This window comes from Edwardsiella sp. A.80236, assembly GCF_044540725.1.
In the GTDB taxonomy this organism is placed as follows: Bacteria; Pseudomonadota; Gammaproteobacteria; order Enterobacterales; family Enterobacteriaceae; genus Edwardsiella; species Edwardsiella tarda.
In genome coordinates this window covers 57,672-115,342 of the sequence record NZ_JBIUCY010000007.1, presented here as the reverse complement: position 1 = coordinate 115,342, position 57,671 = coordinate 57,672, and the positions used below count along the sequence as shown (strand labels likewise).

50 protein-coding genes, 4 tRNA genes and 1 pseudogene (2 of these 55 cut by a window edge) are annotated in these 57,671 nt (G+C 57.5%); 30 read left to right on the top strand and 25 right to left on the bottom strand.

Annotated features, from left to right (window positions below):
- Positions 1 to 17, bottom strand: the 5' portion of a protein-coding gene (caiA, locus tag ACEQFP_RS08295; protein WP_370547247.1) for a crotonobetainyl-CoA dehydrogenase. The gene continues 1,126 nt to the left of window position 1, outside the view; the window shows 17 of its 1,143 coding nt (coding positions 1-17); it begins with the start codon at positions 15 to 17; its stop codon lies off the left edge, out of view.
- Between the two features lie 31 nt (positions 18 to 48).
- A complete protein-coding gene (gene caiT / locus ACEQFP_RS08290; protein ID WP_005295250.1) occupies positions 49 to 1,572 on the bottom strand; it encodes an L-carnitine/gamma-butyrobetaine antiporter in 1,524 nt (507 codons plus the stop codon).
- A 666-nt stretch (positions 1,573 to 2,238) separates the two neighbouring features.
- Between caiT and fixA the strand changes: the two genes are divergently transcribed.
- From fixA to ACEQFP_RS08265, 5 genes are all read left to right on the top strand, one after another.
- Positions 2,239 to 3,012 carry a putative electron transfer flavoprotein FixA gene (fixA, locus tag ACEQFP_RS08285; RefSeq protein ID WP_005289203.1) on the top strand — a complete coding sequence of 258 codons (774 nt, stop codon included), beginning with the start codon at positions 2,239 to 2,241 and terminating at the stop codon, positions 3,010 to 3,012.
- A gap of 11 nt (positions 3,013 to 3,023) precedes the next feature.
- Positions 3,024 to 3,965, top strand: a complete 942-nt coding sequence (locus tag ACEQFP_RS08280; RefSeq protein WP_005295246.1) for an electron transfer flavoprotein subunit alpha — start codon at positions 3,024 to 3,026, stop codon at positions 3,963 to 3,965.
- A 58-nt stretch (positions 3,966 to 4,023) separates the two neighbouring features.
- A complete protein-coding gene (gene fixC, locus ACEQFP_RS08275) occupies positions 4,024 to 5,316 on the top strand; it encodes an FAD-dependent oxidoreductase FixC (RefSeq protein WP_005295244.1) in 1,293 nt (430 codons plus the stop codon).
- Positions 5,313 to 5,600 carry a ferredoxin-like protein FixX gene (gene fixX / locus ACEQFP_RS08270; RefSeq protein ID WP_005289213.1) on the top strand — a complete coding sequence of 96 codons (288 nt, stop codon included), beginning with the start codon at positions 5,313 to 5,315 and terminating at the stop codon, positions 5,598 to 5,600. The genes fixC and fixX overlap by 4 nt, the downstream gene beginning before the upstream one ends.
- A 111-nt stretch (positions 5,601 to 5,711) precedes the next feature.
- Complete coding sequence (locus ACEQFP_RS08265) at positions 5,712 to 7,040, top strand: MFS transporter (protein WP_005289215.1); 1,329 nt, start codon at positions 5,712 to 5,714, stop codon at positions 7,038 to 7,040.
- Positions 7,041 to 7,085: 45 nt separating this feature from the next.
- Here ACEQFP_RS08265 and aes read toward each other — a convergent pair whose 3' ends face one another.
- On the bottom strand, positions 7,086 to 8,057 hold the full coding sequence (gene aes / locus ACEQFP_RS08260) for an acetyl esterase (protein ID WP_370547246.1): 972 nt from the start codon (positions 8,055 to 8,057) through the stop codon (positions 7,086 to 7,088).
- A 459-nt stretch (positions 8,058 to 8,516) separates the two neighbouring features.
- On the opposite strand from aes, the gene caiF reads away from it, so the two are divergent.
- From caiF to modD, 3 genes are all read left to right on the top strand, one after another.
- Positions 8,517 to 8,963 carry a carnitine metabolism transcriptional regulator CaiF gene (gene caiF / locus ACEQFP_RS08255; protein WP_005295240.1) on the top strand — a complete coding sequence of 149 codons (447 nt, stop codon included), beginning with the start codon at positions 8,517 to 8,519 and terminating at the stop codon, positions 8,961 to 8,963.
- Positions 8,964 to 9,520: 557 nt separating this feature from the next.
- On the top strand, positions 9,521 to 10,336 hold the full coding sequence (locus ACEQFP_RS08250) for a class I SAM-dependent methyltransferase (protein WP_047059336.1): 816 nt from the start codon (positions 9,521 to 9,523) through the stop codon (positions 10,334 to 10,336).
- Entirely contained in the window at positions 10,333 to 11,181 is an 849-nt protein-coding gene (modD, locus tag ACEQFP_RS08245; RefSeq protein WP_097364428.1) for a ModD protein, read from the top strand. The genes ACEQFP_RS08250 and modD overlap by 4 nt, the downstream gene beginning before the upstream one ends.
- Before the next feature lie 45 nt (positions 11,182 to 11,226).
- On the opposite strand, the gene ACEQFP_RS08240 is transcribed toward modD, so the two are convergent.
- Positions 11,227 to 11,799, bottom strand: coding sequence for an Ail/Lom family outer membrane beta-barrel protein (locus tag ACEQFP_RS08240; RefSeq protein WP_370547245.1), 573 nt, complete (start codon positions 11,797 to 11,799; stop codon positions 11,227 to 11,229).
- Positions 11,800 to 12,258: 459 nt separating this feature from the next.
- Here ACEQFP_RS08240 and ACEQFP_RS08235 point away from each other — a divergent pair, with 459 nt between their 5' ends.
- Together ACEQFP_RS08235 and ACEQFP_RS08230 are read left to right on the top strand one after the other, a co-directional pair.
- Positions 12,259 to 12,708: a hypothetical protein gene (locus ACEQFP_RS08235; protein WP_068871765.1), complete on the top strand. Its 450-nt coding sequence runs from the start codon at positions 12,259 to 12,261 to the stop codon at positions 12,706 to 12,708.
- A gap of 283 nt (positions 12,709 to 12,991) precedes the next feature.
- Positions 12,992 to 13,453, top strand: coding sequence for a DUF302 domain-containing protein (locus tag ACEQFP_RS08230; RefSeq protein ID WP_005295233.1), 462 nt, complete (start codon positions 12,992 to 12,994; stop codon positions 13,451 to 13,453).
- 12 nt (positions 13,454 to 13,465) lie between these two features.
- On the opposite strand, the gene ACEQFP_RS08225 is transcribed toward ACEQFP_RS08230, so the two are convergent.
- The gene (locus ACEQFP_RS08225; protein WP_005289243.1) at positions 13,466 to 14,101 is read right to left on the bottom strand and encodes a ParB/RepB/Spo0J family partition protein; all 636 of its coding nucleotides are present in this window, start codon (positions 14,099 to 14,101) and stop codon (positions 13,466 to 13,468) included.
- 1 nt (position 14,102) lies between these two features.
- On the bottom strand, positions 14,103 to 15,314 hold the full coding sequence (locus ACEQFP_RS08220) for a phosphoadenosine phosphosulfate reductase (protein WP_370547244.1): 1,212 nt from the start codon (positions 15,312 to 15,314) through the stop codon (positions 14,103 to 14,105).
- 322 nt (positions 15,315 to 15,636) lie between these two features.
- On the opposite strand from ACEQFP_RS08220, the gene ACEQFP_RS08215 reads away from it, so the two are divergent.
- A complete protein-coding gene (locus ACEQFP_RS08215; RefSeq protein WP_035601548.1) occupies positions 15,637 to 17,517 on the top strand; it encodes a potassium transporter Kup in 1,881 nt (626 codons plus the stop codon).
- Between the two features lie 65 nt (positions 17,518 to 17,582).
- On the opposite strand, the gene ACEQFP_RS08210 is transcribed toward ACEQFP_RS08215, so the two are convergent.
- From ACEQFP_RS08210 to pagP, 5 genes are all read right to left on the bottom strand, one after another.
- Positions 17,583 to 20,027: a glycogen/starch/alpha-glucan phosphorylase gene (locus ACEQFP_RS08210; protein ID WP_068871762.1), complete on the bottom strand. Its 2,445-nt coding sequence runs from the start codon at positions 20,025 to 20,027 to the stop codon at positions 17,583 to 17,585.
- A gap of 138 nt (positions 20,028 to 20,165) precedes the next feature.
- Positions 20,166 to 20,597, bottom strand: a complete 432-nt coding sequence (locus ACEQFP_RS08205; RefSeq protein ID WP_068871760.1) for an ATP-binding protein — start codon at positions 20,595 to 20,597, stop codon at positions 20,166 to 20,168.
- A gap of 9 nt (positions 20,598 to 20,606) precedes the next feature.
- Positions 20,607 to 20,945, bottom strand: coding sequence for an STAS domain-containing protein (locus ACEQFP_RS08200; RefSeq protein ID WP_035598160.1), 339 nt, complete (start codon positions 20,943 to 20,945; stop codon positions 20,607 to 20,609).
- Positions 20,942 to 22,210, bottom strand: coding sequence for a PP2C family protein-serine/threonine phosphatase (locus ACEQFP_RS08195; RefSeq protein ID WP_005289261.1), 1,269 nt, complete (start codon positions 22,208 to 22,210; stop codon positions 20,942 to 20,944). The genes ACEQFP_RS08200 and ACEQFP_RS08195 overlap by 4 nt, the downstream gene beginning before the upstream one ends.
- A gap of 131 nt (positions 22,211 to 22,341) precedes the next feature.
- Positions 22,342 to 22,890 carry a lipid IV(A) palmitoyltransferase PagP gene (gene pagP, locus ACEQFP_RS08190; protein WP_098142942.1) on the bottom strand — a complete coding sequence of 183 codons (549 nt, stop codon included), beginning with the start codon at positions 22,888 to 22,890 and terminating at the stop codon, positions 22,342 to 22,344.
- 471 nt (positions 22,891 to 23,361) lie between these two features.
- On the opposite strand from pagP, the gene gss reads away from it, so the two are divergent.
- Positions 23,362 to 25,239 carry a bifunctional glutathionylspermidine amidase/synthase gene (gene gss / locus ACEQFP_RS08185; RefSeq protein WP_098143514.1) on the top strand — a complete coding sequence of 626 codons (1,878 nt, stop codon included), beginning with the start codon at positions 23,362 to 23,364 and terminating at the stop codon, positions 25,237 to 25,239.
- 99 nt (positions 25,240 to 25,338) lie between these two features.
- Here gss and ACEQFP_RS08180 read toward each other — a convergent pair whose 3' ends face one another.
- Positions 25,339 to 25,671 carry an HdeA/HdeB family chaperone gene (locus tag ACEQFP_RS08180; RefSeq protein ID WP_068871757.1) on the bottom strand — a complete coding sequence of 111 codons (333 nt, stop codon included), beginning with the start codon at positions 25,669 to 25,671 and terminating at the stop codon, positions 25,339 to 25,341.
- Positions 25,672 to 26,177: 506 nt separating this feature from the next.
- Positions 26,178 to 27,443, bottom strand: coding sequence for a chloride channel protein (locus ACEQFP_RS08175; RefSeq protein WP_370547243.1), 1,266 nt, complete (start codon positions 27,441 to 27,443; stop codon positions 26,178 to 26,180).
- Between the two features lie 463 nt (positions 27,444 to 27,906).
- Here ACEQFP_RS08175 and ACEQFP_RS08170 point away from each other — a divergent pair, with 463 nt between their 5' ends.
- From ACEQFP_RS08170 to ACEQFP_RS08150, 5 genes and pseudogenes are all read left to right on the top strand, one after another.
- Positions 27,907 to 29,580, top strand: coding sequence for a YadA C-terminal domain-containing protein (locus tag ACEQFP_RS08170; protein WP_370547242.1), 1,674 nt, complete (start codon positions 27,907 to 27,909; stop codon positions 29,578 to 29,580).
- Between the two features lie 366 nt (positions 29,581 to 29,946).
- Entirely contained in the window at positions 29,947 to 31,851 is a 1,905-nt protein-coding gene (locus ACEQFP_RS08165) for a methyl-accepting chemotaxis protein (RefSeq protein WP_068871750.1), read from the top strand.
- Positions 31,852 to 32,634: 783 nt separating this feature from the next.
- Positions 32,635 to 33,780: a YadA C-terminal domain-containing protein gene (locus ACEQFP_RS08160; protein ID WP_370547240.1), complete on the top strand. Its 1,146-nt coding sequence runs from the start codon at positions 32,635 to 32,637 to the stop codon at positions 33,778 to 33,780.
- A 156-nt stretch (positions 33,781 to 33,936) separates the two neighbouring features.
- Positions 33,937 to 34,485: a LuxR family transcriptional regulator gene (locus tag ACEQFP_RS08155; protein ID WP_074428752.1), complete on the top strand. Its 549-nt coding sequence runs from the start codon at positions 33,937 to 33,939 to the stop codon at positions 34,483 to 34,485.
- A 405-nt stretch (positions 34,486 to 34,890) separates the two neighbouring features.
- A pseudogene (locus ACEQFP_RS08150) lies at positions 34,891 to 35,242 on the top strand (hypothetical protein).
- Positions 35,243 to 35,318: 76 nt separating this feature from the next.
- Here ACEQFP_RS08150 and ACEQFP_RS08145 read toward each other — a convergent pair.
- From ACEQFP_RS08145 to ACEQFP_RS08130, 4 genes are all read right to left on the bottom strand, one after another.
- A tRNA-OTHER gene (locus ACEQFP_RS08145) sits at positions 35,319 to 35,395 on the bottom strand.
- Between the two features lie 6 nt (positions 35,396 to 35,401).
- Positions 35,402 to 35,476 (bottom strand) — tRNA-Gly (locus tag ACEQFP_RS08140).
- Positions 35,477 to 35,481: 5 nt separating this feature from the next.
- Positions 35,482 to 35,557 (bottom strand) — tRNA-Ile (locus tag ACEQFP_RS08135).
- A gap of 614 nt (positions 35,558 to 36,171) precedes the next feature.
- Positions 36,172 to 36,248 (bottom strand) — tRNA-Arg (locus ACEQFP_RS08130).
- Between the two features lie 241 nt (positions 36,249 to 36,489).
- On the opposite strand from ACEQFP_RS08130, the gene folD reads away from it, so the two are divergent.
- Both folD and ybcJ read left to right on the top strand, forming a co-directional pair.
- Positions 36,490 to 37,347, top strand: coding sequence for a bifunctional methylenetetrahydrofolate dehydrogenase/methenyltetrahydrofolate cyclohydrolase FolD (gene folD, locus ACEQFP_RS08125; protein WP_005295193.1), 858 nt, complete (start codon positions 36,490 to 36,492; stop codon positions 37,345 to 37,347).
- Positions 37,348 to 37,462: 115 nt separating this feature from the next.
- Positions 37,463 to 37,675, top strand: coding sequence for a ribosome-associated protein YbcJ (ybcJ, locus tag ACEQFP_RS08120; protein ID WP_005289327.1), 213 nt, complete (start codon positions 37,463 to 37,465; stop codon positions 37,673 to 37,675).
- Between the two features lie 61 nt (positions 37,676 to 37,736).
- Here the strand turns inward: ybcJ and cysS are convergent, their stop codons facing one another.
- Entirely contained in the window at positions 37,737 to 39,122 is a 1,386-nt protein-coding gene (gene cysS / locus ACEQFP_RS08115) for a cysteine--tRNA ligase (RefSeq protein ID WP_005295190.1), read from the bottom strand.
- Between the two features lie 186 nt (positions 39,123 to 39,308).
- Between cysS and ppiB the strand changes: the two genes are divergently transcribed.
- Positions 39,309 to 39,803, top strand: a complete 495-nt coding sequence (gene ppiB / locus ACEQFP_RS08110; protein WP_005289336.1) for a peptidylprolyl isomerase B — start codon at positions 39,309 to 39,311, stop codon at positions 39,801 to 39,803.
- 8 nt (positions 39,804 to 39,811) lie between these two features.
- On the top strand, positions 39,812 to 40,546 hold the full coding sequence (gene lpxH, locus ACEQFP_RS08105; protein ID WP_005289338.1) for a UDP-2,3-diacylglucosamine diphosphatase: 735 nt from the start codon (positions 39,812 to 39,814) through the stop codon (positions 40,544 to 40,546).
- On the opposite strand, the gene ACEQFP_RS08100 is transcribed toward lpxH, so the two are convergent.
- On the bottom strand, positions 40,543 to 41,898 hold the full coding sequence (locus tag ACEQFP_RS08100; protein WP_370547239.1) for a GGDEF domain-containing protein: 1,356 nt from the start codon (positions 41,896 to 41,898) through the stop codon (positions 40,543 to 40,545). The two genes, lpxH and ACEQFP_RS08100, sit on opposite strands and share 4 nt — an antisense overlap.
- Before the next feature lie 346 nt (positions 41,899 to 42,244).
- Between ACEQFP_RS08100 and purE the strand changes: the two genes are divergently transcribed.
- Complete coding sequence (gene purE, locus ACEQFP_RS08095; RefSeq protein WP_005289343.1) at positions 42,245 to 42,754, top strand: 5-(carboxyamino)imidazole ribonucleotide mutase; 510 nt, start codon at positions 42,245 to 42,247, stop codon at positions 42,752 to 42,754.
- Positions 42,751 to 43,821 carry a 5-(carboxyamino)imidazole ribonucleotide synthase gene (purK, locus tag ACEQFP_RS08090; protein WP_005289345.1) on the top strand — a complete coding sequence of 357 codons (1,071 nt, stop codon included), beginning with the start codon at positions 42,751 to 42,753 and terminating at the stop codon, positions 43,819 to 43,821. The genes purE and purK overlap by 4 nt, the downstream gene beginning before the upstream one ends.
- 206 nt (positions 43,822 to 44,027) lie before the next feature.
- Here the strand turns inward: purK and ybbP are convergent, their stop codons facing one another.
- Positions 44,028 to 46,430 carry a putative ABC transporter permease subunit YbbP gene (gene ybbP, locus ACEQFP_RS08085; RefSeq protein WP_370547238.1) on the bottom strand — a complete coding sequence of 801 codons (2,403 nt, stop codon included), beginning with the start codon at positions 46,428 to 46,430 and terminating at the stop codon, positions 44,028 to 44,030.
- Positions 46,427 to 47,113 (bottom strand): putative ABC transporter ATP-binding protein YbbA, encoded by a 687-nt coding sequence (ybbA, locus tag ACEQFP_RS08080; RefSeq protein WP_005289351.1) that lies wholly within the window; start codon positions 47,111 to 47,113, stop codon positions 46,427 to 46,429. The genes ybbP and ybbA overlap by 4 nt, the downstream gene beginning before the upstream one ends.
- Here ybbA and tesA point away from each other — a divergent pair.
- The 7 genes from tesA (at position 47,084) to ACEQFP_RS08045 (ending at position 52,513) form a co-directional block, all read left to right on the top strand.
- The gene (gene tesA / locus ACEQFP_RS08075) at positions 47,084 to 47,737 is read left to right on the top strand and encodes a multifunctional acyl-CoA thioesterase I/protease I/lysophospholipase L1 (RefSeq protein WP_370547543.1); all 654 of its coding nucleotides are present in this window, start codon (positions 47,084 to 47,086) and stop codon (positions 47,735 to 47,737) included. The two genes, ybbA and tesA, sit on opposite strands and share 30 nt — an antisense overlap.
- 46 nt (positions 47,738 to 47,783) lie before the next feature.
- Positions 47,784 to 48,569, top strand: coding sequence for an SDR family oxidoreductase (locus ACEQFP_RS08070; RefSeq protein WP_047059307.1), 786 nt, complete (start codon positions 47,784 to 47,786; stop codon positions 48,567 to 48,569).
- 67 nt (positions 48,570 to 48,636) lie between these two features.
- Positions 48,637 to 49,491, top strand: coding sequence for a co-chaperone YbbN (locus tag ACEQFP_RS08065; protein WP_035607553.1), 855 nt, complete (start codon positions 48,637 to 48,639; stop codon positions 49,489 to 49,491).
- A gap of 289 nt (positions 49,492 to 49,780) precedes the next feature.
- Positions 49,781 to 50,527: a nucleoside recognition domain-containing protein gene (locus ACEQFP_RS08060; protein ID WP_005289362.1), complete on the top strand. Its 747-nt coding sequence runs from the start codon at positions 49,781 to 49,783 to the stop codon at positions 50,525 to 50,527.
- The gene (locus tag ACEQFP_RS08055) at positions 50,527 to 50,991 is read left to right on the top strand and encodes a YjiG family protein (protein ID WP_005295172.1); all 465 of its coding nucleotides are present in this window, start codon (positions 50,527 to 50,529) and stop codon (positions 50,989 to 50,991) included. The genes ACEQFP_RS08060 and ACEQFP_RS08055 overlap by 1 nt, the downstream gene beginning before the upstream one ends.
- 20 nt (positions 50,992 to 51,011) lie before the next feature.
- Entirely contained in the window at positions 51,012 to 52,124 is a 1,113-nt protein-coding gene (locus ACEQFP_RS08050) for a M20 family metallopeptidase (RefSeq protein ID WP_370547237.1), read from the top strand.
- 167 nt (positions 52,125 to 52,291) lie between these two features.
- On the top strand, positions 52,292 to 52,513 hold the full coding sequence (locus ACEQFP_RS08045) for a YdcH family protein (protein ID WP_005289369.1): 222 nt from the start codon (positions 52,292 to 52,294) through the stop codon (positions 52,511 to 52,513).
- 68 nt (positions 52,514 to 52,581) lie between these two features.
- Here the strand turns inward: ACEQFP_RS08045 and eno are convergent, their stop codons facing one another.
- The 4 genes from eno to relA form a co-directional block, all read right to left on the bottom strand.
- On the bottom strand, positions 52,582 to 53,883 hold the full coding sequence (gene eno, locus ACEQFP_RS08040) for a phosphopyruvate hydratase (RefSeq protein ID WP_005289371.1): 1,302 nt from the start codon (positions 53,881 to 53,883) through the stop codon (positions 52,582 to 52,584).
- Between the two features lie 80 nt (positions 53,884 to 53,963).
- Complete coding sequence (pyrG, locus tag ACEQFP_RS08035) at positions 53,964 to 55,601, bottom strand: glutamine hydrolyzing CTP synthase (RefSeq protein WP_005289374.1); 1,638 nt, start codon at positions 55,599 to 55,601, stop codon at positions 53,964 to 53,966.
- 259 nt (positions 55,602 to 55,860) lie between these two features.
- Positions 55,861 to 56,655, bottom strand: a complete 795-nt coding sequence (gene mazG, locus ACEQFP_RS08030; protein WP_005289378.1) for a nucleoside triphosphate pyrophosphohydrolase — start codon at positions 56,653 to 56,655, stop codon at positions 55,861 to 55,863.
- 88 nt (positions 56,656 to 56,743) lie between these two features.
- Positions 56,744 to 57,671 carry the 3' end of a GTP diphosphokinase gene (relA, locus tag ACEQFP_RS08025; protein WP_109579281.1) on the bottom strand. It continues 1,319 nt past the right edge of the window, so the window shows 928 of its 2,247 coding nt (coding positions 1,320-2,247); the start codon falls outside the window, past its right edge — the gene reads right to left on this strand; the stop codon is at positions 56,744 to 56,746.

Genomic DNA, 57,671 nt, shown 5'->3' with positions numbered 1-57,671 from the left:
GTCAGTGTAAAATCCATGTGTCAGACCTCTTGGTTGGCAGTTAACGGTTTAATATTTCCAGTACGTGGACTTGGCATCTTTCAAGAAAGATATTGTTATCAATATATTGACAAAGAACAGTGGGCAACCGCCGGCGATAATCGCCGTCTGAATCGGCTTCAGTCCGCCCAGTGCCAGCAGGATGATGCCGATGATGCCGACCAGCACCGACCAGCCCACGCGTACCCAAATCGGGGGTTCTTGATAGCCACTGGCCTCTTTACAGGTCGACATAGCCAGGGTGTAGGAGCAGGCGTTGATCAGCGTTACGGTGGCGATGAAGCAGAGAATGAAGAACGCCCACATCGTCGCCGTACTCATCGGCAGCGCGGCCCAGGTCTCGATGATGGCGCGTGCCACCCCGTGCGACTCGATGGTCTTCGGCAGATCGATCACGCTGTTGTTCATCAGCGACAGGGTGTTACTCCCCAGGATGGTCCACAGCAACCAGGTGGAGGCGGTCAGGCCACCGACCATCCCCAGGCACAGCTGGCGCACGGTACGTCCCTTGGAGATACGAGCCAGGAAGATACACATCTGAATGCCGTAGACGATCCACCATGCCCAGTAGAACACGGTCCAGGCCTGCGGGAAGCCGCTCTTACCGACCGCGTCGGTGTAGAACAGCATGCGGCCGACGTTCATCAGCAGCACCCCGATAGAATCGGTGAAGTAGTTCACGGTGAAGCTGGTCGCACCGATGATCAACACCCACGCCAGGATGATGATGCTCAGGTAGTTACGCACATCACTGGCGACCTTGACCCCCTTCTGCAGACCGAAGGCGACGCACACGGCGTTAAACACGATCCAGCAGCAGATGATCAACGCATCCAGTTCCAGCGTATGCGGCACACCGAACAGATACTGGATACACTCGGTCACCAACGGCGTCGCCAGACCCAGACTGGTCCCCATCGCCAGGATCAGCGCCACCAGGTACAGGTTATCCACCACGACGCCGAACAGGCCGTTACAACGCTTCTCTCCCATCAGGGCGACCAGGGTGCCGCTGGGGCGTACCACACTGATCTTACGGACAAACAAGAAGTAACCGAAGGCCACCGCCAGGAAGCTGTAGGTCGCCCATGGCAACGGTCCCCAGTGGAACAGGCTATAGGCCAAGCCCATCTCTTTAGCGGCGTTGGAGAACGGCGTCAGGCCGAAGGGCGGCGTGGCGACGTAGTAATAGATCTCGATGGAGCCCCAGAACAATACCGCCGCCGATGTACAGGAGGCGAACATCATGAAGATCCAGCTGACGGTGCTGAACTCCGGCGCCTCATCCCCCAGGCGACGCTGGGCAAAGGGCCCAAAGATCAGCCAAAACCATCCCCCCAACATCACCACCATGTACCATTCGAATGCCCAACCCCATGTGTAGGTGATGTAATTAAATACCGAGTTAATCACCGCATTGGAGGCATCCAGGTCACGGATAGTGAGATAACAAAGTAACGCGACAATAATCAGTGAAGGGAAAAAGACTTTCGGCTCTATCCCTGTTTTCCGTTTGCTATTTTCTGTCTGCATTTGCGTTTCTTCCCCTCATAGCAAGGCCTGGCCCGCCATGACCACGTTAAGTGTAAAGGTTCTGAATAAGCCACGTTAGCGCAGATATAACTCGGCGTAGCGCGACATGAGTCTCTCTATTATTTGAGATAAAAAAGCAATTGATTACCAAATTACCAATATTACATTTCTCAACGCAGCTTATCCTGCGCGGTAAGCGAGAGCGAATGATTAATGTGTGATTATAATGAAATTGGACCGTTCAATAATCTGTGATCTTAATCAAATTATTTCTCTGGTTGCTCGCCACGCCTGATGTTCACCACAGAATAGAGCGAGTTAATGACTAAAATAACTTAATTAAAAACAACTAGTTACGTGAAAATCGGAGGTGATGAACGTAATGCAAACGCAATGTAACACCTTCAATATTGGTGATCTAGGTATTATTTTGGCATTTTGAATCATGGTATTTCTATTGGCGTCAGAATGATTTCAGCACCAGGATACGCGATGAAGGAATATTAAATTACACCGACTCTATTTGCCGCCGATTTATTTATAGAACAGGTTAAAGGTATTTAACAAGCCTATTACCAAAATATAATTTAATTTTTCTTCCCGGTCTGCTGCCTGATTCTGGACAGTAGCGTCGTACCCCAATTTATATTGCCTAGCGGAGAAGTGATGAAAATTATCGCATGTTATAAACTCATCCCCGAAGAGCAGGATATCACGGTAAACAGTGATGGCTCCCTGAACCTCAGTAAGGCGGATGCCAAAATCAGTCAGTTCGATCTTAATGCGATTGAAGCGGCCAACGCCTTAAAACAGCAGAATAGCGATATTCATATCGTCGCCATGAGCGTCGGCGGCGACGCCCTGAACAACGCCAAGGCACGTAAAGATGTGCTGTCACGCGGCCCGGACGAGCTGATTGCCGTGACGGAAGCCGGCCTAGAGAAAAGCCTACCGCATCAGACCGCCAGCCTGCTGGCCGCGGCGGCACGTAAGAGCGGCTTCGACCTGATCCTGTGCGGCGACGGTTCCGCCGACCTCTACGCCCAGCAGGTCGGTCTGCTGTTAGGCGACGCACTCGGCGTACCGGCGATCAATGGCGTCAGCCGGATTCTGGCGCTCGGCACCGATCACATCGAGGTAGAGCGCACCCTGGAAGATGAGATCGAAACCCTCACCCTGCCGTTGCCGGCCGTCATCGCCGTCTCGACCGACATCAACGCGCCGCAGATCCCGTCGATGAAAGCCATCCTCGGCGCCGCCAAGAAGCCAGCGCAGACCTGGGCATGCGCCGATCTCGACGCGGGCGATGTGCAATCCTACACCACCCTGCTCAGCGTCCAGGCGCCGCAGCAGAAGGCGCGTGCGCGGGTGATCATCGAAGGGGACGGCGAAGAACAGATCGCCGAGTTTGCAGAACAGTTGCGCAAAATCGTGCGTTAATGGGGAATAACATGAGCAAATATGCAACCGTATGGGTATTCAGTGACAACCAATCACGCCTGGCTGAAGTGATCGGCGGCGCCCGCGCATTGGGCGAGAACGTGCAAGCCGTTGTCCAGGGCGAAGCGCAGGCCGCGCAGGCCTTCCGCCTCGGTGCCGACGCCGTCCACGATCTCGGTTCGCTCCCCGCCGAGCGCATCGTCGAGTCCTATGCCGATACCCTGGCGCACGCCATTCGTAGTCACGGCGATCGCGCCCTGGTCCTACTGCCCGCCACCCGTCGCGGCAAGGCGCTGGCAGCCCGTCTCGGTGCTCGCCTGCAAGCCGGTGTCGTCAATGACGCCAGCGATGTCGCCCTGGACGACGGCCAACCGGTCGCCACGCACATGGTGTACGGTGGCCTGGCACTAGGTAAAGAGCGTATCGATACCCCCTATGCCGTGATCACCCTGGCCAGCGGCGCCTTCGCCGCCGCCGAAGAAGATGCCACCCGTAGCGGCAGCGCCAGTGCGCTAGCCTTCGTCGCCCCGGCCAAGGAGATCGCCTGCGTCTCCCGCCGCGCGAAACAGGGAGAAAGCGTCGATCTGGGCAAAGCCCGTTGGGTCGTCAGCGTCGGACGCGGCATCGGCAGCCAGCAGAATATCGCACTGGCGCAAGCCTTCAGCGACGCCATCGGCGCCGAACTGGGTTGTTCACGCCCGGTTGCCGAGAACGAGAAGTGGATGGAGCGCGAACGCTACGTCGGCATCTCCGGCATCATGATCAAGCCGGAACTGTATCTGGCGCTGGGCATCTCCGGCCAGATCCAACACATGGTCGGTGCCAATGGCGCCCAGACCATCATGGCGATCAACAAGGATAAGAACGCCCCGATCTTCCAGTATGCCGACTATGGCATCGTCGGGGATCTGACCAAGATCGTCCCCGCCCTGACCGAGGCCCTGAAACGCTAGCCCTCTGACCGGCGCCCCTGATGGCGCGCCGGTCGCTTTACCTGCTACTGGAGACACCATGTCTGAAGATGCATTTGACGCCATTATCGTCGGCGCAGGTCTGGCCGGCTGCGTCGCCGCCCTGGTGCTGGCGCGTGCCGGCGCCAACGTCCTGGTGATCGAGCGCGGCAACTACGCCGGCGCGAAAAACGTCACCGGCGGTCGTCTGTACGCCCACTCCCTGGAGCGCATCATCCCGGGCTTCGCCGAACAGGCCCCCGTAGAACGCCGCATTACTCACGAGAAGATCTCATTCCTCACCGCCGATAGCGCCGTCACCCTGGATTATCACAATGGCCGAGAGGGCGAAGCCAACGCCGCCTCCTATTCGGTATTGCGCGGTAAATTCGATACCTGGCTGATGGAGCAGGCCGAAGCGGCCGGCGCCCAGTTCATCCCCGGCATCCGCGTCGATCGGCTGATCCAACGCGATGGCCGCGTCGTTGGCGTCGAGGCCGATGGCGACGAGCTGGAGGCGAACGTGGTGATCCTAGCCGAAGGGGTCAACGCCCTACTGGCCGAGCAGATCGGCATGGTACAACCGCGCGTAGCGGCCAAGAACGTCGCCGTGGGGGTGAAAGAGCTGATTGAGCTGCCGCGTGAGCTCCTAGAGGCCCGCTTCGCCCTCCAGGGGAACGACGGTACCGCCTGGCTGTTCGCCGGCACCCCCTCCGACGGCCTGATGGGCGGCGGCTTCCTCTACACCAACGGCGACTCGCTCTCGCTCGGCATCGTCTGTGGCCTGCACCACATTGAGCAGGCGGGCAAATCGATCCCGCAGATGTTGGAAGACTTCAAACAACACCCGACGGTGCGCCCGCTGATCGAAGGCGGTAAGACCGTCGAGTACGCCGCCCATGTGGTTCCCGAGGCCGGTATCAACATGCAACCGAAACTGGTGGCCGATGGGGTGCTGCTGGCGGGCGACGCGGCGGGGATGTGCCTCAACCTCGGCTTTACCATCCGCGGCATGGATCTGGCGATCGCCTCCGGCGAAGCGGCGGCGCAGGCCGTCCTGGCGGCACGCGAGAAGCAAGACTTTAGCGCCGCCGGACTGGCCGATTACCCCCGTCTGCTGGAGAGCCTGCCGGTGATGAAGGAGCTGCGCCACTACCGCAAGGTGCCGGAGATGATGGATAACCCGCGCATGTTCACGCAGTACCCGCAGCTGGCCGCCGACATTATGTCCGCGCTGTTTACCGTCGATGGCCGCCCCCCGCAGCCGCTGCGTAAGACCCTGCTGCAACACTGCAAACAGGTCGGCTACCTGAATCTGCTGAAAGACGGCATTAAAGGAGTGACAGCACTATGAGTGAACCCGTTAACGTCGATGTCAAACTGGGCATCAATAAGTTCCATGTCGATGAGGGGCATCCGCATATCGTCATCCGCGAGCACCCCAACATGGCCGCCTTGCGCACCCTGACCCTGGCCTGCCCGGCGGGGTTATATAAGCTGCAGGACGATGGCAGCGTCCAGTTCGACTATGCCGGCTGTCTGGAGTGCGGCACCTGCCGCATCCTGGGTGTCGATGACGTGCTGGAACAATGGAACTACCCACGCGGCACCTTCGGTGTCGAATACCGCTACGGCTAACCTCTCGACGGAGACGGGTCCCCCCGTCTCCGTCGCATAATCACAATAACGCACCTGCCGGCCCCCCGCCACGGCGGGGATTGCATCGCAACCTTTATAGATACCAGGATTATGGAACAGCATAAAAGATTCGATGACATCAGTTTTACGCCGGTGCACCGCAAGATCATGCTGTGGGGGAGCGGCGGCCCGTTCCTCGATGGCTACGTACTGGTGATCATCGGCATCGCCTTAGAGCAGCTGACACCGCTGCTGCAACTGGATGCCAACTGGATAGGCTTAGTCGGCGCCGCCACCCTGGTCGGCCTGTTCATCGGTACCTCGCTATTCGGCTATATTGCCGACCGCGTCGGCCGCCGCCTGATGTTTCTGATCGACATCATCGCCATCGGGGTGATCTCCGCCGCCACCATGTTCGTCAGTTCACCACTGGAGTTGGTGATCCTGCGTTTCCTGATCGGCATCGTCATCGGCGCCGACTACCCCATCGCCACCTCGATGATCGCCGAATTCTCCTCCACCAAGCAGCGCGCCTTCACCATGGGATTCATCGCCGCGATGTGGTACATCGGTGCCACCGCCGCCGATCTGGTCGGCTACCTGCTGTATGACGTGGAAAACGGCTGGCGTTGGATGCTGGGGAGCGCCATCATCCCCTGTATCGTCATCTTACTGGGGCGGGTCGAGTTGCCGGAGTCGCCACGCTGGTTGATCCGCAAGGGACGCCATGCCGAATGCCAGGCGCTGATGATTAAACTGTTCGGCCAACCGGTCTCCTTCGACGACGAGACGCAGCAAGAGACACGCTACCGCGACATCTTCAGCCGGCGTCACCTCTCCTCGATCCTGTTCGTCGCCCTGATCTGGACCTGTCAGGTGATCCCCATGTTCGCCATCTACACCTTTGGCCCGCAGATCGTCACCCTCCTGGGACTCGAGCAGGGGCGCGAGGCGGTACTGGGCAACGTGGTGATCAGCCTGTTCTTCATGTTGGGCTGCCTACCGGCCATGTATTGGCTGAACAGTATCGGACGCCGCCCACTGTTGATCGGCAGTTTCGCCGTCATGACCCTGGCGTTACTGATGTTAGGCCTGATCGATCAGCCGGGTATTCTCTTGATCGTCAGCGCCTTCGCCCTGTATGCCTTCTTCTCTGGCGGCCCGGGTATTCTACAATGGCTCTATCCTAACGAACTGTTCCCCACCGCCATTCGCGCCTCGGCGGTCGGTGCCGCCATGTCACTGAGCCGCATCGGCACCGTCGTCTCGACCTATGCCCTGCCACTGTTCATGCAGCAACACGGCATCTCCGCCACCATGCTGGTCGGCGCGGGGATCTCGCTGGTCGGCCTGTTAGTGTCGGTGATGATGGCGCCGGAAACGCGCGGCCTGACGCTGGAAGAGACCAGCCAGATGAGCTTGCGCCGCAGCCGAGGTTAACCCCGGCGCGACAAACGGGTTGCCCTTGGGCAACCCGTTCTGCCGTTAGGCGATCGGCAACTGGCGGTAAAAATAGTCGGCGCCATCACGCAGCGCCTGATCGGCGGACGCCATCATGCGCGAATAGTGCAGGAAGGCATGCAGCACCCCAGGATAGATGTGATAGCTGCACGGTTGCTGATGCTCACGCAAGGTCTGATACAACGCCGCACTGTCATCCAGCAGCGGATCGAACTCCGCCCCAGCGATAAAGCAAGGTGGAATATCGTGAGTTAATTCATTGTTAAAAATGCAGTAATAGGGAGACTCCCGCGCCGCTTCATTCGGTAGGTAAGCCTGCTCATAGCTGAGCAGATCCGCCTGAGTCAAGCCATCCCAAACGCCACCATACAGGCGACGCGTGGCGGAATCCTGCAAGCCGTACAATCCGTAATAGAGCAACACGCCACGGACGTCGCCGCAGTCGATGCAATGATCGCGCAACCACAAAACCGTCGCCATGGCCAGCATGGCACCGGCCGAGTCCCCGGCAAAACCGATATGGGTCATCGGCAGATCGTAGTCGGCGGCATGCTGATGAAAGAAACGACATACCGCGACACTCTCCTCGATCGCCTGTGGGAAACGTGCCTCGGGTGAGAGGGTATAATCGATGCCCACCACGGCGCAGTGACTATAATCCGCTAATAGACGCATAATCCGATCATGGGTATCAAGATTACCCAAAATAAAACCGCCGCCATGCAGGTAAAAGATCACTGCCCGCACCGGGTGATGCGGATAATAGATTCGCGTGGCAACGGAACCATAAGGCGTCGCCACCGAGAGCGATTCACAGCGCGCCATTTCGGCCCCACCCTGATTCCAATATTGTCGCTCTTGAATATAGGCCTGACGCATCGAAGAATAATCCGAGCAAGCTGGCTCTTGCGTTGCATTATCCTGTTGAAACTGCAAAACACGTTGCATCTCCGCGGAAACCCGCTGGAGAACATTCACTTTATTGTTCGCCTTCATTATACCCTCCAGATAAGATAGGGATTATTTTATGGCATAATAAAATAGGTTCTGTGAGCCATGACATAAGCATAAAAATTCATAATAAATAATAGCATAGCAACAGAAGCGACAAGAGGAAGACACTAATCATCACCATCGCTGATGTGCGCAGCAATAATATTCAATCTCAAAATTACTCGGCTAACGGCAACGATATCGGCAACACCGCCACATGCTAAATTACGTAAATCAAACCTAGATAAAACATTAAATTAACAATGCGTCATAGACGACACTTTCCCCAAAAATAATAAAAATTTCATTGTTAATAGTAGGAGAGCTTAGGTATATTCAAAATATCCATGGCCGAGGGTAAGCCAACCATGAATATATCGATAAGGGCGGCTAATCATATTCTACCTTAAGCCACAGAATATTGTTAAATGGATTAACCATTCTGGTTAAATGGGTGAAAATATGTGTACAGAGTATGCTCAGGAACCTTTATATCTGTCGGTTGCCCGTTGGGTGATGCAACAGCAACGTTGGGTCAGTGCCCGCGAAATCGCCCAGCAGTTCGACCTTTCTACCTGTAAGGCCATCAACACCGTCTCCTATATTCTTTCCGGCGTGGAAGAGATCACCTGCCAGACCAAGACCGTCCCTAATCAACTCGAAGGGCGCGGCTGCCAGTGTCAACGCTTGATTCAGGTCACGCATATCGATGAGCTGATCGCCACGCGTATTCGTAATGCAATCAATATGGAGAATGAGGAGAGTCCCAGCGTCAGTGAAGCAATGGCACGCCAGGAGGCTCAGGCCGATGCGGAAGCGGTAGCTCGCATGGCGATCCGTGTTCCTCCCGATGAATTAAACCGCGAACAGAAATGGCAGTGGATGCTTTCCAAGGCCCAGCGTAAATAACCGCGAGTCGAATGAGTTTACCCATCCGTACTCTCTACCCCGCTACCGACGCCCAGAAGGTAGCCGCGCGCATGGGTACGGACGGGTAATCATCCGACAGGATAAAGCGCCTCTCGGCGGCGTGGGAATAATAATCGGTAACGCCGCGTAGCGTGCCGTCAACCCCTCCTGTTAGTACCGTTATACAATATATTAGCGGCCGCACGGTATATTTATTTTATTTGTAATTATCCGTTTTCTTCTCCATCTAATGGCGATAAACCGGCCTGCGTCACACCGCCGATACATCCCCCTCTCCGTACCGTTTTCTGCTCGACGACAGCGACCATAACAGGGCAAAGTACACCCCAATGGCCCCTTTTCTTCTCTAAAAAGCCACCGTTTTCACAGGCGTGAGCGCCGAGTCTTTTCTCCCGTGGCGATTCGATCCACGCTATTTACCGGTATAACGCTTGACGCCGTAGCGACATCTTTCCAATATATAAAACAATATATAACGTATGCCGACGCGTATGCCGTGCCACAGACAACGCCGCGGCCCCACAAGGAGAAGGGTAATGCTAATCGATGAGATTGACTTCGCCGCACTCTATCGCCAACAGTTGGCGCTGGCGCAGCGTACTCCGAAGTCGCCGGAACATTGGGATCGCCGCGCCCAGGCCATGTCGGTCACCTGCGCCGCCCCCAACGATCCCTACCTACAACAACTGACGGCGGCGATCGATCTGCATCAGGCAGAGACACTCTTGGACGTCGGCTGCGGCCCCGGCAGTGTCTGCCTGGCGCTCGCCCCTCACCTACGCCAGGTGTATGGCTTGGACTACAGCCAAGGGATGCTGGCGGTGGCCGCCCAGCGCGCCAGCCATCAAGGGATCGAGAATGCCACCCTGCTACGACGCGCCTGGGAAGATCCCTGGGACGATATTCCACGCTGCGACATCGCCGTCGCCTCACGCTCAACCTTGGTAGACGATCTGCGTCCGGCGCTGGCCAAACTCAATCAGTATGCCCGCTTAGCGGTCTATACCACCCACCCGGTCAGCGGCAGCTTCGTCGACGGCGAGATCTTGCGCGCCATCGGCCGCCCGGTGCGCGAGCTACCCAACTACATCTACGCCGTCAACATCCTCTACCAAATGGGGATCCATGCCACGGTCAGCTTTATCCGAGCGCCCGCCTGCCAGCAATTCACCGAGTCGGCCGCCCAGTTCGCCGATGCCTTGAGTATCGCGCTTGGTGACGTCAGCGCCGACGAGCGCCAGGCACTGGAAGCCTACTACCGTCACTGCCGTCTACACGGACGCACCCCGGCCGGCGCGCTACGCGACTGGGCATTGATCGCCTGGCAGCCCCTCGCCGAGGAGGGCGTATGATCTTTATCAGCGATAGTCAGTTGGATGCCTGGCTACAAGAAGATATTCAGGGAGGCGACATCACCACCCGTGCGCTGGGCATCGGCGATCGGCGTGGAGAGATACGCTTCTATCACCGCCAGGGGGGCTGCGTCAGCGCCATCACCCTGGCTTGCCGCCTGCTCGCCCGTCTCGGTCTAGCGGCGACCCCCGCCGTCAACGACGGGGACACCGTCGAGCCTGGCGCCCTGCTGTTACAGGCGCGAGGTTCTGCCAGCGCATTACATCAAGGCTGGAAGGCGTGCCAAAATCTCTTGGAGTGGAGTTGTGGGGTGAGCGATTACACCGCACGCATGGTCGCCATCCTGCGGCGCTATCAGCCCGATGGTCAGATCGCCTGCACTCGTAAGTCGGTGCCGGGGACTCGGCTGGCCGTGATGCAAGCCGTACTCGATGGCGGTGCCATCCTGCATCGAGCAGGCTGCGGGGAGACCGTGCTACTGTTCGCCAACCATCGCCGTTTCTGGCCCGATCCCGACGACTGGCAAGGCATGGTGTCGCGCCTACGTCGTCAGGCGCCCGAGAAATGCATCATCGTCGAGGCGGACACGCCCGATGAGGCCCGGGCGGCACTGTATGCCCAACCCGATATTCTGCAACTGGATAAGTTCACCCCCGAGCAAGCGCTGGCGACCCGCCGCTTGGCCGACGATCTGGCCCCCGCTTGCCGCCTATCACTGGCGGGAGGAATCAACCTCAAGAGTGTCGAGAGCATGGCGCAATGTGGTATCGGCTTATTGGTCACCTCGGCGCCCTATCATGCCGCGCCGGCCGATATCAAAGTCCGGCTATTGCCCGATGCCTGACCGGCCCCTGGCGGGTGGCGTGACGCCGCCCGCCGTCACGGTCGCTTAGAAACGGTAGCCAACGCCCAGGTTGAAGCCGTTGATGCTGTGCTTACTGCCACCCAGATCGACCCGAGAGCCTTCATAGCCGATATCTACGCTCCAATTAGCCAACGGATTGATCTGCACGCCGGCGCCGTACATCACCGCGCCCTTGCTACGCGATTCCTGGAGGCTGCCTTCTTGATAGCTGCCGAACGAGACCTCGCGCCACGTACTCGATACCGTGGTCTTATTGACGTTAACGCCGACCAAACCATAGAGGCTAACGGTGTCACTGATGCGCCAGGCCGGGCCCGCGGCCAGAGAATAATATTTTACATCGCCATTACCACAGGAATAATCCAGCCCCGCCTTATCTTCGAATGACTTACTGCCACTCATATAGGTAAACGAGGTCATCAGACTCAAGGGAGAGTCCCACTCATAACGGTACTTCAGATTGACCCCGGCAATATTTTTAAAGTCGGCGACCTTCGCCTGGGCATAGCCCAAGGAAACAGTCTGCGCATCGGCCATGGCCGGTGCTGTGATACCCATGGTGATCAACAGAGATAATGCACGCCAGCGTGTTTTCATTATGGTTATTCCTGAAACAGAGTAACGAGTCAAAATAGGATGAGCGCGGAGCGTCAACCCCGTGCTAAAAAACATATTAGATACAGCCTGTTAATCATTACTGGCGGCACAGAGGCCGTGCCGGGACGATCGCCCAGAGCCAGCGTATTACGCACACGCTCTGCCGCCGTAATGCCGCTACCATAGCTCCAGAAAAATATACCAAGGCTAAACGAAAGCGTACCTTCAGCGACGTTCTCAGCCTAATTAGGAATAGACTGAAAGCTCACATCGATTTTGCCGAAGGAATAGCTCGACATAACTTTATTTGTATTGCAAATGAATCTTTACCCTAAATAGCGACATTAAGAATAATACCAAACTATTTAAAATCGCTTGATCTCAAAATTGAAGAATGAATAATAGCCGACCTGCTAGGACAGGGCATAATAAATAACTAACGAGAAATAGGTAGACACAATGAAAAATACCACGCGGGGTAAGATCCTCTTTAGCATTAGCGCCACATTGCTGCTGGCGGCTTGTAGCGACATGAGCATGCATCCCTATGCCGCCTACGGGACACCGGTCGACGTCATCGCACCGGCGGGACGCTATAGCGAGTGGCACACGGATAGCCGCAGCCACACCACCGGAGACAGCCAGACTCAGTCACAAGGAAATTGTACTCAGAGCGAGGATAGCCAATACCATGATAATGGCTTCACGCGTACACGCCAGAGCAACTGTAATACCCATAGCCAAACCCACAGCAGCAGCACCACGAAAACGCGCTCCAGCAGCGTTGGCTTCAGCGTCGGCGGCCCTATCGGCGCCAGCCTGGGATTGGTCAAGCAGATGGAGTCGATGAACCACCCACAGGACAACGGCATGGGAAGTCATGACATGTTCAAAGAGTTCGGCTTCTAAGCCTCTGGTGCCGCAGGCCTCCTCCTCGGCGCCAGCCGCAAGATAATTTCGGACCGGCCACGCGCACCCGCCATCCGACGGCGGGGCGCGCCCCTGCACATCTCACCATGCCGCACCACCAACAACCGCGACGCGCGATACACGGCGTAATTCGCCGTGCGAACGGCCAGCGAGAGGTGACGATAAAGACGCGCAGACAAGGGGGTGAGACGCCGAGGCAATCGCCGGATTGGCGCGGCGTTTTATGCTAACGATCCTGTTTCTATCGTCAGAGGAGACTATGATGATCGCACGTACCCTGTTCTTACTGGCGCTATGCCTGCCGTTTATCGTCCGCGCCGCCGCCCCGCAAGGAGATGAGATGACCCTGAGCCAGATCAGTCCCTATGACTTCGCGCAAACCCGCCAACGCCTATTGACCGCCCTCCAGGCTCGCCAGCTCACCCTCTTCGCCGAACTGGATCACGCCGCCGCCGCCCAACAAAATGGACTCACCATGCCGCCGACCACGGTATTGGTGTTCGGCAATCCCAAGGGGGGCACACCCCTGATGTTAGCGCACCCCTCCCTGGCGCTGGATCTGCCTTATCGAGTCCTGATCGCCCGCCAGGAGGATGGCCGCGTCCGAGTCAGCTACCCCGATAGCCGTAGCTACGCCCGCCATGGCCTCACCCCCGACGAACTGGCACAGATGGCCAAGATGCCCGCCGTGGTTCAGGCCGCCTTGCAACCCGACACGCACTAAAGCACAGGGCGACTACAGCACGGTCCACGCCTGGCTGTAGTCGCCCTCACTGAACAATTCACTCAACCCGCTGATCTGTTTGAGGCGTAACACCTCGTCGGCATCCATGCCCAACTCCTCGCCGATGCGCGCCTCACTCCACCCCAAACGATGCAAATCACGCACGATGTCCGACATTGAGGCGATCTGATGCTTACCCCGGGCACGATTGTGACGAATGGTGGCCGCGATGCGCGCCGCCTCGTCGGCACGCTCCATCGGCAATTGCGCCACCGGCAGATAACCCTGCAGCCGCTGACGCAGCGCCGCCTTCTTGCTCCCCAGCAGGTAGCGGTGAAAGCCATCTACCACCACATAACTCGCCGCGCTCCCCTGCTGCACCACCACGATCGGCTGGGTATAGCCATCCGACGTTAGCGAGCGCAGCAATAGGCGCTTCTCCACCGGCGCCATCACGTTGGGGTTATAGTCATTGGCCTCAACCTGTTCCGCCGCCACCCATAACACACAATCCACCGGCTCGGCGGCGAAGGGACTGTGGCGGTGTAGCCGTAACCGTAAACGATTGATCAGCGCGGTGCGCTGTGCCAGATCCGGCTGGGACTCCAGCAGGGTATCGATAGCCTGCTCTAACGCGTCTAGGTCCATCTCAGATAATCTCCCATTGATGGCGCTTGGCCTGAATACGCTTGACATAACGCTCATAGGATTGCGGCCGGTTGGGACTAAAGGAGAGTGATCGACACCAAAAATCATTCTTGATCATCGTCTTGCAGATACGACGCCAAGAGGGAATATCTTTGGCTCCCAGATCCTTCTCCTGGCTATCGGGAATATCCTGCGGATAACCGTGCGCCTGATACCAACGCAGATAGATGGCGATCTTATTGCGGTAGTGCTCCGCCGTCTTCTGCGGCATGCTGGCCAGCAGGTGGTGCGCATAACTCTTCCAGCTATGGTGTGCGGGCTTGCTGATCTGGCGATTCAAGGCGTAAAACTCACCGCTCTGATTCGCATAGAGGGCACCGCTGTTGGCCCCGGCCACCCGCAAGCAGGCGCGGCTCCACGTCTCCGGCTCCAGCACATGGTACAGCCATAACCCCTTGCGCTGCTCCGGGCCGAACGGCTCGCAGATACGCATCTGGCGCAGCGGCACCCCGGCGCGATACATCAGGTCATATAAGGGGTTATAAGGTAGACGCTGCTGCGCATTAAAGCGCCAGATATCGCTAGCCTTCCAGTCATACAACGGATAGGCGGTATAATAGAAACCATCGGGTGAGGCGGTGGTCCAGGGTTTATCCTCGGCGTAACGCAACTTACTGCGCGAGGCGACCGCCATAAAACGGTTCAGCGATTCATCGGCACGGATCCCCACCAGCGTCACCATGCTCTTACGCTGCGACAGCCAGAGGGAGAAATCGACGACAAAACTTTCGAAGGTGATCCCCGGATAATAAAAGGGGAAATAGGCCGGATCACTAATCGCATCGGCCGGTGGCTGGCGCACCCATTCGACATCCGGTTGCCAACAGACCCACTCCGTCTCATGTTGCGAGACGCCGCTGACCGTGGTCAGCGGCAGCGCCACCCAAAAGAAACGCTCGACCACATCGCGGTAACGGTCGCGCATCTGTGCCACATGTTGAATGGTGTAATTAAACTGTACCTCCCAGTCGATAAAGAGCACGAAGAAACGACGTTTTTTCTGCCGCGCCACCTCGGCGGCGATATGCAGCAACACCGTCGAATCCTTCCCCCCGGAAAAAGAGAGGCAGATACGTGGAAAGGTATTAAATATCCAAAGCATCCGTGAATAAGCTGCGACAAACACATTCTCAGGCAACGGGATCTTTTTCATATTTTCTACAGTGTTATCAATATAGCCAATTATTAAAATAAGTAACACACTTAACAGAATTAATATTCTTAAAACTTACCGCCATCCTATACCAGCTTTTTTATGGCAAAGAGCAAATCAGATCACACTTTATTTCCCATGGCCAATTAACATATAAATATCAGAAATATATAAAGTGAAATAAATCATTTCTCAGATATGACTCATTATTTATTTCTTACATTGATAGCCAGACGAATAACAATATCTATCAATTGCAGCCACATCGCCGAAATCCCCTATGCTATACTATGTAAATCAAGTAATTATAAGGAGATCGATAATGTCCGAGCGTATGGATGCGGACGCATCGAACGGCAAGCGTCTGCCGATCCTGGTATTTGGTGCGCTGGGCATCGTCTTCGGCGACATTGGCACCAGCCCACTGTATACCCTGAAAACGGTTCTCACCCTGGCCGGTAATCCCCACTCCCCCACGATGGTCCTGGGCCTCCTCTCCTTGGTGTTCTGGACCTTGGTGATCATCACCTCCCTCAAGTATGCGCTCTGCGTGATGCGCATCGACAACCACGGCGAAGGGGGAATTCTGGCACTGATGTCGTTATTGGTGCGCCACAAGCATTCACGCCCGGCCATCGTGACCGCAGCCCTACTCGGCGCGGCGCTGATCTATGGCGATGGTGCCATCACCCCCGCCATCTCGGTGCTCTCGGCGCTGGAGGGGTTAAACCTGGTGATGCCGGAGCTTAACCCCTATATTCTACCGGCGACCGTGGTGATCCTGGTGGTGCTGTTCGCCTTGCAACACTTGGGCACCGCCAAGATCAGCAAGCTGTTCGCCCCCATCATGACGCTCTGGTTTCTCTCCATCGCCGTGCTGGGGATCTGGGGCATCTGCCGCCACCCCGCCGTCTTGCTGGCGCTGAATCCCTACTACGCGGTTCACTTTATGCTAAGCAACGGCATGCTGAGTTTCGTGGTGCTCGGCGGCGTCTTCCTGTGCGTCACCGGGGCGGAGGCGTTATACGCCGACATGGGTCACTTCGGCCGCCGCCCCATCTGGTGCGCCTGGTTCGGCATCGTCTTCCCCAGCCTGCTGCTAAACTACGCCGGTCAGGCGGCGCTGGTCCTGTCCGGCGCCGATCTCAGCCAGAATATCTTCTACCTGCTCTGCCCCTCGCCGCTGGTCCTGCCGTTAGTGGTTCTCGCGACACTGGCGACCATCATCGCCAGCCAGGCGATCATCAGCGGCGCCTTCTCCATGACGCGCCAAGCCATCCAGCTCGGCTGGCTGCCGCGCCTGCAGATCAAGCAGACCACCGAAGAGAGTTATGGACAGATCTACATCGGCAGCATCAACCTGATGCTGATGATCGTCACCCTGTTGTTAGCGATCTTCTTCAAGACCTCCGAGAACCTGGCCTCCGCCTACGGCATCGCCGTGTCGCTGACCATGACCCTGACCTCGTCGTTGCTGTTTATCGCCATGCGGGAAATCTGGCATTGGTCGCTGCCGCGCAGCCTGTGTGCCGCGGGTTTCTTCCTGTGTGTGGATCTGCTCTTCCTCGGCGCCAACCTGACCAAGCTCCTGGACGGCGGCTATATTCCCCTGCTGCTGGCGCTGGCCATCTTCACCCTGATGTTGACTTGGCACCAGGGCGGGGTACTCATCCGGCGTAAGACGCAGGAGCGCATGATCTCGCTCGCCACCTTCCTCAACACCATCGCCGCACAGAACATCCCGCGCGTTCCCGGCACCGCCGTGTTCCTGACCCGCTCGGCGGCAGGGGTACCGTCGGTGATGCGCCTGCATGTGCAGCGTAACGGCTCACTGCACCGCAACGTCCTGCTGCTGACGATTCAGGTCGACAACGTCCCCTACATCGCCGCGCGCGATCGGGTGACGCTGACCCAGATCACCGCCAACCTGTGGCGCTGCACCGCCCACTACGGCTTTATGGAGCACCCCAACATTCCACAGCTGTTGAGCATGCCAGATTTCGATCACTGCGCGATCGACAACGCGGCCCTGACCTATTACATCGGCCACGAGTCGTTGATGCTCAAGGAGCGCAACCGCGCCTTCCCGAACTGGCAGCGTAAGATCTTCCGCGTCATGATGCGCAATAGCGCCCATGTCACCGACTACTACTACCTACCCAGCGATCAGGTGGTCGAACTCAACCGCATCGTGGCGATGTAAGCCGAGATCCAAGCAAACAACAGGGCGCCCCTCGGCGCCCTGTTCTCCTTACGCCATCGACGAACTCAGCGCTGAGACACGCAATGCCAGATGTCGCGGCAATAACCCTCGATGGTGTAATCGCTCGAAAAGCCCCCCATCTGACTCATCCCCTGTAGCGTGCGACGATACCACTCCCGATGCTGGCTGAAGTCGCTCTGCGCCTGTTGTTGAGCCTGACGATAGCCCTCGAAGTCGACCAGATGCATATAGTAATCCGTGGCGGTCAGCATCTCGTATAGCGGCCGGAAGCGCGTTCGATCGGCGCACAGTTCGCCGGAGATCAGTGTATCGATCGCCGCTTGGAGCGCGGGCTGCTGCCGCAGTACCTCATAAGGGCGGTAGCCTTGTGCCTTCAATTCGGCGATCTGCAGGGTGTCGTGGCCGAACAGATAAAAGTTCTCGGCCCCCACGGCCTCGCGGATCTCGATATTGGCGCCGTCCAACGTCCCGATCAGCAACGCCCCGTTCATGGCGAACTTCATGTTGCTGGTGCCGGAGGCTTCGGTGCCGGCCATGGAGATCTGTTCCGACAGATCGCAGGCCGGGATCAAGCGTTCGGCCAGCGAGACGCTGTAATCCTCCAGGAAAATCACCCGGATCACCCCATTGACCCGAGGCAACTGACTGATGCGTCGAGCCACGCAGTTGACCAGCTGTAAGATGAGCTTGGCCAGGGTGTAACGCGGCGCCGCCTTCCCCGCGAAGAAGTAGATCTTCGGCGTCGCCAGCTCCGCCCCCTCCTGAATACGCTGGTATTGATAGATGATGTGCAGCACGTTGAGTAGCTGACGCTTGTATTCGTGGAAACGCTTGGCGTGGACGTCAAACATCGCCAGCGGATCGAGCGCCAGACGGTAGCGGCGGTAGACCTCGTTGCTCAGCGCCAGCTTATTGTCGCTCTTGATACGGCGAATGCGATCCACCACCTGATCGTCTGCGCAATAGGCCGACAACGCCGTCAGGCGGCGGGGATCATCCAGCCAATCCGGCCCGATCAGCTCGGTGAAAAGCGCCGCCAGACGCGGGTTCGCCAAATGCAGCCAGCGCCGATGCGAGATGCCATTGGTCTGGTTAACAAACTTCTCCGGTGATAGACGACTAAATTGCGGCAACAGCAGGTCACGAACCAACGCCGAATGAATCGCGGAGACGCCGTTGACCCGGTGGCTCCCCAGGGTCGCTAGGTTGACCATCCGCAGGCGCTTCTCCCCACTCTCATCGATCAACGACAAGCGCGGCAGCAGGCGGGCCATCTCATCGGGATAGCCACGGCTGACCGCGGTCAGGAAGCGGTGGTTAATCTCATAGATCAATTGCAGATGGCGCGGTAGCAAACGCTCCACCAGCGGCAGCGACCAGCACTCCAAGGCTTCCGCCATCAGAGTATGGTTGGTGAAGGAGCAGGTGCGGCAGGTCAACGACCAGGCCTCATCCCAGCCGATGCGGTACTCGTCGACCAGCACACGCATCAGCTCGACCACGATCAGCGCCGGATGGGTATCGTTGATATGCACCGCCGCCCAGGTGGACAACTGATGAATGTCGTCGTGTTCGGCGAAAAAGTCATGCAACAGATCGCGTACGGTGCAGGCCACCAGGAAATACTCTTGGGTGAGGCGCAACTCCTTACCGCTGAGGATCTCGTCGGAGGGATAGAGGATCTTGGAGATATTCTCGCTGCTGATCTTCTCCCCGACCGCCTGCAGGTAATCGCCCTGATTGAAGATGGCGATGTCGAAGGAGTCGGATGCGGCGGCGTGATACAGCCGCAGGCGATTGACCCCCTTGCCCTCGCCGCCACTGACATAGTAGTCGTTCGGGATCCCCAGCAACACCTTCCACTCCAACCACATCGGGTTGTAGTTTCCCTGGGCATCGAAGCCGTGTTCGATGCGGCCATAGATCGGAATCAGCATGCTCTGAGTCTGATGCTGCACCATCCAGGGCGAGGCGGTGGCGTGCCACTCATCCGGTTTCTCGATCTGTTGATCGTTGATGATCAATTGGCGGAACAGGCCATACTCATACTTGATGCCGTGGCCGCTGGCGGCGACATCCAGGGTGGCTAACGAATCCATAAAGCAGGCGGCCAGACGCCCCAAGCCACCGTTGCCCAGCGCCGCATCCGGCTCGCTATCAAACAACGCCTCCAGATCCTGCCCCTCGGCCGCCAACGCCGCCTGCGCCGTCGCGTACAACCCAAGATTCTGCAGATTGAAACGCAACGACTGGCCGATCAGAAACTCCATCGACAGGTAATAGATCCGTTTACGCTGTTGCTGGCAGTGACGTTGATAGGTCTGGCAGTAGGCGTCATACAGGCGATCCCGCACCACCAGCGCCAAGGCATTGAACCAATCGCGCGTGTTGGCCGCCGCCGCCTCGATGCCTAAACGATGGCGCAATGCATCGACCACCTGACGTTGCATCTGGCTTTCACTGCTTTCGGCTACTTCAGAATAGGACATAAGCCGCCCCTCGGTAATTACGGCGAGATCCGCCCTTGGCCCGGCGGCCTGACGCCGTCCTGCGACCGCTTCGACCGCGCCACGACGAGACGACACGGGCCCCTTCGCCCCGTCGATCGCCGACTTCGGCCGCCCGACTCACGACTGCCGACGCGGCAGCACATACTTAATCAAACGTTGTTCGTTCCCCATGCCACTCGGACGATAACGATACTCGTCGGTCATCTGCCGGATCAGCAGTATTCCCATCCCATGCTCCGGCCAACTCTGTGGATCGTCGCGTTGTGGATCGGGCGCCATCGGCTGCAACGCCGCCGCCGGGATCGGGCGGCCACGATCGAGCAACACCACCTCCAGGTAACGCGGCTTACGCGCCAGCGTCACCCGTACCGGATGCGCCCCACACTGACCATGGCGCACGATGTTGCTAAAGGCCTCGTTGGCGGCCAATTCGAGTTGAAACAACGCATCCGGCGGCGCACCCTGAAAAAACTCCTGCAACGCCGCCCCCAACAGAGCCAGGCTCTCCAGGTTGGCCGCCAGCGGAAAGGAGTAGCTACGCAGCTTCATCGCGCCGCCTCAGGTATGAGGGCGCGCCAGCGCCTGCTGCCGATCGGCGCCGATGTGAAAGACCCGATCCATGCGTGTAATGCGAAACATGCCGAGGATATTGTCATTTAGGCCACACAAACGCAGATCGCCGCGATTATTCAATAACTTCAACAATGAGACTAACGCCCCCAGGCAGCTACTATCGATAAAATCCACCTGGCTAAAGTCGAGCAGTAACTGGTGATGCCCCTGCTCGATCAGCGACACCACCTCCTGGCGAAAGACCCCGGCCACCGAGGCATCCAAACGGCGAATCAAGGGCGCAACCACGGTCACCCCTTCCCACTCTTCCACGGCAATATTCATACGCGCTCCTCCCGCGAGGCGCCTGAGGCGGCGCAACGGGTAATCATCAACAAGGAAATATCATCGGCAAACGGCTGACGCGGCATCGCCGCCTCAGGGCTATGCCACTGCGCCAGCGCCTCGGCCAACGTCGCCAAGGCCTCGGGGACCGTCGCCCGCCGCTGCGCCTGCAATAGCTGGCACAGGCGCGCCTCGCCAAACTGCTCGCCCTGCGGGCTATAGCATTCGCTAATGCCGTCACTGTACAGACAGAGGCGGTCGCCCGGCGCCAGGGTCAACGCCTGCTCCTCATAGGTTGCCCAGTCGAATAAACCGATCGGCAAACCGCCATCACCGACGCGACGCAGCCCGCCCTCCGCCTGCAACCAGAGTGGCGTCGGATGCCCGGCCTGACACAAGCGCAGCCGCCCGTCTCGGGTATCCAGCACCCCATAGATCAGGGTGAAATAACGCACGATGCCATCATCCTGCTGCTCCAGACAGAAGCGGCGATTTAACTCCCCGGCGACGGCCTGTGGCGGTGCCGGGCTGGCATCCTGCGCGCTAAACAATAGGCTGTGCGTCAATAAGGCGCTGTTAAACTCGCGCGCGACCGACTGCGCCAGCATCGCGGCGCTGACACCGTGACCGGCCACATCCACGCAATAAAATCCCAGATGATGGGTATCCAACATGAAGTAGTTCAGCAGATCGCCGGACACATAGGTCGAAGGCAGGAACAACCAGTCAGCATGGACGCCGTTGAGGATCTGATCGTGACCAGGCAGCAGGCTACGCTGCATGGCGGCGGCGGCTTGAAGGTCGGACTCGATCTGTTGGTAGGCGTGCGCCAGGGTGGCGTTGCGGGCCGCCAGGGTACTCTCCAATGAGATGATGCGCTGCGCGGCATGTAAGCGGCTCCGCAACTGTCCTTGATTGAGGGGTTTGGTCAGGAAATCATCGGCGCCGGCCTCCATCCCCGCTACCAGATCCTCGCTCGACTGGCGAATGGTCAGCAGGATCAGGTAGACATAATGGCCATAATCCCGGGCGCGAATGGCACGGCACAGCGTGGCACCATCCATCAGCGGCATCTCCCAGTCGCTGATCACGATGTGGACCTGGTGGCGCGCCAAACAGGCCAGAGCCTGCTCGCCATCCTCCGCCTCGATCACTCGGTAGTGCCAACGCGCCAGGATCGTCGCTAACAGGCGACGATAGCCCGGCGAATCATCCACGATCAATACCGTGTCGGCCAGCAAGGAGTTCTCTGCCACCACGCCCATCCTCCGGGCCACGCCCGTTATCAGCTCTCAGCGGATTCCCTGTAGCAAAGATAGATAACAACCCAGCGACACACCAAGTTTTGCCGCGGATTTTCTCTGTCAACGACCCGGCCGGTGTAGCCTAGCCGAGATTAAAACTGAAAGCGTAGCCAGGCGAAATAGACGTTACCGTTATTGTAGGTACCTGGAATGTAGGTCATTTGCATCGTCACCGGTCCATAGCCCAACGAGGCCATCGGCAACACCACCGGAATGGGGATGTATTTCCAATTATCGCGCATGGTGACCCCCAGGGTATAACCCGCCCCCCAGTGGAAGTCCGAGCCGTCGATCGGCCGCCAGGTCGCCTCCCAGCCATAGCCCCCGATCGGCTCCCACTTGTTAAACGAGTCCTTGAACGCCATCAGATACAGGCCATGCCAGTTCCCCTTCTCGTCCCAGCGCGACTGGCCGAAACCCGCGCCCCATGGCCGCTCGTTGTAACTGTCGATCTTCTCGCGACTGTAGGCGAAACGGGCATGCCAGGTAATCGCGGGGAGATAAAAATCATAATGTTGCGGTTGCTGCCAGGTCTGAACCACATTATCGCGCAGGGTATCCAATACGCTCGGCGATGCCGCAGACGCCCCCCAGGCGGAAAACGCGCAGAGCGAGGCCAGCGCGGAAATATAGCGATGCATTTTCACGATAGTGATTTCTCACGAATGTACGGTATGAGTTATAGGCTAGTCAGCCTAACGATATTAAGCTGAACAATTCACTAACGCGCTTTCACTATCAGACAATTCTCCAAGATATATTTCTCCGGTTCTGCTTAGCGCATAGTGAGAATTACGGCCAAGGATTGGCCCCCCTAATCCGAAAGAGGGATAAGGCGGGGGGAAATACTCAGACGCGCGAGAAAATAGCGCCAAGAAAAGTAAAGGGAATTGAGCGCGAGTGCCCGACGCCGCGCCGGGATAACCAGCCATCGATGCCGCGTCTTAAACCATAAACACCATGCAATGCGCTGCCTTAGCTCGCCGCCGTTACTGCCCGGCGAGTTAGTGCTATGATGAATTCACCTCTGCCTGACGGGGAAAAAAACCGAGTATCGCGTCTATTTTTTAACCACCCGTCAGCTCCAGCAGCGTTATATTGAGGTCAGGATCATGAGCGTAGATACACACCACAATGACGCCCCTTTCGGTACCCTGCTTGGCTATGCGCCGGGTGGCGTCGCAATTTATTCTTCCGACTATAGCACGCTGGATCCCCGGGTTTACCCGGATGAAGCCTCCCTGCGCAGCTACATCGACGACGAGTATATGGGCCACAAGTGGCAATGCGTCGAGTTTGCCCGCCGTTTTTTATTTATTAACTATGGCGTCGTCTTTACCGATGTCGGCATGGCCTACGAAATCTTCTCTCTGCGCTTTCTGCGCCAGGTGGTTAACGACAATCTCCTGCCACTGTACGCGTTCGCCAACGGCTCACCACGCCCACCGGTCGCGGGAGCGCTGCTGATCTGGCAGAAAGGCGGTGAGTTCAAGGGTACCGGTCACGTCGCGGTGATCACACAACTGCGTGGCGACAAGGTCAGGATCGCCGAGCAGAATGTCATTCATGCTCCGCTGCCGCCGGGACAACAGTGGACGCGAGAGCTCACGCTACGCCTCGACGATGGCCGCTACACCATCCAAGACACCTTCGACGATACCGAAATCCTCGGTTGGATGATCCACACCGATGACGCACGCGACAGCCTGCCTCAACCGACCTTGGCTCCCGAGGCGTTGGCGATCCATGCCGCCCAGCGTCACGATGGCTCTCTCTTCGACGGCCACTGGCTGAACGAGCGTGACCCCGTGGAACAAAGCTATGTCCAGGCCAACCAAGGGCATGTCATCAACCAGGACCCCAGCCAATACTTCACCATCTCGGAAAGCGCCGAGCAGGAGCTGATCAAGGCGACCAACGAGTTACACCTGATGTATCTGCACGCGACGGACAAAGTATTACGCGACGACAGCCTGCTGGAATTGTTCGACATTCCGAAGATCCTCTGGCCACGGCTACGCCTCTCCTGGCAACAACGCCGCCACTGCATGATCACCGGGCGTCTCGACTTCTGCATGGATGAGCGCGGGCTGAAGGTCTACGAATACAACGCGGACTCCGCCTCCTGCCATACCGAGGCCGGATTGATCCTGCAACACTGGGCCGAGCGGGGCAACGGCGTCGAGGGGTATAACCCAGGCGAGGATCTGCTCAATGAGTTAGCGGGAGCCTGGCGCCACAGCCACGCGCGGCCATTCGTCCACATCATGCAGGATGAGGACGAAGAGGAGAGCTACCACGCCCTATTTATGCAACGGGCGCTGAGCCAAGCCGGTTTCGAGAGCAAGATCGTCAAGGGACTGAACGCCCTACGCTGGGATAACACCGGTCAATTGATCGATGATGAGGGACGCCTGGTCAACTGCGTCTGGAAGACCTGGGCCTGGGAAACGGCCATCGAGCAGGTACGCGAAGTCAGCGATGCCGAGTACGCCGCCGTGCCGATCCGCACCGGTAAACCGGAGAAACAGGTGCGGTTGATCGACGTGCTGCTACGCCCGGAAATCATGGTATTCGAGCCGCTCTGGACGGTGATCCCCGGCAACAAGGCCATCCTACCGATCCTCTGGTCGCTGTTCCCCCATCACCGTTACCTGTTGAACACCGACTTCACCCCCAACGAGGCATTAACCCAGAGTGGCTATGCGGTCAAACCGATCGGCGGGCGTTGCGGTAGCAACATCGATCTGGTGAGCCGCCATGAGGAGGTGCTCGACACCACCAGTGGGAAATTCCACGATCAGAAAAATATCTACCAACAACTCTGGTGCCTGCCACGCGTGGCGGATAAGCATATTCAGGTCTGTACCTTTACCGTCGGCGGGAGTTACGGCGGTGCCTGCCTGCGCTCCGACAGTTCGCTGGTGATCAAGAAAGAGAGCGATATCGAACCCTTAGTCGTGCTCAACGATAGTGAGTTCTTGCGCTAAGTAAGTACGCAGCCCGCCGTCCATGCGGCGGGCGACAGTAAAATAATAACGGCCCAGCGCGTGCCGGGCCGTTATTATTGCGAGAATACGATCAGCGCTTTATTCGCTGATCAGATCTTGAATCTGATTACGGAATTCGACGATCTTTTTACCCGGCTGTTCCTTACAAATCTTCACCACTTTCGGCACCATGACAGTCTGGATCTTCTGCCAATCAACATAGTCACCACCCTTGTATTGGCGATCCTGATTGACGACCCATACCATTACCGGCGTCATCGCCTTGGGATTCATCTGAGTAAACTCATGACAGGTCATGGTTTCTGGCGTCGTTACGGTAGTCATGGTTGGCTCTTGAGCAAAGGCACTACCAGCCAGCCCCAGTGTCAATGCTAATGCGGAAGCGCCGAGAAATGTCGTTTTAGCTTTCATCGTAAACTCCTTAATGAAAATAATATCCGCGTCGGACACGCTCGATATTGACCCGTTAATCATTATCAGTTTTTGCACGTTTGTATAATGAAATTAATGAAAAACATCCTCGCGCGGCGTACAACTTTATTGACAGCATAAATAAAAGCACCCCTACTATCATTATATGATTATAAAATAAAAGCCAATGCGCATTTATTGTATAAAGATAGCGCCTAATTAATTATAAGCTCGAGATAACTACAGTAAGTCAAATAACTCGCCTTAATAAAATAAAACAAAATATTTCCGCCAGATGTCTCATCCCCTTCTCGGCAATAAAAACCCATCAAGGTATAGGCAAGCGTCGATGACCCACGGTACGCACAGCGGCGGCAAACCGTACCTCTCTTGCTTAGCGCCTATCCCAGTAGGCGTGTAGTGTTGCCGCCAGTTTGGACACGGACAGCGCGCAACAACCGGAGCCAGCCGCGGAAAAATACGCACGCGCAGCATACATCGAGCGCTTACCGCTCCAGACAGAGACGCACCATCGTGGCGCCAGAGACAGCCAAGCTCAACGGCAACAAGAAATCCTGAGCGATATGGGTTAATTCGAACATCAAGACCAGGGCGGTTAGCGGCATCCGCATCGAGGCGGATAAGAAGGCCGCCGCCCCCACCACGGCAAAGGCGCCCAACGCCGTGCCCGGAAACCAATGCAACCATAGACTCCCCAAGATACAGGCCAGCAAGGCACCATTGGCTAAGGCGGGCGTCATCAGGCCACCGCGAGCCCCGGCGCGCAAGGCGGCATACTGTACCGCCACCTTAGCGACCAGCAACAGGGCGGCCAGGGCGATGCCGACATCGCTGTTAAAACTGAGCCAGGTCGCCCCCTTGCCGTTCCCCGGCAAGGCCGGCAGCCACAGGGTTAATAAGGCTAGCAACAGGAAAGCCAGCAGATTATCGCGCACCAGGCGGCCATCCCGCGCTGAATGGGACTCCGCCAGGCGCCCCAAGCGAGCGAAGACGACCCCCGCATAACCCAATAGGGGACCGAAGAGCAGCGACCAGAGCAGTAAACTCGCGGTCACCGGGTAGGCGGGAAAATGGTACTGATACTCGTCGCCCAGGCCGAAGCGAGCCACCTCGGTCGCGATGGCGCTACAGGCCAATGCCGGCAGCACGGCCCTCGCCCGCCAAGTACGCAGCAGGACCTCCAAGGTAAACAACGCGCCAGCCAACGGCACGTTATACACCGCCGCCAGCCCTGCGCCCGCACCACAGGCGATCAGGGTACGCGTCTGCCCCGCGCCGATCCCCAGCCAGCTGGCCAGACGCGCCGCCCCCAGCGCCCCCATCTCACGTGGCGCCGACTCTCGCCCTAACGGCGAACCCATCCCGACGGTAACCACCTGCAAGATGGCGTGTAGCACACTCTCCCACCCCGGCATACGTTGGGCCGGGCGCTGAAGCGCCGCCCTCACGCCCACCAAGGGGCGGCCATAACGGTACAACGCATACCAGCCAACCCCTGCGACCACCCCCGCCGTCATCAATGCCACAAAGCGGCGTCCCGGCGTGGCGGCACTCACCCCTTGCAAGAAGGACTCCTCGCTGATCACCGCATGGAGGCTGTAGCCATAGGCCAGATGCTGCACGCTATGCAGCAGTAAGGCTACCAGCCATCCGGCCAGGCCGGCGACCACGCCGATCGCCAACATCGCCACGGCCTCACGGCTGGCGACGGCCACACGTTTAGATTGCAAGGGGGAGGAAGGCTTCTGCACGTCTCACTGCACCGATACGCTAACATTCGGTGACAATAACACATCACAGCGAATCTTCGGCCGCCCGCCATGGCGCGAAATTGTTATCGTTTCTTACCTGGGCAAGATGACACGCCATAAGGCTCATCGACGGCATCACCACCAGGGAAGCGTAACAACGTGGTGCGCGCCATCGTTCCCACCCCCATCGCTATTTTTAGTCACGTCAGAGCGTCAGCCCCGGACAAATATTGTGGTCACCTGAATAAACGCTCTTAATAAAAATATCATAGCAATCTTTAAATCGAATCAATAAAGTAAAATAAAAAAATATAATAAAGAGGAGATAATACGATTAATTAATACATGCATAAAATAAATTATTCAATAATAGTCTTTATTGATATTCTTTTCCCGGCAATATCACTGCCCCCATCCAAGATATTAGGTCCCCGATTGGAATATAATATAAGGATATTACAATATGAAACGCCACACCCTTGCTGCGCTGATTTCATCGCTATTTGTCCTCAGCAGCGCTTATGGCTATGCCGCCTCCGAGACGCCCTCCGTTGACGCGGCATCCACCGAGAGCCCGTCGGCCTCACCAGCAACCACTCCCGCAACGTTAAGCGCGGCCGAACTGGCGGCGTTTGCCAAGGCACTGCCACAGATAGGTACTGATCTTATCCAAGCACATGCCAAGGAAACGCTCCAAACCGCACTGCAGACATCCATTCAGCAGTCATTAACGGCACCGACCTATTTTCGTAAAGAGATAGCCAAAATCATTGAGGCCAACGACAATGTGGAAAATTTACGAAATGCATTGAAGGACCAACGATTCAGTGATTACATATTAACGCCAGCGTCAGAATACAAACGCCAATTCGATAAAGTCAAAGCTGTAGAGAACTACGTGGGCTATATGAGTTCGGTTTCTCAATCCGCAGCAGATCAGGCAGCTATCGCCGTATTACAGGCGATGGCCACTGCTAATCAACAAGATTTTTTCTCTAACATCACGTTGTATAATACCCTGACAACGGATCAAGCCCGCGCGCGTCAACTCTATGACACGCTGCATACTTACACCTCGGCACATATGGCGGGGTATAACTTTGGTAAATTCGCGGAACAGGCGCTTAGCAATCCTTCGACTATCGACTCCCAGTTGGAAAACCTGCCCCAAACGGTCCTTCTACCCGCCTATCAAAGGAATGTGATCGGCTTATTAGCCTCGCTCAAACAAGCCGATGTCAGCGTCAATTCTTCACTAGTCACATCCATTAGTGGGGTTACCCAAAACGCGCAACAATATATGACGCAATATTTAGCTTATCTCGCCGACAATCATATCACCGAGCAGCTCAATGGCGCCGCCTTGGTCGCCGCCGTGCAAGAGAATATCCAAGGGATAGAGAACAGCCAACAGGCGCTTGCCCAACTGCAACAGGCGCATCAGGCCGACCTTGCCGCTGCCAATATCTTCACCCTCGGTGCCGCCAACGCGGTCAAGGAGGCGAATGAGGCTAGCATCGCAACGCTCAACCAGTCCCTGCAAGACAATCAACACGCAGAGCAACAGGCGCGTCAGGCCGACCTAACGACAGCCCATATCTTCGCTCTCGGCGCCGCCAATGAGGTGAAGAAGACGAATGAGGCTAGCATCGCCGCCGCCGCCGATGCGGTGAAGAAGGCGAATGATACAGCCATTAGCGAGGCCAAGAAGACATTACGTCAAGAGCAAGAAAATACGCTAGCGGTAAACTTGATGGCACTAGGAGAGCTAAAAAGGGTACAGGATAATACGAATACCAGTAGTAGTGACGCCTTTAACGCCGCCCTGAATGACAGCAAGCGCGAATTGAGCGCCGCTATCCAGGCAAATAGTCACTCCCTAAGCCGGCGCATCGATGATAATCGCAAGAAAGCAGCCGCGGGTATCGCCGGCGTGGCAGCGATGAGCAATATCCCCATTCCCTATACTGAAGGTTCCTTCACCGTCGGTGTCGGCGTTGGCTACTACGATAGCCAGAGCGCCGGTGCCATTGGGATCGGCAAGGGCTTCGAGAACGGCTTGGCCATCAAAGCCTCCGCCTCCTTCGCTACCGACAGCAACGTTGCCATCGGTGGAGGCGCCTCCTGGAGCTTCTGAGTTATCCCACCTTCCCGGCTCACGCCGGGAAGGTGCTTTCCCTCGCGCCTGTGATGCCCGCTATCCTTGCTGAGCTCCGTGCCAGAATTTAATTCCACCAAGAATAATTTCCATGGCAATATTTAATTCCTGTCAGGCATACTTTATCTAGCCTGCCGATATGGGCAGGAATAATAAACGGCAGTTCCCGCGCGCAATCAGTTTTAACCTCGCAAGGCAATGGGGCAGGAAAAGAATATTATCATCTAAAAATGACTTTCTTATTTAAAGATCGTCACGCCGCTCACGCCATTAAAAAAATGAATTAAAGGAATAGTAAAAAGTGCCGTTGTAAGCGCTACCCCCATAAAAAAGAGATAGCGCATCATGACCTGGAAAAATACGCAGGGAAGGATCGTCCTGTTATTCATTAGTTTTTTTATTGTGTTGATCGTTGTCAGCAATATCATTATCAAGCTATTCATCTCACCTCAACTGGTCGAAACCGAAGTCAGAAATATCAAGGTTAGCGCTGAGGCACAAAGCGATATCATTAAAGAGCAGATGAACCGGGTAAAGGCGCAACAACGCGCTATCACCGAGTTGGTCGGCAACCTCCCCAGTGAACAACTCGATCACCTATTACCTCCGCTGATTAATCAATATGGCGACAGTAATATTTTTGGCGGTGGCATCTGGCCGCTACCCGGAAAACGCGATCCGGCTAAAGAACGCTTCAGCACCTTCTATGCCCGTGACGCCAGCGGTGTACTCCAGCTCAATAGCGTATGGAATCAGCCCACCTCCCAGAAATATTGGCAACAGAGTTGGTATCTGGCGGGATTAAACGCGCCCGCCGGCGAATGCGCCTGGGCCAATGCCTACCAGGATGCGGCGAGCTCACAGCCAAGAACCAACTGCGCCATGGCGATAAGTAAAAATGGCCAGCCTTGGGGTGTCTCGACCATCGATGTGACCTTGGGATTCTTTAATCAACTCGCCCAACAGATGAGCAAGACGATTGACGGCACGGTGTTGATCGTCGAGGCCGATGGCAAAATCATCGGCGACGGCACCCCCAATGCCGAACACGCTACACTGGCTAACTTGCGCGATCTCTCCCTACCATTGGCGACACCGCTACTGACGCTACTCAGGCAAGAGAGCAAGGGGGAGGGGGAGAGGCAAGGCGAATACCAGGGGGAGGATGGGCGTCATTCACTCTTCCTGCTCCCCATCGCCGGGACGCCTTGGTATTTGGCGGTCGACGTCACGAATCGCCTCTTAGAGCATCACTCCTTCGAGGTGCTGAGCCAACTGGCCATCATACAGGGGGTGATGGGGGTGATCATCGTACTCATCCTGATGGCCATCATTCGTAACGTCTTTGCTAACGTGACTCTGCTGAATAACAATATTAAGGCGCTCTCCAGCGGAGGAGCCGACCTGACGCGTCGACTCGCCGCCAGCCGTAGCCCTGAATTCAATCAGGTGGTCGATAGCTTTAATGCGTTTATCAGTTTCCTCCATCACCTGATGCGCCAAGTGGAACAAAGCGCCTTGGCCATCTCCAGCGCCTCACGCCAAATAGCCGGGGGGAATATCGATCTCTCCTCACGCACCGAGGAACAATCTGCCGCCATCGTCGAAACCGCCGCCTCGATGGAGGAGTTAACCGGTACCGTACGCCTGAATGCCAACAATGCCCAACAGGCTCATCAGTTGGCCACCCAGGCCACCACTGCCGCCAAGGCGGGCACCGCCGTGGTGAATGAGGTCGTCACCACCATGGGGCACATCAGCCACTCCTCAGCAGAAATCGTCGAGATCATCGCCGTCATCGATGGCATCGCCTTCCAGACCAATATCCTGGCCCTTAACGCCGCAGTCGAGGCGGCACGAGCGGGAGAACATGGTCGAGGCTTCGCCGTGGTCGCCAGCGAAGTCCGCGCCTTGGCGCAACGCAGCGCCCAGTCGGCACAGGAGATCAAGAAACTGATCGAAACGTCCGTCAGCAACATTGGGCAAGGCAGCGATCTGGTTCGTCAAGCGGGCGACAGCATGCATGCCTTGGCGCAGAAGGTAGAAGGCGTCAACCTGCTGATCTCGGAGATCAGCCACTCCAGCGATGAACAGAGCCGTGGCATCGAACAGATCAACGTCGCCATCACCCAAATGGACAGCACTACCCAGCAGAATGCCGTGTTAGTGGAAGAGGTCGCAACCGCCGCGCAATCCATGGAGGAACAGACCGTGCAATTGGCACAGGTTGTCCGCAGCTTCAAGCTCTAACCCCGCCGCTCCCGCCTTACCGCGATTCACTGACGGTAAGGCGGATAAAAACGCTCTGCGTGGCGGCCACACAGAGCGGAAGGTTCACGACGACAATATTGCCCACGACAGAATTATCTCATGTGTGTCGAGGCAAAACCGCCTCCAGCCAACCCTGAATAGTAAAATAGTTAATTCGACAATGACCACAAGCTAATAACCAAAAATCAAAAAATCAGTCATACATCCCCCATTAATGACGACACCTATACCAAAAAAATATTTTATTTTTTATTAAAGCATTTTAATCCAAGTTTATTAACGCGCCGTTAGTTATAATAATGATTGATAATTAATATGAAGAAAACCTGTCTTATATCAATATAATAGAATGAGAAATATCTTATTTTCCAACCATAATTACATTTTGTTTCATTTATTTCTTATTGATTTAACTGGAGTTTTCTTAATAGAATTAGAAGCTAACCCTTCTTAGATTTAAGAAAGTTATCCTGAATTTACATAATTACCACCCAGCTTCATGGCATAATATGCTGAATTTTCCAAATTACATTATCTATTTTCCTATTTCCTTGTTACTTCTTATTGTTTTGATCTCCACCTTATTTAATTGATCAACAATTCAGCAATGCGTAAAAATAGCAAACAGACAGTAAGATTAATTAATTGCCACACCTCCATTTAGTCACCAAGCAGAAACGCTCAGACTTCCTTGAGGCGGATGGAAATTAATCCTGGTGTTAAAAAGTAATGAGGTGAAACTAATTTAGGATAGAGATAACGATGATGCAAAGAAAACGCATAAGCTATGCTATAGGCTCAATATTATTACTTGGCACTTCTGTCTCCGCATCTGCATGTAATCCACTGAAGGCTAAATGCATCATAGGGTTATTACCCGTCAGTCACAATGAACTAAATAAGATTCATCAATCCATTGAGCGTGATATGGTTGCCACGGGTAAAGCCACCCTAACCCGCGCGCAGCACTATACCGATAACGAAATCAGCCAGGCGAAAAACGACACGAAGAACTATACCGATCAACAGGTCACCACGGCTCAAGGAGCCGCACAAGATTATACCGATCGCATCCATCAATCCATTGAGCGCGATATAGTTACTGCGGGTAAAGTCACCCTAACCCGCGCGCAGCACTATACCAATAACGAAATCAGCCAGGCGAAAAACGACACGAAGAATTATACCGATCAACAGGTCACCACGGCTCAAGGGGCCGCACAAGATTATACCGATCGCATCCATCAATCCATTGAGCACGATATGATTACCGCAGGTAACGTCACCCTAACCCGCGCGCAGCACTATACCGATAACGAAATCAGCCAGGCGAAAAACGACGCGAAGAGCTATACCGATCAGGGCGATAAGCTCACATTGACACAGGCAAATCATTATACTGATAGTAAAATCGCGGATGCGCACGATAATGTGAAGAAATACAGTGAACAATTAAACCAAGCAGAGTCCTCGGCTCGTCTTCATGCTGATCAAGCGGAGGTTTTAGCCAGAAACGAAGGAGATCAAAAAGAACAGGCTGCTCGTCTAGATGGCGATCAAAAGGAACAAAGAGCAAGAGCTCAAGCCGACTATGCAGAAACGATTGCTCGGGCTAACGGAGATAAACAAACGCTAGCTTCAGCCAATCGTTATACTGATGAAAAGATTAACCATACGGAAAGCCGACTCAATGCTGGGATTGCCGCTGTCACGGCAATATCATCTATCCCTTACGTTCACGGAAATACATTTTCTTATGGGGTAGGCATTGGTAATTACCGCAATGGTAATGCGGCCGCGCTAGGGATTCAGTATAGAATCACGAATAACCTCAACGCGCGGATTAATGCCTCCTGGGACTCCTCTCATAATACTGCACTGGGCTTCGGTTTAGCGGCAGGTTGGTAAGTCATCGAGCTCACCGCGCCTAGTTTATTATAGCAAATGGAATATAGGTTATTAATATGGTGCTATTACAACTCTACACTCACGCGACTAAAAGTATAGCAGTGCCACTTATATATCTCACACCAAACCCCGTAAGTTTTCAGCCTTGGTGAAACAATGATAGGCGTAACAGTCTATACGGATAACAATCTACTCGCTGAATGTATTTGTAAGTTTCTCCATCATATCCATGACAACGTAAATGTCATGGCGTATCAACCATTACAACTGTTAAGGCGTGACGGCGAAGCGATAATTTTCAATTTAATCAGGAGTGATAATGATGTCATATCGACGATTAACTTCCTAAATAGATATAAAGTGAGACTATCAAGGATGAAAGTTTCCTTAATCGCGCCCAATAAATTAAGAGTTTTATGCATAGAGCTGTCATTATTTAAGGTTAGCCATTTACTTACAGAAAGATCAACAGCCAGTGATTACCACCGCTGTATTTATCACAACACTATGGATACTACGCCTTACCAACACATTTTAAGCGCAAGAGAAAGAATGGTCTTAACCATGCTATTGCAAGAGCATAGCCCAAGCCATATTGCTGAAAGGTTAAGCATATCGTATAAAACAGTATGCGCACACAAATTAAACATAATGAGAAAACTACAGATAAAACGTATAAGTAGTATATTTACCAATTGCTCATAGCGTTCCCCCCTACGACTAGCCAATAATAAATAAAACAACACGCTATAACAGCTAGGGATTTATTTCCCCAACAGGGCGACACCCACACTCAGCGCGTGTTAATAATTTTATTGAATAAGCAAAACGTTTACTGATTGACTCTATTAGGGAATATCGCTAATGCCCCCTCCATCGACCAACTTATGGGATTGACCTTTGCACTTCGTGACCATCGATCTGATGGGCATTGAGCTTCATTGGGGGTATCGTTTTCATTGAACCCAGGATGCCACCAGATTGTTTTGCGTGCCCACTTTGAGTATGAAAAACGAGCAGCGATCAGAGGGAAGGAGACATCACCCCACTATGATGACCCCCTTTCTTATTGCAGGATAGATGTATCCCACATTAAGGAGAGCCCCAGCCATGAAAATGACCAGTCGCAAAAAAGAGATACTCAGTTTCTTTGAGCCAGCAAACCGCGAATGGGTATCCAGTGAAATTGGCCCGCCTCCGCTTGATGTCTCCGGTATGACCTACCTCCTACACCTCGGCGCAGATACACGTAAAAAAGAACACCACTGAGTCTGTACACTGAACCCTAGAAGGAGTGGTTAAAGATGGCCTATTAGAGTGCGTTGATTCACACGAACGCCGGGATGACTGGACGCAGGATGGCAGTGATATCGGCGTGTGGTGCGTTGTCGCACGTTATAGGTTTCCTGGGCGCCGAGTCACCCATGATACAAGCGGCTCGGAGAAGGCGATTATTGCGTAGTTAGCGCAACCGAGGCAGGGGATGCACAGCAAGATACACCGGGATCCCCTTACATCGCCGAAGACCGTGCTAAAGGTGGTCCGCCACCGAGGCCTCGAACCTCGCACCTACAACCTCAAGGTTATCGGCTCTACCAGACTGAGCTAGTGGCGGATAGGTTGGAGCGGGCAGCGGGAATCGAACCCGCATCATCAGCTTGGAAGGCTGAGGTAATGGCCATTATACGATGCCCGCCTATCTGGTGGCCCTTGCTGGGTTTGAACCAGCGACCAATCGGTTATGAGCCGACTGCTCTCACCACTGAGCTAAAGGGCCGAGTGCCGTAATGAGGTGGCTTATCCCCAGACTGAAGCACCCGACGCTAACCAAGGGCCCCATGACAGCGGAGGGGGATGTTATCGATGGTCGTGGCGATGAACAATGGTTCGAGGCAATTTTCAGACATTCCCTACCCCGCGTCGCAAGACGCGCGCCGGGCGGTCCCACCTCTTATATGCCCCAGAGGCACGACATTTCCCCCTCGGTATGACGCCATCCTGCCCCCCCCTCATCGCAGCCGCCAGGGCGGGTCAATCGACGGCCTTCAGTGAAGTAGGATAACCGCACTCAGCCCATCGGCCTGCTGAGAGCTCGTCTCTTTAGGTTTTATCGCCGCCCTCTCGCAGAGTGTTAAGGCTGCACCTCCCACGTGACGAGCAAAGCGCGTCGTTTTCACGCACAGCGCCTCGTCTAAACGAGCGGACGTACCCCGCACTGTCTTGGGCGGATGGGGATCAATCACTCTGATTGCGCAGATAGGCACGTCTGGCCGTCAATCACCTGACCGAATACGCCAGAAAAATCGACCCACTTTCTGAGGTTGCGACACAAAAACGACACAGGAGGAAAAGCAAGTAGGATTGAAAACCGCTTAATCAATTGATTTTCAATGGTGCGCCCTGCAGGATTCGAACCTGCGACCCACGGCTTAGAAGGCCGTTGCTCTATCCGACTGAGCTAAGGGCGCATCGGGGGTAACCGGTGCATCTGCCTGATGTTTCAAGCGGGATGGGATTATACGGCCCCACTCTGATGAGTCAATGCCTTTCACGGGAAATCACGGATTTCCGCCCGAGAATGGGAGTCTATACAACAGACTCCTCGTTACGCGCACTCTTGATAGAGATCAACATTTACCTGACAGCACGCCGACCATCTGCGACAATAGTCGCTTCCCCCGCAACATAACCAGGATGGATCAACTCACCATGACAGCAAAAATTATTGATGGGAAAACGATTGCGCAGCAAGTCAGAAGTGAAGTCGCGGCACGGGTACAACAGCGCCTAGCGGAAGGTAAACGCGCGCCAGGGCTGGCCGTCATCATGGTCGGCGACGATCCGGCCTCTCGAATCTACGTCGGTAGTAAAAAACGTGCCTGTGAGGAGGTTGGCTTCCTCTCGCGCTCCTATGCGTTACCGGAGGACACCAACCAGGCCGACCTGCTCGCGCTGATCGATACACTCAACGCCGACGCGGCGATCGATGGCATTTTAGTGCAGTTGCCGCTGCCCGACGGGATCGACAATACCCTGGTCCTGGAGCGTATCCGTCCGGATAAAGACGTCGACGGCTTCCACCCCTATAACCTGGGGCGTCTGTGTCAGCGGACCCCCAAGCTGCGCCCTTGCACCCCGCGCGGCATCATCACCCTGCTAGAACGTTGCGCTATCGAAACCCAGGGACTGGATGCCGTGATGGTCGGCGCCTCCAATATCGTTGGGCGCCCGATGGCGCTAGAGTTGCTGCTGGCGGGTTGCACCACCACCATTACCCATAGCCGTACGCGGAACCTGCAGCAACACGTCGAGCGCGCCGATCTGATCGTGGCCGCCGTCGGTAAGGCCCACTTTATTCCCGGCGAATGGGTGAAACCCGGGGCAGTGGTGATCGATGTCGGTATCAACCGCCTGGAGAACGGTAAGGTCGTCGGCGATGTCGACTTCGCCGCCGCCGCTCAGCGCGCCAGCTGGATCACACCGGTACCCGGTGGCGTCGGGCCGATGACGGTCGCCACGCTGATGCAAAACACCCTGCAGGCCTGCGAAGCGTTCCACGACTGCTGATAGCCGCCTGCGCCGCACCGCGCGCACCTTTCCCGTGCGCCCGGCGCCCCACACTGGCACAATAGTGCCGTGTCCGCCCGTGCGGCGGTTAATTTTTCAGGCAAGAGACAAAAGCATGCAAACTTTCCATCTGGACAATCACCCACACGTCGAGCTGTGCGATCTGCTGAAGCTACAGGGCTGGTGTGACAGCGGCGCCCAGGCCAAAAACCTGATCGCCGACGGGCAGGTCAAGGTCGATGGCGCCATCGAGACGCGCAAACGCGCCAAGATTGTCGCCGGTCAGGTGGTCGACTTCGCCGGGCAACAGGCGCGCGTCGTCGCCTAAACCAAACGCCAGGCGTAAAAAAGCCGGACCCCAGAGTCCGGCTTTTTACATGCTGGCGCGCTTACTTACGACGCCAGGTGGTCCCCTGCGGGCCATCCTCCAGCACGATCCCCAAGGCATTCAACTGGTCACGCGCATCATCGGCACGCGCCCAATCCTTGGCGGCACGGGCATCGTTACGCTGCTTGATCAACGCCTCGATCTGCGCCGCTTCACCGTCATCGGCGCTCGCCCCACTCTGCAAGAAGGCATCCGGATCCTGTTCCAGCAGACCCAGCACCCCAGCCAGACGACGTAGCTGCGCCGCCAGCGCGTTAGCCTGCGCCATATCCTCCCCTTTCAGGCGGTTCACCTCGCGCGCCATGTCGAACAGCACCGAGTAAGCCTCTGGGGTATTGAAGTCGTCATCCATCGCCGCCCGGAAACGCCCTTCGAAGGCCTCATCCGCCGCCGGTTGGGCCGTGGCATCGGTACCGCGCAGCGCGGTATACAGACGCTCCAGGGCCGCACGCGCCTGCTTCAGGTTCTCTTCGCTGTAGTTCAGCTGGCTGCGATAGTGACCAGACATCAGGAAGTAACGCACCGTCTCCGCATCGTAGTGCGCCAGCACGTCGCGGATGGTAAAGAAGTTACCCAGCGACTTGGACATCTTCTCACGGTCGATCATCACCATGCCGGAGTGCATCCAGTAGTTGACGTAGGCGCCGTCATGGGCACAGGTCGACTGGGCGATCTCATTCTCATGGTGCGGGAACATCAGATCTGACCCGCCGCCATGGATATCAAAGTGGGAACCGAGTTGCTTGCAGTTCATCGCCGAGCACTCGATGTGCCAGCCGGGACGCCCTTCGCCCCACGGTGACGGCCAGCTCGGCTCACCCGGCTTGGACATCTTCCACAACACGAAGTCCATCGGGTTGCGTTTCACCTCTGCCACCTCGACGCGCGCGCCGGCCTGCAACTGCTCCAGATCCTGGCGCGACAACAGGCCATAGTCCGGATCGGTATCGACGGCGAACATCACGTCACCGTTGCTGGCCACATAGGCGTGACCACGGGCGATCAATTGCTCCACCAGCGCGATGATTTCGGCGATGTGGTGAGTGGCGCGCGGCTCCACGTCCGGACGGGCAATATTCAAGGCGTCGAAATCGCGATGCATCTCCGCCAACATGCGCTCGGTCAACTGCTCGCAGCTCTCTTTGTTTTCCAGCGCACGCTTGATGATCTTATCGTCCACGTCGGTCACGTTGCGCACATACTTCAGCGTATAGCCCAGGTAGCGCAGATAGCGTGCCACCACGTCGAAACAGACGAAGGTACGGCCATGCCCGATGTGACACAGATCGTAAATGGTTACCCCACACACATACATGCCGACTTCTCCGGCATGGATGGGTTTAAATTCCTCTTTCTGTCGACTGAGTGTATTAAAGATTTTAAGCATCGGGGGTATCCGTGATGGTTGCTGATAACAAGGAAACGTTGGAGTTATACTAACGCAGCGCCAAGGGAGAATGAAGCCCACACAGGCGCGGCTGGCGAATATTCCCCGAGAAAGAGGTGCCAGCGGCAGGGGCATCGGCTACAATCATCCCGCTCGCTTCAATCATCATAAAACAGGATTATTGTTATGGTTACTTTCCACACCAATCATGGTGACATCGTCATCAAAACCTTTGACGACAAAGCACCGGCTACCGTTGCCAACTTCCTGGAATATTGCCGCGAAGGCTTCTACGACAACACCATCTTCCACCGCGTAATCGATGGTTTCATGATCCAGGGCGGCGGTTTTGAGCCGGGCATGAAGCAGAAGGCCACCAAGGCACCGATCAAGAATGAAGCCAACAATGGCCTGAAGAACAGCCGCGGCACCCTCTCCATGGCGCGGACCAACGATCCGCACTCGGCTACCGCCCAGTTCTTCATCAACGTCGTCGACAACGACTTCCTGAACTTCCGCTCCGAGCGCCCGGACGGCTGGGGTTATGCCGTATTCGCCGAAGTGGTAGAGGGTATGGATGTGGTCGACAAGATCAAAGGCGTCTCCACCGGTCGTCACGGCATGCACCAGGATGTCCCGCGTGAAGACGTGATCATCGAACGCGTTACCGTGAGCGACTAATCGCCCGAATGGCAACGCTGTTCATTGCTGATTTACATCTCAGCCAACAGGAACCGGCGATCACCGCCGGTTTTCTGCGTTTTCTCGCCACGGAGGCGCGCCAGGCCGAGGCGCTCTATATCCTCGGCGACTTCTTCGACTACTGGATCGGCGACGACGATCCGCAACCGCTACACCAACAGGTCGCCGACGCGCTACGTCGCCTGAGCGACAGCGGTGTACGCTGTTACTTCATTCACGGCAATCGCGACTTCCTGCTGGGCAAGCGCTACGCCGCACGCTGCGGCATGACCCTATTGCCGCAAGAGCAGGTGATCACCCTATATGGGCGACGTATCCTGCTGCTACACGGCGATACCCTATGTAGCGATGATCAGGCGTACCAACGCTATCGGCGTAAGGTGCATAACCCGTTACTCCAGTGGCTGTTCCGCCGCCTCCCCCTACGGCTACGCCTGAAGATCGCCGCCGGTATGCGTCAACAGAGCGCACGCAGCAATAGCGCCAAGTCGATGACCATCATGGACGTCAATCAGCAGACGGTCTGCGCCACCTTGCAGCGCCACGCGGTACACTGCATGATCCACGGCCACACTCATCGCCCCGCGATCCACCATTTTTGTCTGCCTGACGGCAGCGGCGCTCAACGCGCGGTACTCGGCGCCTGGCACCAGCATGGCTCGATGATCCGCGTCGATGCCGAGGGATTGGCGCTGATCGATCTGCCTAGCCATCCCGCCTAAGGCGTCGAGGCGGCCAAGACCACCCGATTACGCCCCGTCTGTTTGGCTTGGTACAGCGCACTGTCCGCTCGTACCATGTACGCCTCCGCGCTACACTGCGCGGGGCGGCAGAGCACGCCCCCGATGCTTAGCGTTACCGTCACGGGCCGCCCATCCTGCGCGCTGAGAGTCAGCGCGGCGACGCGCGCCCGGATCTGTTCCGCCCGAGCCTGAAGTACCGCCTCATTCTCCACCGCGGGCAACAACACACAGAGCTCATCGCCGCCGATACGCGCCAGGACATCCCCGGTGGCGAGAACCTGCTCGATCGCCCGCGTTACGGCGATCAACGCCCGATCGCCGCTCAGATGACCATACCGATCATTCACCTGTTTAAAGTGATCGATATCCATGATCAGGATCGCCGGTGGATACTCGACACTCGCCCGTTGTAAGGCATGCTGCAAGGCGTCGTAGTAATAACTACGGTTATACGCACGCGTTAATCCATCACGAATCGCGTTATCGTGAGTGACGACATAGGCATGCTGCATGCGGCGATAGCGTTGAAAGATGTCATAGAGGAAGATCTCCATCACGCAGAAATTCGCCAACAGGCCAAACAGCAACGAGCCGTACCAGCCGACACTGTTTACCTGCGGCGCGCGCCACTGCAAGAGAAAGCCGCCGACGATGACCAGGCAAGCCAACGTCACCGCCAGCCAAAAGCGCGTCGCCAGACGCGTCCGCCACACCAGCAATAACGCTAATCCCCCCCATAGGGTACACATCGTCGGTAACAGGAGACGCCGGTAATCGGCGCGATAAGCGAGGCTCTCCTGCAGGAGAGTAGGACTCAGCCAGGCCGTTTGACTAGAGAGTAGCAGCGCCGTCGCCGTGACCAGCACGACGGCGAGCGTGCAGATCACGGACACCGAGCGCGGCTGAACCGGGCCGCGACGGGAAAACAGATACAGCGCATACAGGAATAACAGTCCCATGCCACCGTAGCGCAGTAGATAAAATAGCACGAAGTCATTCAGTGTCAGCGAGTGGGCATTCCGGCTCTGAAATACATCGGGATAAAATAATAAACTATAGGTTAAAATAAGCGCCGAAAGAATATAGGCAGCGATCAATGGTAACTTATATACATGCGCCCGCTCGCAATTAAATTGCATAAAAATAAATAGCGCAATTAATATATGAAGGATAAGCAAAACGGCGTTACAGACCGCGACAAAGCCATACAATAAGGTAATCGGATAGACGGCGGCATACAGTATCAATAGGTAGCTAACGATCGTCAGCAATAATAACGAGACGCCGAGCGGCCCCCCACAACGCGATACTAGCGACGCTTTTCCTTCCATGGCATTCCTTAATTCACAACATATTTTCCCGCTTATTCGCATTCCTCCGACAGCACAACGCAATAATAGGCGGGGGTCATTACTCTACTATTTTTAGCTTAGTATAGTGTCTATCGTGGATAGATTAATAATATTCATCTAGGCCATCATCCCCCTTCCCCACTCACCCAACGCCCGTCCTCGCGCGCTTCCGAGCAAAAACGGTGCCTAATCGCCTCTTTTTCCCTTCTTGATGGCTACGCAAACGTTTTCCTAGGCGGAATAGCTATGTTATCCTTGCCCCCACTGAATACCGCTCATCGGCGGTATCTATCGATAACTGAGCCACGAGAGGAGCACGCCATCTATGTCCGCCAGCGCCGCACCGGCCAAGATCGCCATCATCATGGGATCGAAAAGCGATTGGGCCACCATGCAGTTCGCCGCCGAAATCCTGAGCCAGCTTGAGGTGGCGTACCACGTCGAGGTGGTCTCCGCACACCGTACCCCGGATAAGCTGTTTCGCTTCGCCGAACAGGCCGAAGAACGCGGGCTTCAGGTGATCATCGCTGGCGCAGGCGGCGCCGCGCATCTGCCTGGCATGCTCGCGGCCAAGACCCTGCTGCCGGTGCTCGGCGTTCCGGTGCAGAGCGCTGCATTAAGCGGGGTCGATAGCCTCTACTCCATCGTCCAGATGCCGCGCGGTATTCCGGTCGGCACCCTGGCAATCGGTAAGGCGGGCGCCGCTAACGCCGCGCTGCTGGCCGCCCAGATCCTGGCGCTGCATGACGCCGCCCTAGCAGGCCGTCTGGCCGCCTGGCGTCAAGCCCAGAGCGACGACGTGCTCAACCATCCCGACCCGCGGGAGGCGCTATGAAGCCGGTTTGCGTCTTAGGTGATGGCCAATTAGGGCGCATGTTGCGCCAGGCCGGAGAGCCGCTGGGCATCACGGTCTATCCCGTCGGCATCGAGGCCGATCCACACGCTGTCCCCTGGCAACAGGCGGTGATCAGCGCCGAGATCGAGCGCTGGCCCGACACGCCGCTGACCCGCGAGCTGGCTCGCCATCCCGCCTTCGTCAACCGCGATGTCTTCCCACTGCTGGCCGATCGCTACAGCCAAAAACAGCTACTGGATGAGTTGGCATTACCCAGCGCGCCCTGGCAGTTACTCGCCCATCCCGAGGAGTGGCCGGCGCTATTCGCACGCCTCGGTCCGTTAGCCATCGTCAAACGGCGCACCGGTGGCTACGATGGGCGCGGCCAGTGGCGGGTACGCCCCGGTGAACAACGGCAACTGGATCCGGCACTGTATGGCGAATGCATCGTCGAGCAGGGGATTGCCTTTCGCGGCGAAGTGTCGCTAATCGGCGCGCGCGGACGCGACGGCCACTGCGTCTTCTATCCGCTCACCCATAACCTGCATCAGGACGGAATCCTGCGCGCCAGCGTGGTCTTCCCGCAGCCAGAGAGCTTCCTGCAAGAGAAGGCGCAGGCGATGCTGCAACGCATCATGCAGCGCCTGGAGTATGTCGGTGTCATGGCGATGGAGTGCTTCGTGGTGGATGATGACACGCTGCTCATCAACGAGTTAGCCCCACGCGTACACAATAGCGGTCACTGGACGCAGAACGGCGCCTCCATCAGCCAGTTTGAGCTACATCTACGGGCGCTGCTCGATCTGCCGCTGCCGCACCCCGATGTCTCGACCCCCTCGGTGATGATCAACCTGATCGGCACCGACTACGACACCGCCTGGCTGGCGGGCGCGCTGGTGCATCTGCACTGGTATCACAAGGCGGTGCTCCCCGGGCGCAAGGTCGGCCACCTCAACCTGAACCACTTCCAGTCTCAGCGCTTGGTCGGCGCGTTGGAAACCCTGCGCGGCCAACTGCCGGCAGAGTACCAGAGCGGCTTAGCCTGGGCCATCGCCCACTTGAGCTAACCCTAACGCAGGGGGCGCCCATGCCCCCTCGCCAACGGCCCCTGCGGCGCAGGTTCCCCCATGCGACGAACAGTGAGGCCGACGCTCCGCGCCATCCTGCGTCACCACACGCCACAACCATGCCGATCGCCAGCCGTCACGCAGGGATCGCCGCCTCAGCGGACAACCGCCCGCTCCCCACACCGCATGCCGGGCAAGCGACAACCTCAACGCGCCCGCCGACGCCCGAGCAGGCGCACGCCCAACAGCGCGCCGCAACCGCCTAGCAGCAACGCCGCCCCCGGTGGCAACAGCAGCCACAGCGACCAGGTTGGCTGCCAAGGGAAGTCGAAGACCCGACTCTGCAACAGCCACAAGGCCGCCTCGGCGCCGGCGGCGGCCACGAGCCCGACCACCGCCCCCAGCAGGATAAACTCGGCATACAACGTGGTATGCAACAGGCGGCGCGGTGCGCCGAGGATACGGTACACCCGCAGCTCGCGCCGCCGTTGCTGCATGCCGACCTGAACCTGTGCCAAGAGCAACAACACGCCGCACAGTACCACCAGCGCCACCATGACCTCCAACGCGCGGCCAACCTGTGTCAGTACCTGTTGCGCCTGTTGCAGGATCGCCCCCATGTCCAGCAGGGTCAGCGTCGGGAACTGACGATTCAGCTGCACCAGCAGACGCGTATCCCCCTGATAACGGAAGATGGTCAGCCAGCTCTGCGGTTGCGCATCCAGCGCGCCGGGGGGAAAGATAAAGTAGAAGTTGGGGCGCAGGCTCTCCCAGTCCACCCGGCGTAGGCTGGTGATCTCGGCGCTAAACTGGCGGCTATCGCCGCTAAAGGTCAGTTGATCCCCCAGTTTCAATCCCAGGCGTCCGGCCAGCCCCTGCTCCACCGAGACCCCGCCCTCGCCCGGCGGCCAATGACCGGCCGTCAAGGGATTCCCCGCCGGCAAGTCCGCCAGCCAGGTAAGGTTTAACTCGCGATTGAGCGACTCCTCCTGCCCCTGAAGCGCGGGCGGCTGACCATTGATCGCCGTCAGACGCGCCAGCACGATGGGATAGAAACGCGATGGAGTCACCCCATGCTGTTGCAGAAACGCCGCCAGCGCGGGACGCTGATCGGCGTCGATATTCAGCAGGAAGTAGTTCGGGCTATCGGCGGGTAACTGCTGACGCCAGCGATCCAGCAGATCCCCCCGCAACGTCAGCAACAGGGCCAACAGCATAAAAGAGAGGGAGAAGGCCGCCATCTGACTCAGGGTCGCGCCGGGCTGGCGCAACAGACGCCCCAGCGCCAGACGCAGCGCCAACTGCCCAGGCACCAGGCGGCGTACCCCCCAGAGCGCCAACCAGCCGACCAAGGCCAACAGCGCCGCCAGCAACGCGATGCCGCCTAGCAACGCCCAGAGCAGTGGGCTGGCGCCTAGCAGCCCCCACAATACCGCCAGCAGTAACAGCGCCATCGTCGGCAGATAGTAGCGTAACGGCCAGAGCGGATGCAGCGCATCGGCGCGCAGTACCCGCAACGGAGGCGTCGCCAACAGCTGGCGATAGGGGCGCAACCCCACCAGTAACGCCATCAGCGGCATGCCAACCAAGGTCCATAACCAAGGCCAGGCGCTGGGGGACGGTAGCGCAGCAGGCAGCATGGGTGCCAGTAACCGCAGTAGCCCCGCCTCGACGGCGAGCCCCACCCCGGCGCCGACCAGTAACGCCGAGGCCAGCAGCGATAGCCACTGGCCCGCGATCCAGCGGAATAGAGTACGCCGCCCGCCGCCGAGCGTCTTCAACAACGCCACCAGGGCATAGCGGCTACGGCAATAATGGTTCATCGCGATGGCGACGGCGGCCATCGCCAACAGCAGCGTTAACAGCGCCGACAACAGCAGAAACTGCTGCGCGCGCGCCAGCGTACGCCCCAGCACGTTCGATCCTTGCGCCGCCTGAGTCAAACGCTGATCGGGCTGCAGACGCGTACTCAGATAGGCGTCGTAACGCGCCAACGCCGCACGACTCCCCGCCAAGCCATAGCGATAACTCACTCGGCTCCCCGGTTGCACGATGCCGCTGCGCCGGGCATCCGCCAGGGTGATCAACAGACGCGGGGCGGTACGCAGCAGGCTGAAGGCGGCATCCGGCTCCTGCGTCAGTTCACCGGCGACACGCAGGGTGATATCGCCCACCTCTACGCTATCACCGGGCCGCAGGGCTAATTGCGCCATCAGACGCGGGGCGAGCAAGGCTTCGCCGGGGCGCAGCGCCAACCCCGGCGGCTGGGTCGCCAGGCGGCCATACAGCGGATAGGCGGCATCGACCGCCTTCACCTCGGCCAATTGGAGTTGGCCGGCGGCGTAAACCATGGTCGAGAAGACCCACTGCTGACTGACGCGCACCTCATCGTTACGCGCCTGCGTCAGCCACGCCTCAGCCAACGGTTGGTAACTGCGTAACACCCGATCGGCGGCGATCGCCCCGCGCCCTTGACGTTGCAACCCCTGATCCAAACGATCGCCGATGCGTCCCAGCGCCAACACGCAGGCCACCGCCAGCACCAACGCCAACCAGACGATCAGTAATGATGGCGTGCGCCATTCGCGCCAGAACCAGCACCGGATCACGCCACCTCCTGCAGGCAACCATCCTGCAGGCGCAAACGCCGCTGACAACGCGCCGCCAACTGCGCATCGTGCGTCACCATCACCAAGGTCGTCCCCTGGCTCTGGTTCAGTTCGAAGAGTAGATCGGCGACCCGCTCCCCGGTCTGGCGATCCAGGTTACCCGTCGGCTCGTCGGCGAACAGGATCTGCGGCCGGGCGCTGAAGGCGCGTGCCAGCGCCACCCGCTGTTGTTCGCCACCGGAGAGTTGGGCCGGAAGATGCCGCAGGCGTTGCCCTAGCCCGACCTGTTGCAACAACGCCTCGGCCCGCTGGCGACTCTCGCGCTCCCCCTCGCCGCGCAGCAGCGCCGGGAGTTGCACGTTTTCTACGGCCGTCAGGGTCGGTACCAACATAAACGCCTGAAAGACAAAGCCGATGTCGTGGGCCCGCAGCGCGGCGCGCCGATCCTCGTCAAGCTGCGACAGACATTGCCCCAGTAACCACACCTCGCCGGTGCTGGCATCATCCAATCCGGCGAGGATCCCCAATAGCGTCGATTTCCCCGAGCCGGACTCCCCAATCAGCGCCAGACTCTGTCCGCGTTTGACAACCAGCTCGACAGCAGTGAGGATGGAGATCTGACTTTCACCCTCACCGACGCGTTTGGCAACATGATGAACTTCAATAACGTTTTGCGCTGGCATCTCCCGCTCCTGTTTGTGATGTTCCTATTCGGCCTGACGACGGCGCGCGCCGACACGCTGCTGGTGTTAGGAGACAGCCTGAGCGCCGCCTACCGCTTACCGGAACAGCAAGGCTGGGTCGCCCGCCTCGCCCTCCGTGGACAAACCCTGACGCCGCCGCTGACGGTGATCAACGCCAGCATCAGCGGCGATACGGCCGAGCAGGGACTGCATCGTCTACCGGCGCTCCTACGCCAACACCAGCCCCGCTGGGTTTTGATCGAGTTAGGCGCCAACGATGGACTACGCGGCTTTCCCCCCGATGCCATCGCTGCCACCCTGACGGCGATCGTCGCTCATATACGCGAAGCCGGAGCCACGCCACTGTTGATGCAGATCCGCCTGCCCCCTAACTATGGCCGACGCTACGGCGAGGCCTTCGCCGCCCTCTACCCCCAACTGGCCGCGCGTCTCCATCTGACACTGCTGCCCTTCTATATGGAGCAGGTGGTCACCCGCCCCGAATGGATGCAGGATGATGGCCTACACCCCAATGCGCAGGCGCAGCCGTTCATCACCGACTGGATGGAGCAACACCTTCTGCCCTTGCTGAGGCCGGTGGAAAAAAGCACGCCATCCCATTAATTAAACATGAATATTCAGCGACCAACAGAGCGACTTAAGTAAAATTATGCAAAAAGCCATCTTAATCACCGGTTGTTCTAGCGGCATCGGCCTGGCCGCGGCGCAGGACCTACAGTTGCGCGGCTACCGGGTACTGGCCGCCTGCCGCAAAGCCGACGACGTGGCGGCGATGAACGCCATGGGCATGGAGGGGATCCAACTGGATCTCGACGACGCGCACAGCGTCGAGCAGGCCGCCGAGCAGGTGCTCGCGTTGACCGATGGCCATCTGTACGCCCTGTTCAATAACGGCGGCTTCGGCCTCTATGGGCCGCTCAGCCAGATCAGCCGTGCGGATCTGGAGCGCCAGTTTTCCACCAACCTATTCGGCACCCATCAACTGACGCGTCTACTGCTGCCGGCGATGCTGGCGCAAGGCGAAGGACGCATCATTCAGACCAGTTCGATTATGGGAGTGGTGGCGACGCCGGGCCGTGGTGCCTACGCCGCCAGTAAGTTTGCCCTGGAGGGCTGGTCGGATGCGTTACGCATGGAACTGCGTGGCAGCGGGATACATGTGGCGCTGATCGAACCCGGCCCCATCACCACACGCTTCAGCCACAATGTACGCCAGTGCGATCACGACCAGCCGGTCACCAACCCCGGTATCGCCGCCCGCTTCACCCTGACGCCGGAGGCGGTGCTGCCCAAGCTACGCCACGCGCTGGAAAGCCCACGCCCGCGCCAACGCTATCCCGTCACCGTGATCGCCCATGTACTCAGCCTGTTACGACGCCTCTTGCCCGGTCGACTGCTGGATAGACTCCTCAGCGGCCATTCGACGGCGCGCTAGGCTTGCAATCGTGACGAGCGCCCCCATATCTACCGTTATCTAGCCGAAGGGATCGAGAGAAACCACCATGATCAACGCTACCGTAGTCAATATTACCGAAGCCAACCTGCACCAGACCCTAGAACAATCCATGTCCGTGCCGGTGCTGTTTTATTTCTGGTCGGCTCGCAGCCAGCATTGCGAGCAGCTCACGCCGCTGTTGGATAAGCTGGCCAACGAATACGCCGGGCAGTTTATCCTGGCGAAAGTCGACTGCGACGCCGAGCAGATGGTGGCGGCACAGTTCGGCCTGCGCGCCATCCCCACGGTCTACCTGTTTAAGGATGGTCAGCCGCTTGATGGCTTCCAGGGGCCGCAACCGGAAGAGCAGATCCGCGATCTGCTGGCCCGCGTATTGCCCAAAGCGGAAGAGTTGAAGGCCGCCCAAGCCGCCGAGTTGATGGCCAATGGTGATATGGCCGGCGCACTGCCGCTGCTGAAGGAGGCCCATGCCCTGGCCCCAACCCGTAGCGACATCGCCCTGGCGCTGGCGGAGGTGCTGATCGCGCTCAACCGTAGCGAGGATGCCAGCGAGCTGCTAAGCCATATTCCGTTGCAGGATCAGGACAGCCACTATCAGAGCCTCATCGCCCAGATCGAACTGCTGAAGCAGGCGGCCGATACTCCGGAGATCCAGCTGTTGCAACAGCAGGTCGCCGAGCGGCCGCAAGACATCACCCTGGCCGTGCAACTGGCGTTGCAACTGCACCAGGTGGGGCGTAACGAAGAGGCGTTGACCCTGCTGATGGATCACCTGCGCCACGATCTGAACGCCGGTGACGGCGCCGCGCGTAAGACGCTGATGGATATCCTGGCGGCCCTGGGCACCGGTGACGCGCTCGCCGGTAAGTTCCGCCGTCAACTCTACGCCTTGATGTATTGATCGCGCGGCCGTGCCCCGCGCCGCATGCTGTTAATCGCGCCCCCGCCCGCGTCCCGCCGGCGGGGTTTTTCGTCGCTCGCCGCCAAACGTTCCCGGTAACATTTCTGTGATACCGAAGGGTTAGCACGGAATTTCAATTTTTCCACATGCCAGACCTCAAATTCTCGATAAATCATATAAATAACTACTCTTTTTATTGAGCGAGGTCATATATTCTGCAAAAGTATTGCTGAATATTCTAAATCTTGTATTTTGTAACACTTCTACCCCAGGCATAAGGAAATGATCCATGAGTAGTCCAATCTCCCCCCATGTACCGCCCAGCGAGAGCGAACCGCGCGTCGGCTTAGGGGCCTATATCGCCCTGCTGTTTGCCATGGTGTTCTTCTCCGGTCTATTGGGCGGAAAAGAGTGGTATGGCGTATTCGACTTCACCACTCTGAATGGTGCGTTCGGTAAAGTCGTCACCGGCGTCAACGGCGCAGGCGAAGCCATCAACGCCGCCACCAGCTCCTTCCGTGGTAAGGGCGGCTCCGGCGCGATGGACGGTTTTCTGTTCGCCGTCGGTCTGATCCCGGCGGTGATGTTTGCCCTGGGGATGATCAACGTGCTGGAGCACTACGGTGCATTGAATGCGGCGCGTAAGCTGTTAACCCCGCTGCTGCGTCCGCTGCTGGGCATCCCGGGCTCCGCAGGCCTGGCAATGATCGGCTCCCTGCAAAGCACCGACGTCGGTGCCTCGCTGACCCGTAATCTGTCCGATGAAGGGCAGATCGCCGAACATGAGCGCGATGTCTTCACCATGTTCCAGTTCTCTGCCGGCGCGATGATCACCAACTTCTTCTCCTCCGGCGCGGTCCTGTTCACCCTGATGACCATCGACGGCACCCCGGCGGTACCGGCCTCCATCGGCCTGTGCGTGGCGGTGATGTTCGTGATGAAGATCTTCGGCGCCAACCTGCTACGCCTGATCTTGCGTTTCACCGAGCGTAACCGCGTTAAAACTGATACCACTCCGGCACAGGGAGAAGCCTAATGTCTGCACCGACCTCAAATCCGATGATCACCGATGTCTTTGTCGCCGGCGCGCGCAAAGGTTGGAATATCGCGACCACCAGTACCCTGCCCAACGTCTTGATGGCCTTCGTGCTGATCAAGGCGCTGGAGATCACCGGCGCCCTGAAGGGACTGGCGCTGGTCTTCGGCCCACTGATGGGGCTATTCGGCCTGCCGGGTGAGGCTGCCGCCGTCCTGATCGGCGGCTGGATGTCGATGGGGGGTGGCGTCGGCGTCGCCGTGGCGCTGTTCGACCAGGGCATGCTCACCGGGACCCATCTGGCGATCCTGGCACCGGCCATCTACCTGATGGGTTCGCAGATCCAGTACGCCGGGCGCATCCTCGGGGTGATCGGTACCGCCGCGAAACGTATTCCGCTGATGATCGGGATCTCCGTCGTCAACGCCTTCCTCGCCATGTTGATCATGCGCGTCATCCTGTAACGTCACGGAGAGATAAGACGATGCAAATGGAACAGTATCTGGACGAACTGCGTAGCGTAGTCAACGTCGATTGTGGCACTCAGACCCGTGAGGGCGTGGCCCAGATCGCCGACATTTTCACCCGCCTGTATCGCGACGCCGGTTGGCACGCCGAGCAGGTCGATCTCGGCGAGCAGGTCGGGCCGGGGGTCTTTGTCACCAACCAACCGCAGGCCGAACACTACGATGTGTTGTTGGTCGGCCATATGGATACCGTCTTCCCGCCGGGTACCGCCGCCGAACGCCCGCTGAGCGTGCGTGACGGGCGAGCCTATGGGCCGGGGGTCTCCGACATGAAGAGCGGGCTCCTCAACATCCTGTGGGCCTTGCGTGGCCTGGAAGAGACCGATCGTCAGCGTCTGCGTATCGCCGTCGCCATGAACCCAGACGAAGAGACCGGCTCGGTGCACTCTCATCAGTGGATCGGTGAGCTGGCTAAGCGCAGCGGCTGCGTGCTGGTGTGCGAGGCGGCACGAGCCGACGGCTCGCTGGTCAAGGCGCGTAAGGGCATGGCCCGTTATCGCCTCGACTTCCACGGCGTCGCCGCCCATGCCGGTAACGATCCGGAGAAGGGGCGCTCTGCCATCACCGCCCTGGCTCACGCCATCATCGCCATCAACCAGCTGGCGAATAGCGCTAAAGGCACCACCCTCAACGTCGGGGTGATCAGCGGTGGCGACGCGGCGAACATCGTCCCCGATCACGCCCAGGCGGTGGTCGATCTGCGTTTCTGGTGCAACGACGAATACCAGCGCGTCAGCCAGGCGTTACAGGCGCGCTGCCAGCAGCCTTTCCTGGAAGGCGTGAGCTGTGAGTTGCATCAGGACGCACACACGCCAGCCATGGCACCGTCGGCAGATACCGAAGCCCTGATGGCGCGCGTCGAGCAGGCGGGGCGTGAAGAGGGGATCGCCATCACTTGGCAGGCGGTCGGTGGCGGCTCCGATGCCAACCACACCGCCGCGCTGGGTATCCCCTCGCTGGATGGTTTTGGCCCGATCGGCGCCGGCTTCCACAGCCCGGCGGAGTACCTGGAACTGGAGAGCATCGCCCCGCGCGTACGCCTGCTGCGCCGAGTGATCGCCGGCCTGTAATCTCCCGCAACAAGACCCGGAGGTCGTGCCAGGCACGGCCTCCGTTTTTTTATTCCCCTCCCTGCGCTGATCCTGCGCGGCGAAGCGACAAGCTGAGAGCCTGGTTACAAACTCGCCACCATTTCTGTGCCATAGTTAACGATGGGTTCTGACCAAAAGGAGGGCTTATGTTCCCAGAGTATCGTGATCTGATCTCCCGTCTGAAAACCGAAGACGTCCGATTTGCCACCCTGTTCCATGAGCATAACCAGCTGGATCATGAAATCAGAAGGGCCGAAAACAGACCCGGCGCGCTATTCAATGAGCAGATTGCCGCCATGAAGCGCGAAAAACTGAGGATCAAGGATGAGCTGTACCAGATCCTGCGCAGTGAGGAGGCGGTCAGTTGATCGTTACACCACGGACATAAAAAAACCCGCCATATGGCGGGTTTTTTGCATCGGTGAAACGGCAGCGATTAGTGCTGACCTTTCACTTCTTTCAGACCGTTGAACGGTGCAGCCGCGCCCAGCGCTTCTTCGATACGGATCAGCTGGTTGTACTTGGCAACACGGTCAGAACGGCTCATGGAACCGGTCTTGATCTGGCCTGCCGCAGTCCCTACCGCCAGGTCGGCGATGGTGGCATCTTCGGTTTCGCCAGAACGGTGAGAGATGACAGCGGTGTAGCCAGCATCTTTCGCCATCTTGATAGCCGCCAGAGTTTCGGTCAGAGAACCGATCTGGTTGAACTTGATCAGGATGGAGTTAGCGATGCCTTTCTCGATGCCTTCTTTCAGGATCTTGGTGTTGGTTACGAACAGATCGTCACCGACCAGCTGCAGCTTGTCGCCCATCACTTTGGTCTGGTAAGCGAAACCGTCCCAGTCAGACTCGTCCAGGCCGTCTTCGATGGAGACGATCGGGAACTCTTTGGTCAGACCTTCCAGGTAGTGAGTGAACTCGTTAGAGGTGAAGGATTTGCCTTCGCCTTTCAGTTCGTACATACCGGTTTCTTTGTTGTAGAACTCAGAAGCGGCGCAGTCCATCGCCAGGGTAACATCTTTACCCAGCACGTAACCGGCTTTCTCAACGGCTTCTTTGATGGCAGCCAGCGCAGCGGCGTTGGATTCCAGGTTCGGCGCGTAGCCACCTTCGTCACCCACAGCGGTGTTCATGCCTTTGGCTTTCAGAACTTTAGCCAGGTTGTGGAACACTTCAGAACCGATGCGTACCGCTTCTTTCAGTGTCTTAGCGCCAACCGGCTGGATCATGAATTCCTGGATGTCGACGTTGTTGTCGGCGTGCTCACCACCGTTGATGATGTTCATCATCGGCAGCGGCATGGAGTATTTGCCCGGAGTGCCGTTCAGTTCGGCGATGTGCGCGTACAGCGGCATGCCTTTAGCGGCAGCGGCAGCTTTCGCGTTAGCCAGGGAAACCGCCAGGATGGCGTTAGCACCGAACTTGGATTTGTTTTCGGTACCGTCCAGTTCGATCATGATCTGGTCGATGTTAGCCTGGTCTTTCGCGTCTTTGCCGATGATGGCTTCAGCGATCGGGCCGTTGACGGCGGCAACCGCCTTCAGGACGCCTTTACCCAGGAAACGTGACTTGTCACCGTCGCGCAGTTCCAGCGCTTCGCGAGAACCGGTAGAAGCACCTGACGGCGCAGCAGCCATACCGACGAAACCGCCTTCCAGATGAACTTCGGCTTCTACAGTCGGGTTACCGCGGGAGTCGATGATTTCGCGACCGATGACTTTAACGATTTTGGACATTAGGTTTTCCTCGATACAAGTTAAACTAAAACTCCAGACGACAGACGCGGAACAAAAGTCCCGCGCCTGCCCATAATCACTTATTTCACCTGACGTTTCTGGTATTCCGCCGCCGCTTTAACAAAGCCGGAGAACAGCGGATGCCCATCACGCGGGGTGGAGGTGAACTCCGGGTGGAACTGCGAGGCGACGAACCACGGGTGATTCGGCAGCTCGATGATCTCCACCAGGCTGTTGTCCGCTGAACGACCGGAGACACGCAGGCCTGCGGCTTCGATCGGCTTCAACAGCATGTTGTTCACTTCGTAACGATGACGGTGACGCTCAACGATGCTCGGGGCGCCGTACAGCTGGCGGGCCAGCGTACCATCCACCAGGTTGCACTGTTGACCGCCCAGGCGCATGGTACCGCCCAGGTCACTCGCTTCGTCACGCACTTCAACATTACCTTCTTCGTCACGCCACTCGGTGATCAACGCCACGACCGGGTATTTACAGTCCGGCATGAACTCCGTTGAGTTGGCGCCTTCCATGCCCACGACGTTGCGAGCAAACTCCATCAGGGCAACCTGCATACCCAGGCAAATGCCCAGATACGGGATGTTGTTTTCACGCGCGTAACGCGCGGTAGCGATCTTCCCTTCGATACCACGGTAGCCAAAACCACCCGGTACTAGGATAGCATCCAGATCTTTCAGGATCTCGGTGCCTTTCGTTTCCACATCTTGCGAATCGATCAATTTGATGTTCACGCTAACACGGTTTTTCAGCCCACCGTGCTTCAGCGCTTCGATCACCGACTTATAGGCATCCGGCAGCTCGACATACTTGCCGACCATCCCGATGGTGACTTCACCGGCCGGGTTGGCTTCTTCGAAGATCACCTGTTCCCACTCGGAGAGATCGGCCGCCGGGCAAGTCAGGTTAAAGCGTTTACAGATGAACTCATCCAGGCCCTGAGACTTGAGCAGACCCGGGATCTTATAGATGGAGTCCACATCCTTCAGGGAGATGACCGCCTTCTCCGGTACGTTACAGAACAGCGCGATCTTGGCGCGCTCGTTCGCCGGGATGGCACGGTCGGAACGGCAGATCAGCACGTCCGGCTGGATACCGATGGACAGCAACTCTTTCACCGAGTGCTGGGTCGGCTTGGTCTTCACCTCACCGGCCGCCGCCATATACGGCACCAGGGTCAGGTGCATGAACATGGTGTGTTCACGACCGACATCGACCGCCAACTGGCGGATGGCTTCCAGGAACGGCAGCGATTCGATATCACCGACGGTACCGCCGATTTCGACCAGAACCACGTCGTGGCCTTCGCCCCCTTCCAGGATGCGCTCTTTGATGGCGTTAGTGATATGCGGGATCACCTGCACGGTGGCGCCCAGATAGTCGCCGCGACGCTCTTTGCGCAGCACATCGGAGTAGATACGCCCGGTGGTGAAGTTATTGCGGCGGGACATCTTGGTGCGAATGAAACGCTCGTAGTGACCCAGGTCCAGATCGGTTTCCGCGCCGTCTTCGGTGACGAAAACTTCCCCGTGCTGGATCGGGCTCATGGTACCCGGATCGACGTTGATGTACGGGTCGAGCTTCATCATGGATACATTGAGGCCACGGGCTTCAAGAATGGCCGCCAGGGAGGCTGCGGCAATGCCTTTACCCAGAGAGGATACGACCCCGCCGGTCACAAAAATATAATTCGTTGTCATGCTGAACCTGAGAGTTAGGTTTAAAGACGATGGAAGAACCAGGACGGGACAGTAGTATACCCGAAGGTTTTATTTGCCACAAACGATCTGATCCCACCCGCGCCCTTTACTGCGCTAAAACACCGCCCGCAATATTCTGCTTTTACTTATTAATCAAAAAGATAAATGGAAAAAACTCCAAAAAATCCCATTGATGCCTATCAATTTATGTCAACCCGGTAAAATAAAGTGGAAAACTCACCGAACAAGGCGCTCCACCCTACTGTTTTTCTTGCTGTTTTACCTGTTGCCATACCGCTTCCATCTCGGCGAGCGAGGCCTGTTCCAGGGTGCTTCCCCCGGCGATCACCGCCTGCTCTACCGCACGAAAACGGCGTTCAAACTTACGATTGGCCTGTTCCAGCACATTCTCCGCGCGGCAACCGAGGTGACGCGCCAGATTGACCGTAGCAAACAGCAGATCCCCGACCTCTTCGCTCAGTCGCGCCTGATCCACCACCGCCTGCTGCGCCTCCTCCATCACCTCGTCGATCTCTTCGTACACCTTGTCCAGCACCGGTCCCAAGGTGTCCCAGTCGAAGCCCACCGAGGCGCAACGCCGTTGGATCTTATCGGCGCGCATCAGCGCCGGCAGCGCCAACGGGATATCATCCATCAGCGAGTCCATCGCCTTCTGCGCTCGCTCCTGTTGCTTACGCTGTTCCCAACGCGCCACGGAAGCCTGAGCACTCTCGTCGTAGTCCGCGTCGAACACGTGAGGATGGCGGCGTTCCAACTTGTCGCAGATGCCGTCGCATACCGCGTCAAAGTCGAACAGCCCCTGTTCCTGGGCCATCTGTGCGTGAAACACGACTTGAAATAACAGGTCGCCTAGCTCTTCTTTCAGTCCATTGAAATCGTTGCGCTGAATCGTGTCAAGCACTTCATAAGTTTCTTCCAGCGTATAGGGGGCGATTGTGGCAAAAGTTTGACGTAGATCCCATGGACAGCCACGCTGTGGGTCGCGTAGCGTGCGCATGATGGTCAAGAGGCGTTGTAGGGCTGGGGGGGTCATCGCAGTCGTTCCACTCACAAAAAAGCCGCCGCAGAGGCGGCGAGAAGCCCGGTGCGGCGAAGGCCACCCCGGGCAGAGGGTCATCCGGTCACACGGCGCTGCCGCGCCCGGCATTCAGCCGACGCGCGTCTAACACGTCCGGCAACTGATTCAGCTTGGCCAATACTCGGCCCAGCACTTGGAGGTTGTAGATCTCGATCTCCATGTCGATGGTCGCCATCTGCTGCTTGGTATCGCTGCGGCTGGCCACCCCCAACACATTCACCTTTTCGTTGGCCAGGATGGTGGTAATGTCACGCAGCAACCCGCTGCGATCGTTGGCCGTCACCCGTACCACCAGCGCATAGCCACTGGAGTAGCTCTCCCCCCACACCGCGTCGATGATGCGCTCCGGCGCATGGCGGCGCAGCTCATCCAACTGGTCACAGTCGGCACGGTGGATCGAGATACCACGCCCCTGGGTGATAAAGCCGACGATCTCATCGCCGGGGATCGGCTGGCAGCAACGGGCGATGTGGTGCATCAGGTTACCGACCCCTTCGACCACCACCCGGCCACTGCTCTTATCGCTGCGTGTGCTGGAGGTCCCCTTCTGCGTCAGCTGCTTCAACGCCGCGCGATCCGCCTCCTCCGCGCTGGGCTTGTTGATCTTACCCTGCAGGAAGTTAACCATCTGGTTGAGACGAATGTCGCCGCCACCGATGGCGGCCAGCACCTCATCCAGGCTATGCACGTTGTAGCGCGGCAGCAGGAGCTTCTCTGCCTCCTTCAGGCTGATGCCCAGCCGCGCCAACTCATCGTCCAGGATCTGGCGCCCGGCCAGGATATTCTTGTCGCGATCCAGCTTGCGGAACCAGTTATGGATCTTGGCGCGCCCGCGGCTGGTGGTGACATAGCCCAAGTTGGGGTTGAGCCAGTCGCGGCTCGGGTTGGGCTGTTTCTGGGTGATGATCTCCACCTGATCCCCCATCTGTAACTGATAGGTGAAGGGGACGATGCGCCCGCCGATCTTGGCG

Excerpts from the sequence above, each read along its gene's own strand:
- caiT (WP_005295250.1), bottom strand. The coding sequence starts at position 1,572 with ATGCAGACAGAAAATAGCAAACGGAAAACAGGGATAGAGCCGAAAGTC.
- fixA (WP_005289203.1), top strand. The coding sequence starts at position 2,239 with ATGAAAATTATCGCATGTTATAAACTCATCCCCGAAGAGCAGGATATC.
- ACEQFP_RS08280 (WP_005295246.1), top strand. The coding sequence starts at position 3,024 with ATGAGCAAATATGCAACCGTATGGGTATTCAGTGACAACCAATCACGC.
- fixC (WP_005295244.1), top strand. The coding sequence starts at position 4,024 with ATGTCTGAAGATGCATTTGACGCCATTATCGTCGGCGCAGGTCTGGCC.
- fixX (WP_005289213.1), top strand. The coding sequence starts at position 5,313 with ATGAGTGAACCCGTTAACGTCGATGTCAAACTGGGCATCAATAAGTTC.
- ACEQFP_RS08265 (WP_005289215.1), top strand. The coding sequence starts at position 5,712 with ATGGAACAGCATAAAAGATTCGATGACATCAGTTTTACGCCGGTGCAC.
- aes (WP_370547246.1), bottom strand. The coding sequence starts at position 8,057 with ATGAAGGCGAACAATAAAGTGAATGTTCTCCAGCGGGTTTCCGCGGAG.
- caiF (WP_005295240.1), top strand. The coding sequence starts at position 8,517 with ATGTGTACAGAGTATGCTCAGGAACCTTTATATCTGTCGGTTGCCCGT.
- ACEQFP_RS08250 (WP_047059336.1), top strand. The coding sequence starts at position 9,521 with ATGCTAATCGATGAGATTGACTTCGCCGCACTCTATCGCCAACAGTTG.
- modD (WP_097364428.1), top strand. The coding sequence starts at position 10,333 with ATGATCTTTATCAGCGATAGTCAGTTGGATGCCTGGCTACAAGAAGAT.
- ACEQFP_RS08240 (WP_370547245.1), bottom strand. The coding sequence starts at position 11,799 with ATGAAAACACGCTGGCGTGCATTATCTCTGTTGATCACCATGGGTATC.
- ACEQFP_RS08235 (WP_068871765.1), top strand. The coding sequence starts at position 12,259 with ATGAAAAATACCACGCGGGGTAAGATCCTCTTTAGCATTAGCGCCACA.
- ACEQFP_RS08230 (WP_005295233.1), top strand. The coding sequence starts at position 12,992 with ATGATCGCACGTACCCTGTTCTTACTGGCGCTATGCCTGCCGTTTATC.
- ACEQFP_RS08225 (WP_005289243.1), bottom strand. The coding sequence starts at position 14,101 with ATGGACCTAGACGCGTTAGAGCAGGCTATCGATACCCTGCTGGAGTCC.
- ACEQFP_RS08220 (WP_370547244.1), bottom strand. The coding sequence starts at position 15,314 with ATGAAAAAGATCCCGTTGCCTGAGAATGTGTTTGTCGCAGCTTATTCA.
- ACEQFP_RS08215 (WP_035601548.1), top strand. The coding sequence starts at position 15,637 with ATGTCCGAGCGTATGGATGCGGACGCATCGAACGGCAAGCGTCTGCCG.
- ACEQFP_RS08210 (WP_068871762.1), bottom strand. The coding sequence starts at position 20,027 with ATGTCCTATTCTGAAGTAGCCGAAAGCAGTGAAAGCCAGATGCAACGT.
- ACEQFP_RS08205 (WP_068871760.1), bottom strand. The coding sequence starts at position 20,597 with ATGAAGCTGCGTAGCTACTCCTTTCCGCTGGCGGCCAACCTGGAGAGC.
- ACEQFP_RS08200 (WP_035598160.1), bottom strand. The coding sequence starts at position 20,945 with ATGAATATTGCCGTGGAAGAGTGGGAAGGGGTGACCGTGGTTGCGCCC.
- ACEQFP_RS08195 (WP_005289261.1), bottom strand. The coding sequence starts at position 22,210 with ATGGGCGTGGTGGCAGAGAACTCCTTGCTGGCCGACACGGTATTGATC.
- pagP (WP_098142942.1), bottom strand. The coding sequence starts at position 22,890 with ATGCATCGCTATATTTCCGCGCTGGCCTCGCTCTGCGCGTTTTCCGCC.
- gss (WP_098143514.1), top strand. The coding sequence starts at position 23,362 with ATGAGCGTAGATACACACCACAATGACGCCCCTTTCGGTACCCTGCTT.
- ACEQFP_RS08180 (WP_068871757.1), bottom strand. The coding sequence starts at position 25,671 with ATGAAAGCTAAAACGACATTTCTCGGCGCTTCCGCATTAGCATTGACA.
- ACEQFP_RS08170 (WP_370547242.1), top strand. The coding sequence starts at position 27,907 with ATGAAACGCCACACCCTTGCTGCGCTGATTTCATCGCTATTTGTCCTC.
- ACEQFP_RS08165 (WP_068871750.1), top strand. The coding sequence starts at position 29,947 with ATGACCTGGAAAAATACGCAGGGAAGGATCGTCCTGTTATTCATTAGT.
- ACEQFP_RS08160 (WP_370547240.1), top strand. The coding sequence starts at position 32,635 with ATGATGCAAAGAAAACGCATAAGCTATGCTATAGGCTCAATATTATTA.
- ACEQFP_RS08155 (WP_074428752.1), top strand. The coding sequence starts at position 33,937 with ATGATAGGCGTAACAGTCTATACGGATAACAATCTACTCGCTGAATGT.
- folD (WP_005295193.1), top strand. The coding sequence starts at position 36,490 with ATGACAGCAAAAATTATTGATGGGAAAACGATTGCGCAGCAAGTCAGA.
- ybcJ (WP_005289327.1), top strand. The coding sequence starts at position 37,463 with ATGCAAACTTTCCATCTGGACAATCACCCACACGTCGAGCTGTGCGAT.
- cysS (WP_005295190.1), bottom strand. The coding sequence starts at position 39,122 with ATGCTTAAAATCTTTAATACACTCAGTCGACAGAAAGAGGAATTTAAA.
- ppiB (WP_005289336.1), top strand. The coding sequence starts at position 39,309 with ATGGTTACTTTCCACACCAATCATGGTGACATCGTCATCAAAACCTTT.
- lpxH (WP_005289338.1), top strand. The coding sequence starts at position 39,812 with ATGGCAACGCTGTTCATTGCTGATTTACATCTCAGCCAACAGGAACCG.
- ACEQFP_RS08100 (WP_370547239.1), bottom strand. The coding sequence starts at position 41,898 with ATGGAAGGAAAAGCGTCGCTAGTATCGCGTTGTGGGGGGCCGCTCGGC.
- purE (WP_005289343.1), top strand. The coding sequence starts at position 42,245 with ATGTCCGCCAGCGCCGCACCGGCCAAGATCGCCATCATCATGGGATCG.
- purK (WP_005289345.1), top strand. The coding sequence starts at position 42,751 with ATGAAGCCGGTTTGCGTCTTAGGTGATGGCCAATTAGGGCGCATGTTG.
- tesA (WP_370547543.1), top strand. The coding sequence starts at position 47,084 with ATGAACTTCAATAACGTTTTGCGCTGGCATCTCCCGCTCCTGTTTGTG.
- ybbA (WP_005289351.1), bottom strand. The coding sequence starts at position 47,113 with ATGCCAGCGCAAAACGTTATTGAAGTTCATCATGTTGCCAAACGCGTC.
- ACEQFP_RS08070 (WP_047059307.1), top strand. The coding sequence starts at position 47,784 with ATGCAAAAAGCCATCTTAATCACCGGTTGTTCTAGCGGCATCGGCCTG.
- ACEQFP_RS08065 (WP_035607553.1), top strand. The coding sequence starts at position 48,637 with ATGATCAACGCTACCGTAGTCAATATTACCGAAGCCAACCTGCACCAG.
- ACEQFP_RS08060 (WP_005289362.1), top strand. The coding sequence starts at position 49,781 with ATGAGTAGTCCAATCTCCCCCCATGTACCGCCCAGCGAGAGCGAACCG.
- ACEQFP_RS08055 (WP_005295172.1), top strand. The coding sequence starts at position 50,527 with ATGTCTGCACCGACCTCAAATCCGATGATCACCGATGTCTTTGTCGCC.
- ACEQFP_RS08050 (WP_370547237.1), top strand. The coding sequence starts at position 51,012 with ATGCAAATGGAACAGTATCTGGACGAACTGCGTAGCGTAGTCAACGTC.
- ACEQFP_RS08045 (WP_005289369.1), top strand. The coding sequence starts at position 52,292 with ATGTTCCCAGAGTATCGTGATCTGATCTCCCGTCTGAAAACCGAAGAC.
- eno (WP_005289371.1), bottom strand. The coding sequence starts at position 53,883 with ATGTCCAAAATCGTTAAAGTCATCGGTCGCGAAATCATCGACTCCCGC.
- pyrG (WP_005289374.1), bottom strand. The coding sequence starts at position 55,601 with ATGACAACGAATTATATTTTTGTGACCGGCGGGGTCGTATCCTCTCTG.
- mazG (WP_005289378.1), bottom strand. The coding sequence starts at position 56,655 with ATGACCCCCCCAGCCCTACAACGCCTCTTGACCATCATGCGCACGCTA.